This is a genomic window from Calothrix anomala FACHB-343, assembly GCF_014696435.1.
Lineage (GTDB): Bacteria > Cyanobacteriota > Cyanobacteriia > Cyanobacteriales > Nostocaceae > Aulosira > Aulosira anomala_A.
Genome location: NZ_JACJQG010000054.1, coordinates 1 through 57671, shown reverse-complemented (window position 1 = coordinate 57671; position 57671 = coordinate 1). Strand labels below are relative to the sequence as shown.

Below are 57671 nucleotides of genomic sequence, written 5' to 3'. Positions count from 1 at the left end.
AGAAGGATTTCGGAAGAATTTTCCCAATCAAGACTTAACAGTTTTGGTATATGCTCCCGATAAAAAGCTAATTTTAACTGCTAAATACGACACTCAAAGCAGCCAAATTCAGTACAGCTAATTGCTGATTGAACGAGAAAATTCCCACAATTCCCAGAATATCAGGTAATAGTAAATTAACCTGAAAAGGAGAGAACCAAAGTGACAAGCAGCGAACAGTATAAGCGCGAAATTATGCGAGATTTGGCGCAGGGAAATGTCGAATCTTTAAATGATGTAAACACAGATTCCGGTAACGAATACGAAAACTTTGACGACTTTGCTCAACGCACCACAACAGATCAGCGTCGTCAATTATTCGGTCGTTCTTTACATCCTGACAGAATTCCCCCCAGCCAAATGGAGCCGGAATTACAAAAAGCGATCGCGCAAATCAAACCCAACGAACGGGATGATGTCGCACGCGCCTTTTTCAAAAACCTTAAGGAAAGAGGACTAGATGAGCGCCATCTAGAACAACAACTAGGCCTTTCTACTCACAACCCCAACCGCATGAGTGCTGATGATGTCAGCAAACTCGCATCCTTTGTCTATCACAACCACCCAGATATTTTCCGTGAAGTGTTAGCTGAACAACCAGGTATTATTAAGTTCCTCAGCAATCCAGTAGTTGCGGGTATTATTGGTATCGCCGCAGCTAAGTGGTTAGGTAGACACAAGTGAATTTTCTCTTCTCAACATTAACGACATACTGACAACGAGGTGGGTAATACCCACCTTTTTTTGGCTTTACGTAAGTTTAGGGACTTCCAAATAAAAAAACATCCCAATCATTAACTTACCAAGCCTGCAACCTCGTCGTGACCCCGCCCCTACAATTTGGGATAATTTATTTTTTGGAGTTCCCTTAGGTGAAAATCTAACCACACTTTACTACTGTGATAGAAAATTTCCGGATAAATTACCTTAAGTTTAAGTAAATTTTATATTCAATTGTGTTCGTTAACCCTTCCTTAATCTATACTTATCCAGCTTTGTAATATTTTTGGCGAAAAACTGCCTTAAAGTTTTCATAAACTTCGAGATAAGTAGTTGATTTTACGGATTATTTTATATTAAAAAATACTGATTCCTGGTGAATTGTAGAAGTCTGGTTTGACAGTTTAGAAATCTCATAGATATCAAATAGCCTTTTGTCGAGGCTATTTGAAAAGTATTTGACTGTGATTTTAAGTTATTGATTCCCTCTACCAATAGGGTGCAAAGAATTAAATTCTCCTAGAGATAAGGAGATATACAACATTTTGCTAACGACAAGAAGATGTGGATTATATCCTCATCGAGTCGCTAGCTCATCGATAAATAGTGCAAAAGTTTTGATTGTAGAGCTAATTTGTACCCAAAAGTACATTTAGCAGCCAATTTGATGATTTCGTGATGAGCAAAAGTATAATGACTAAATTGAAAATCAGAAAAAAATTGTGGAAAGTTGCAACAATAACTTTTCTAGGTTTTGCAACTTTTCAAGCAGCAGATTCAGCACAAGCTGCAACTTTAGATCTCACCTCACCCACAAGTAAAGGCGTTCTACCTACAGAAATTACTTCAGTCGGTGGAGTAGTTTTGGATATTGTTGGTGAGAATAATACAAGGGTAACTAGCCAATTAGGAGCCAGTCAATTATTCAGAGGTTATTACGATCGTGGTAACCCAAAAAACTATCGAGGTAATCCTGGTACTATTGGTATCGACAATAATTTTACAGAATCAATCATCAACAAACTTGGGGGAGGAATTAAAGAACTAGCTGTTCGTTTCACTCTTTTTGATGGTGACTCAGGTGCAAAGGATAAAGATCCAGATACTCAAAATGCACTGCTGTTAAATGACATTGAATTTGGTTATTTCGGTCAAGTGAGTACTAAACAAACTGATGCTTTAGGAAATGTAGATTCTGGCGATCCAGGTGGTATAGGTTTCCGGAGTGAGAGTTTGGATACTGGCTGGTTATATGTTACTAATGCATCAACTCTGAGTAACTTTTATGCTAGCCTTTTAAATAAACCAAAAGTTGTTTATCAACTTCGTGATACCGATCCTTACGACAACTTTTACGACTTTAAACAGGGAATTGATTCTACTTTTATTAAAGTTACCCCAGCCCAATCTGTCCCAGAACCTATGACTATTTTTGGTACATTGACAGCTGGTGCTTTGGGTATCACATTGCGTCGCAAACAAAAGCAGCAACAAAAAAGCACAATTAATACATAGTTGTGTTTACATTATCTATTTGTTCATATCTGTGATGGATTGCGGAATCTTACAGCAGTTTTCATGCATTTGAACCACAATCGTACTAGGGGCACGGCGTCCACAATCTTCTCCTATATACAATAATCTTACTGGTGCCGTGCCCCTACAGTGTGGTCTATTTAGCTGAAAATTTCTGTAAGAGAAGATTTTGAATTTTGTACTTAATATTCCCGCCCATCTTTTTTTGCAACGTTTCGTAATATAGTTTGGTTTATTTATACCAACTTACTTAAAAAGTCTTTAAGTATAAAATCATACAAATTGTCCAATATTTTCCTAGTCGCTCCAGATTTTAGCTAAATTTATCGAAAATTTATGGAAAATTCATCAAAATTTCTCCGTAAAATCTCTTATTTGTGTGTTGTAACTCTTATGTCAAGCGGATTGAGGATGTATAGCCAATAGATTTATTAAAACCAATGAAATTAAAGATTGTATTAATATTCAGCAAAATTCTTGATGAGAAATAGAGAATTACGTAAGAATAATTACAGGTCAGCTAGCATACATACTTACAATAATTACCACAACCAAGATAAAACAAAGATGAAGTACTTCACTAAGTGTTATCAATGGCTGTATCCTCAAGAAACAGAATTATAGTATCAGGGCTTGAAAGCGTTAAAACTTTTATTGATGAGTAAAGACTGTCATTAGCTTTTATACTTTTTACTCTAGGGCTTTTTACGCTAGGGCGATCGCAGTGCTGATTTTGGTGTCATACTACCTGTTCCTGCTCTTGGAGTAGGGATGAACTAACTTTATGATGTTGCGGAGTTTTAAAGGTGATGGCTCTGTGGAAACAACTGCGAATTATGTTTTTGGCTCTAACTTTAGGTAGTGTCCTCTTCGTTTTAGTGAAGATTTTTTTGACAAAGCCAGTTACTAAGCCAAAACCAGAACAGTCTCAACGCGAATCTCGGAATGTTGCGTTGTGTAAAGACCACCTATGCATAGCTTCAAACTCTCAGACAGACAATAATGCTTTTCCTCCTAGCTACAGCTAGGAACATCAAGAGGTAAGAACTATTCAATGGTTACTAATAAAAAGGTCTCTTGCTAATTTTTTTGACGCAAATGTGTTATTGAAATTAATATCGGCAAAACCTGCTTAAAAAACCTGAGTTTTTCCTCTTTTCAGAGTTTTATTTTTTACTACATTAGGAACATGACAAAATCAAGTAGTGATAAATTCATTCCCGCTTTAGTACAAGAGTTACAGGAGTTTGCTTTTAGCCAAACAGGCTCAACCAAAATTTTGCGAATGCTAGGTTACGGCTTACTCTTATTAGCCTTGTTCGATGTTGTTGAGATGTTGTTTCCACCGAATTTTATGAATCCTGCTTGGGAATTTCAAACTTTCGGATCGTTAGTTGAACGAGTACCCGTACCTTTAATTGGTTTCGCGCTGATATTTTATGGAGAAATGTATTCCCGCAGCAAATGGGAATTTCTCAGTCTGAAACTGTTCTCTTGGTTAACTTTATTATTAGCAGTAATATTCCTCTTATTTATACCCTTGGGAATTGGTAACACAGTTCGGCTGAGTAAACAAAGTGCAGCGCAAATTACCACTGCATCCCAACAGCAATTAACCCAAGCAGCACAGGTAGAACAGCAACTAAATCAAGCGACACCAGAACAAATAAATGAGTTTTTAAAGTCACAAGGACGTTCATTAGATGGTAAAAGTCCTCAGGAAGTAAAAACTCAAATTTTGTCAGATGTTTCTAAAGCGAAAGCTCAAATTAAGACTCAAGCTGAAAGGACTCAATCTTCTCAACGTCTAAATTTACTCAAGAATTCTGTTAAATGGAATTTGGGAGCTTTAGTTTCAGCAGCTTTATTTTTTAGCTTCTGGAAAGCAACTAATTGGGCAAGAATTGGGAGATGATTTAGGAATTCAGTTTGATTTTTAATTTATTCAAAAATCAAATAGGACTTTGATAGGAATTGGCTGAGTTTAAAAAATAGGGTAGGCATGATTATGCGCTACCCTATCAGTATTTTTATGGTCTAGTTCAACTCAGTTTAATTCCCACAGAATTAAACTTTAGCTAATTCTGGAGATGGACGCTTGCTGTTACGAATAGCTGTAATTGCTTCAGCATAATCTGGAGCGTTAAATACAGCTGAACCAGCGACTATTGCATTAGCGCCAGCTTCTAAAACTTGCCAAGTATTATTAGCTTTGAGTCCACCGTCTACTTCAATCCAAGGATCGAGTCCGCGTTCGTCACACATTTGACGCAGCTGACGAATTTTGGGTACGACGCCGGGAATAAAACTTTGACCGCCAAAACCAGGGTTGACGCTCATAATTAGGATTAAATCGCAGAGTTCCAATACATACTCAATAAATTCCAAAGGTGTGGAAGGATTGAGTACAACGCCTGCTTTTTTACCGAGTTCTTTGATTTGTCCAAGAGTGCGGTGTAAGTGGGGTGAAGCATTATGTTCAGCATGTACGGAGATAATATCAGCACCTGCTTTAGCGAAACCCTCTACATACTTTTCTGGCTCCACAATCATTAAGTGGACATCTAATGGCTTTGTGGTCACCGGACGAATCGCCTCCACCACTAGAGGGCCTATCGTAATATTAGGTACAAAACGACCGTCCATTACATCAACGTGAATCCAATCTGCTCCAGCTGCGTCTACCGCACGAATTTCGTCTCCCAGACGACTAAAATCGGCTGATAGGATAGATGGAGAGATAACAATGGGCTTTTGAGATAGGTTTTGGGTCATGGCTAGTGGGTTTTGAAGCATCCTCGTCTGTAAGCATTGTAACAAAATATTTAGCGATCGCTCATAAATTTGATCCCAGGTTTATGGGTAGGGGTAGGGGCAGGGGGCAAGGGAGCAGGGGGCAGGGGGACAAGGAGGACAAGGAGGACAAGGAGGACAAATGACTATTGTACAGACGCGATTAATCGCGTCTCTAACAACTGACTATTGACTATTGACTATTGACTATTGACTATTGACAAATGACTAAAAAACTAACTTGGCTATTTTGGGGACTGGGTGCTGCTTGCTTGAGTGCGCCAGTACTGGCTTCAGCTTTACAAACTTCTTTGGGAACTAATGGTATTGATGCTCTCAGGCTGCATCAACCTCCTTATAATTTACGCGGTCGAAAAATTTCTATTGGTCAAGTGGAAATCGGTCGTCCGGGAATGTTTGGTTGGGATAAAGCAGTATCGAAAAATCGTGCTGTATCCCTAGCTGCGGTTTTTTTACGCAATGGCCCCGCTAAATCAAATAGTGGTGTTGACCCTCATGCTTATAATGTTGCTGGTGTGATGGTCAGTCAAGACAAAGCTTGGCCGGGGGTAGCGCCAGAAGCAAAACTGTATTCTTCGGCTGTTGGCTCGACTAAAAATATGGGTCAACCAGAAGAATGTTTATCGGCACAACATATTGCTTTACAAAATGGTGGTGATGTTCGCGCCATAAATTTTAGCTTTGGCGAACCTCTCAACCGCGATCCGCGCCCAGAAGCTATTTTAGATGGCAATGCTTTACTGACTTTGTGTATTGACTGGTCAACTCGCGTGCATGATGTTGTATATGCGATCGCGGGCAACCAAGGTAAAGGCGGTATTCCTATTCCTACAGATAATTTTAATGCAATCAACGTGGCTTTTTCATCCCGCCGCGAAGGGATTTTTAATAAAGTAGATGTTTCTAACCTGGCGGGTGCTTACCAAGGGGTTAGCGGTAGATTGGCGGGGAAGGAATTTAATATTGGCGGGCGGCGGGCTATCGGTTTAGTGGCACCTGGTAGTAATATTGTCATGCTCAATCCTGATGGCAAAGTCAATAAAGTCACGGGTACAAGCTTTGCTGCACCCCACCTTACAGCCACGGTGGCGTTGTTGCAGGAATTTGGCGATCGCCAGTTGCGGACAAAACAACCTAATTGGAGTGTCAATTCTCGCAATCATCAAGTGATGAAAGCTGTATTACTTAATTCCGCAGAAAAAGTTAAAGATAGCGGCGATGGCTTGCGGCTAGGAATGACTAGGACAATAATTGATAAACAAAATCAAGACTGGCTAGCTTCTGATGCCTATTTAGATGACAAAATTCCCTTAGATGCGCAAATGGGAACAGGTCATTTAAATGCATTTAGAGCTTATCAACAATTTAGCGCAGGTCAATGGCTGCCGACAAATCCCGTACCTGCGATGGGTTGGGATTACCACACAGTAAATACGCTTGCCCCTGTAGAATATGTGCTAGCACAACCCTTAAAAAAAGGGAGTTTTGTGGCAATGACTTTGACTTGGGATAGGTTGGTAGAACTCAACGATCGCAATAAAAATGACCTTTATGATATTGGCGATAATTTTCGCGATCGCGGTTTAAATAATCTTGACCTGTATTTAGTCAAAGCTGATGCCCAAAATACAGATGGTGGTACAGTCTGCTCATCTATCAGCCAAATTGATAGCGTAGAACACATTTTCTGCCCGATTCCTGCTGATGGAAATTACAAAATTCGCGTCCAGATGCGCCAACAAGTTAACGAACCCAATCAAGCCTATGGGTTAGCTTGGTGGACTGTACCTAAGAAGTAGGCAGAGGGGCAGGGGGTAGGGGAGACAAGGGGGACAAGGGGGACAAGGGGGACAAGGAGGACAAATGACAAATGACAAATGACAAATGACAAATGGCAATTGTACAGACGCGATTAATCGCGTCTCTGACAAATGACCAAATAGTAACTGAAATAACTTTTCTACAATTCTGAAAATTATTGACTGTTACCAAAACTGTAACCGCCAAATTCTGCTGCTGCTCAAATGCCATAGTTAACAATTAATAGGTCACGAGCGTCCTACTTGAAAGACGACTAAATAAATATATGGCGAGTGAGGTGGCAGAATGAATCGGCAGAAATTTAGTGGTATGAAAGAGACTTTCTTACAACGACGTTACGGGGTGAGATTAGGAAGACGTTACGTGTTAACGGCGGCTAGTGTTGTCCTTTTGGGTGTATTGGGCTGTTCTCAGGTTAATGGCGATAAGAGTGCCTTGGCTCAATCTCCTGCACCTAATTCCGAATCTGTTCTGCCAAAAAAAACAGCAAATCCTGATACAAAATTAGTCAAAGCTAATAATAAATTTGGCTTTAAATTATTTTCAGAAGTTCTGAAAAATGAAAGTAGCGACAAGAACATTTTTCTTTCTCCTTCAAGTGTGGCGATCGCTCTAGCCATGACTTATAACGGAGCTAGTGGATCTACCCAACAAGCAATGGCGAAAACCCTGGAATTACAGGGAATGAATTTAGCAGAAATTAATTCAGCTTACTCAGACTTAAAACAGCTATTAGAAAATCCTAATAGCGATGTCAGATTGAATATTGCTAACTCGCTATGGGCGAATAAAAATGCTAAATTTCAATCAGACTTTATCCAGAAAAACAAGGATTACTATAAAGCCCAGGTAACTAACCTAGATTTTCAAGATGCATCAGCACCAAATATTATCAATAATTGGGTTAAAGATAATACCCAAGGTAAAATCAACAAAATAGTTGATAATATCGATCCAAATCAGATGTTGTTTCTGATTAATGCGATATATTTTAAAGGTAAATGGAGCAATGAATTTGATAAAAGTCAGACTGCTACATTGCCATTTAACCTAGCATCTGGTCAACAAAAAAATCACCCGATGATGTCGCAAGATGGCGACTATAGATATCAAGAAAACGCCCAATTTCAGGCAGTAAGTTTACCTTATGGTAAAGACGGTAAATTCAGCCTATATATCTTTTTACCTAAACAAAATTCCAGCCTCAAATCTTTTTATCAAACCCTAAATGCTGAGAACTGGGAACAATGGATGACTCAGTTTCGCAAGCGGGAAGGCTCGATTCGCTTACCCCGGTTTAAAACCGACTATGAAGTTACCCTCAACGATGCACTGAAAGCTTTAGGGATGGGCGAGGCTTTTAGCAACAAAGCCAATTTCTCAGGCATCGGTAAAAACCTCACCATTAGCCAGGTAAAGCATAAAACCTTTGTAGAAGTGAATGAAGAAGGAACTGAAGCCGCCGCATCAACTTCAGTCTCCATTGTGGCAACATCTGCCGTACAAAAACCAGAACCATTCAAAATGATTGTTGACCGTCCCTTCTTTTGCGCTATTCGGGATAATCAAACAGGTAGCGTTTTATTTATGGGTTCCATTATGGAACCGCAGTAGGATTTGGGCATGGGGCATGGGGCATTGGGCATTGGGCATTGGGCATTGGGCAAGAGACGCGATAACCCTTGTCTGTACAATGTCTTCCTTGTCTCCCTTGTCCTCCTTGTCCTCCTTGTCCTCCTTGTCCCCCCTGCTCCCTGCTCCCTGCCCCCCTGCCCAGCTTAGGGTAATGTAGCTTCTGATACGCTCAGGGGATTATTCGCTTCAACTGTTGGGGTGACTTCTGGTGTAACGGGTGTAGTAATTTCCCCAGAATTGGCATACTCATGAGGATCGCTGCTCAGTGATTTTGGACGGATAACACTGATAGCGGTTTTAATCACTACAGCCGTGGGTACTGCCACAATTACACCGAGAAGTCCGCCAATTCTCGCCCCTGTGAGTACAGAAATTACTACCAAAGCTGGGTTTAAACCTGTAAAGCTCCCTAAAATCCGGGGGGCGATTAAATTTTCGAGAATTTGCTGAACGATAACTGCGGCCATTAAAACTCTTGCGCCCATCCAGAAATCTTGCAGCGACACTAATAAGGTAGTTAAGGCGATGCCTACAGAACCCCCAAAGGGCACGAGAGCCATGATACCAATGGTTAAGCCAAATAATAGACCAAATGGCACTTTTAGCCACAAAAATGTGGGAATTAGGGCTGATGCCATGCAGGTAGATAAAATTAGCTGGGTGATAAAGAAATTTTGAAAGCTGAGGCGTACTGTTTGGGAGAAAGGTTCGCGCACTTTTGTGGGTAGCCATTCTACCAAACTTTGCCAGAGTTCGCCGCCATGTTGTAATAGATAGAAAGTCAAAATCATCGTCAAGACAAAATCTAGCAAGCTAGTGACTGTGACTACCGCTAGATTGAGAACTTTGCCGGCGATCGCTTGCAATTGTCCCTTGACGCGATCGTTAATTTGCGCGACTAGGGCATCAAGATTGATTGGTAAGCCGAAAACCTCTGCTTTTTCGTTTAACATCATTAACTGGGAACGTCCAGAGTCGATTAACTCCGGGATGCGTGCCACTAGTTGCTGCGCTTGGGTGAGGGCTAGGGGAAACAGAGTTACACCCAAGGCTAATAAAATTGATAAAGCCAAAAGAAACACTAAGATAGCAACCGGCTCTCGCCTCAACCCATGATGCTCCATCCAGCTAACGGGATAATTGAGCAGAAATGCTAATACCGAGGCTCCGACTAAAATAACTATTAAGGAGTGGAAATAATTAAAAATTGAGGAAATAGCCCAACCATTTAACACTACCAACGGAATGAATAACGCGATCGCTCCGATCCGCGCTATGGGTGTTAGCGTGTCCCACCAGTCTAGTAGCTTGCGTGTCTGCATCTTTAGCCGATTACAGGATAGAACTAAATAAAATCTTTCTTTATAGCTTATTATCTCTAACTACATCATTATTATTCATCCTCCTAGTTTAGGATTAGAATCAACCACATGGAAAATTTTCAACCAAATAAAAATAATAATTTGCCTGCATCTGATTCTGAGGATTGGGGACAAGGAGAGAAGTCTGATCGGAGGAAACCTCCGATCAGAACTTCGGAGGGACAAAGGGAAGGGGGACAAGGGAGACAAGGGGGACAAGGGAGACAAGGGGGACAAGGGAGACAAGAAGAAAATATGAACGATAAATTCCCAATTCCCAATACTTCGACTTCGCTCAGTACAAGTGCCCCATGCCCCATGCCCGATTTCGACTCTACTATCCCAAAAACCCAGCTACTTATGTATTTAATTCCCGTGGTTGGCGTTTTTCCATCCCTGTGGACTCTTTACAGGCGTCAGGGAAACCGGGAACAAATAGCCACTAGTCGGCTGTCTATTACTTTGGCATTTACCTGGTTTGTGGCATACCTCTTATTAGCAACCGGGGCTGAAACTTCAGAATTTTTGGGCTTGCGCTTATTAATCCTCAATAGCTTTGTGACTTCCGGTTATTTTTTGGTGAGTCTGTGGTTGATGTTGCGCGTCATTCAGAGAAAGTCTCACAAATTACCGGGGTTTAGCCGTTTAGCTGAACGAGCCTTGGGCAAATATTGAGCTTAAATTTTTAAGTAATAATTAGGTCAGTAGTTTTACTTAATTTTTTCGCAAATTAAAGATTATATCATTAAGGATCTGGTCAAATTCCTTTATTGTTGTCATACTGCAATAACACATCATCATAATTTGTCGAAAAAAATAAAAAAGACTGCTATAAGTGTTGTGGTTAACACAGCAATCAACAAGTTAGCACTAATAATTAAGAATTAGCTAATATGGTTTGATTTGTCTGAATATTTATTAGTCTGCCAATGTACCGAATTTGATCAGTAAGTGTGAGGATGTCTGTGACCATTCAAAGAACTTCAGCAGAAGAAAACCAGTCAGGAAACGTTGCGAAAAACAGCAATAAAAAGATACCAAACTCTAAAACTGGGCGTTGGTTGTGGTTTTGGGTAGGGATGAGCGGAATTGCAATGGTTTCAGCCACAGCCGGGGCGCTGTTGGCCGTTTCTTTGACGAGTACGCCTTTACAACAAGCCCAACTTAGCCCCCAAGAAGAAGCTGTCTTCGATGGCGATCGCATTTCTGGAAGTGGGTTGAAATTTACCCAATTAACTCGTCCGGTGAATATCTTAGTCATGGGGATGAGCGTACTACCACCAGATATCCAAAATGCTCCCGAAGAAACCAAAAATTTAGGCTATCACCCCCAGGTAAACTCCTTTGATGGGTTAGCTGATGTCATGCTCTTGATCAAATTCGATCCAGAGACGAAAAAAGTGACTATGCTTTCTATTCCTCGCGATACCCGCACAGAAATAGAAGGACATGGCGTGAAAAAAATTAATCATGCCAATATTGACGGTGGGCCAGCTTTAACAGCTAAAACCATCAGCAATCTCTTAAATGGGGTAGCGATCGATCGCTATATTCGGATTAATGTTTTAGGCGTAGCTAAATTAATTGATGCTTTGGGTGGTGTGACAGTCTTCGTCCCCAAAGATATGAAATATCAAGATGAATCTCAGCATTTATATATCAATCTAAAAGCAGGCAAACAACATCTTAATGGCGATCAGACACTCCAATTATTAAGGTACCGCCGTGATGAATTAGGTGATATTGGGCGAATTCAGCGCCAACAAATGGTGCTGCGCGCTTTGATGGAACAGTCACTTAACCCATCAACGGTAGCTCAATTACCAAAAGTACTTGATGTAGTTAAAGAACATATTGATACTAATTTAAATGTTGAGGAATTAGTGGCATTAGTAGGTTTTGGTGTCCGCACTAATCGCTCTAATATGCAGATGCTCATGGTACCCGGTCGCTTTAGCGAGAAAAATGAATATGATGCTAGCTATTGGTTACCAAGTAAACAGGGTATTGCTAAATTAATGGCGCAACACTTTGGTGTAGAGTCACAACAAGCGCAAGAACAGGAAACAACTGAACCTGGTTCTTTACGGGTAGCGATTCAAGATAGTACGGGTGGCGATTACAATACTTTGCGTCCTTTAATTAGAACTTTGGAAAAGGCGGGATATCGCAATGTCTATGTTACAAAGCCTTGGACTGAACCTCTGGATGTTAGTAATATTGTGGCTCAACAAGGTGATGGTAATAGCGCCGCTTCAATTCGCGATTTGTTAGGATTTGGCGAAGTTCGCGTGGAAAGCACCGGCAATATCGCCTCTGATATTAGCATCCAGCTAGGTAAGGATTGGTTACAACAAAAAGCGCTATTAGAAAAATCTACTCAGCCATAAGCTCTGATTATGAAATAGCGATCGCTCTTTGACGATCGAGTTGCTCTACTTAAATTAACATTGATTTTTGTTAAGCTCAGATTAAACTGCAGCAAAATGCAAACAGAGGATTTTGATTTTTAAGTTTTACCATACTTAATATTTGTATCCTCAAATAAACAGGCGTGGGTCAGAACCTCACGCCTTTAGTTTATTAATAGTAAAATTGTCATCTCAGGCTAATCTCGTTACCAATAGTCTGCCATGCCTTTCTTATAAGGATCGCCTGTAAATGGTTGAACACCAATTTCAGGATATGCGTCATCATTAGGGCCAAATATCCGCATTGCGGCTTCAGAAATAAACTGAGTAATGCTAGCAATGATTCTAGTAATAGACATAATGTGAGACTCCTGTTTTCTGAGTCGCTTTCTTTGGTTATGTCTATACTTTAATTCTGATATTCTGCCTTTGCTTAAATTCTCAATATATCAACAATCTCTGCAATTATTTTTCAGATATGTTTGCAATACTTTAGTTTATTTGCTGTTGCTACTCATGTAATTAATTCTAATTGTAAATCAGCTTTTTGTCTCAGCCTTGAAAGAACAAGATGCTGCTACTTTTTGGCGAACTGCTGTCTTTACATTTCATTATACTTCCAACAGATAACTTTCGATATATTGCGCAAAAACTATTAATAAATATGAATTTAATGGCGAAAATTAAATTAATTAGCGGCTAAAGCTTCGGTTTTGTGTAGATAAATTGAAGACATGCTCTAAGGCTTGACAAGATTTATGGTAAAATCTACCATAAATGTAACAAGCATTCTTTTAAGGACGCTCCGGCATGACGACTTTCCCGGACTTGGAAAGATATACAAACAGTCAACAACAGCCAGAACTCAATGTAGCTGCGGTTGATTACAGCCTGCTGACTGATCTTTATCAACTAACAATGGCGGCTTGTTATGTAGGTGAAGGCGTAGAACACAAACCAGCCAGCTTTGAGTTATTTGTGCGGCGGTTACCAGAGGGGTTTGGCTATTTAATTGCGATGGGGTTAGCCCAAGCATTGGAATATTTGCAAAAATTGCGTTTTAGCGAATCTCAGATTGCGGCTTTGCAAAGAACGGGGATTTTTGCTCATGCGAGCGATCGCTTTTGGGCGTTGTTAGCTGATGGCTGTTTTACTGGCGATGTTTGGGCGGTACCGGAAGGAACAGCTATCTTTGCTAATCAGCCGATATTGCGGATTGAAGCCCCCCTTTGGCAAGCCCAATTAGTAGAAACCTATCTATTAAATACGATTAATTATCAAACTTTAATTGCCACCAGAGCCGCTAGACTCAGGGATGTAGCGGGAAAACAAGCAACACTTTTAGAATTTGGTACCAGACGCGCATTTAGCCCCCAAGGCTCATTGTGGGCGGCGCGGGCGGCTTTAGCTGGCGGATTGGATGCGACTTCTAATGTGTTAGCGGCGCTACAACTCGATCAGCAACCAAGTGGTACGATGGCTCACGCCTTGGTGATGGCACTGTCAGCAATGGCAGGAACTGAAGAACAAGCCTTTACAGCCTTTCATCGGTATTTTCCAGGTGCGCCATTGTTAATTGATACTTACGATACTATCGCGGCGGCAGAACAATTAGCAGCAAAAGTAAATTCCAAAGAGATGCATTTGACGGGAGTCAGGTTAGATTCGGGAGATTTGGTGAGTTTGTCCAAAGCAGTGCGATCGCTCCTGCCGGATGTGACAATTTTTGCTAGCGGCGACTTGGACGAGTGGGAAATTGCTCGCTTACAAGCCGAAGGTGCGCAAATTGATGGTTATGGCTTGGGTACAAAGCTAGTTACGGGTGCGCCTGTGAATGGTGTTTACAAACTTGTAGAAATTGATGGTATCCCAGTCATGAAAGAATCTCGTGACAAAGCTACCTATCCCGGACGCAAGCAAATATTTCGCTCCTTCGCTGGAGGGAAAATTCAACTTGATAGATTAGGATTAGCTTCGGAAAATCCTGCGGGGGAAGAAGCGCTGCTGCAATTGGTAATGAAAGCTGGGAAGCAACTGCAACCAATTGAATCTATAGAAAGAATTCGCCAGCGAACTGCAGCATCGGTTGCCAGTTTACCAGAGGAAACAAGGCAATTAAAGCATCCTGTATCAGTGAATGTGGAAATTTCTGCCGAGTTGCAGGAGTTGACACAGAAGACGAGGAAACAAACCACAGAGGCGCAGAGGGCACAGAGATAAGATGCAGAGAATTGCTTTGTTTGGAACTAGTGCCGATCCGCCAACTGCGGGACATCAGGCGATTTTGAGTTGGTTATCGGAACGTTACGATCGCGTGGCGGTTTGGGCGGCGGATAATCCGTTTAAATCCCATCAAACCGCATTATTGCATCGGGCGGCGATGTTGCGCTTGTTGATTGCGGATATTTCCACATCACGCCACAATATTGGTTTGGAACAAGAGTTAAGTAGCTATCGCACCCTAGAAACTTTGGAAAAAGCTAAAGTTCGTTGGGGAGAAGATACCGACTATACCTTGGTAATTGGTTCTGACTTGCTAAATCAACTACCCCGTTGGTATCAAGTTGAAGATTTGTTGCGGCAAGTGCAATTATTAGTAGTGCCGCGACCGGGATATGCGATAGATGAGTCTAGTTTAGAGGGAGTGCAAAAGCTAGGCGGGAAAATTGCGATCGCCAGCTTAACTGGACTAGATATTTCTTCCACAGCTTACCGCGAACATGGAGATTCCCATGCCCTCACCCCCCCTGTAGTCGCCTATATTAATCGAGAGCATTTGTACAAATGCCAGGACGAAACCACAAAAAGTTTCCAACTCCGGTAAATCAACAACCTTTGGCTGATTTCAAGGTTGGCGTTGATAATGTAATTTTTTCTGTAGATACTGCCCAAAATCGACTGCTCGTGCTGTTGATTATGCGTCAGCAAGAGCCATTTTTAAATTCTTGGAGTCTTCCTGGTACCTTGGTGCGTCAAGGAGAATCTTTAGAAGATGCAGCCTATAGGATTATGGCTGAAAAAATTAGAGTGAATAATCTCTATTTAGAACAGTTATATACCTTTGGCGGCCCCCAGCGCGACCCCAGAGAAGCTAACGATAGTTACAATGTGCGCTATCTATCGGTAAGTTATTTTGCCCTGGTGCGGTTTGAAGAAGCAGAATTAATTGCTGATGGCGTCACGGGAATAGCTTGGTATCCAGTTAAACAATTACCCCAATTAGCTTTCGATCACGATCAGATTTTGGCTTACGGACACAGACGTTTGCGTAATAAATTGGAGTATAGCCCCGTGGCGTTTGAAGTATTACCAGAAATGTTTACATTAAATGATTTATATCAGTTATACACCACAGTTTTAGGTGAAAACTTCTCCGATTATTCTAATTTTCGTTCTCGTCTACTCAAATTAGGTTTTTTATGCGATACCGGAATTAAAGTATCACGTGGTGCAGGTCGTCCCGCTAGTTTATATAAGTTTGACGCCGAAGCTTTTGCGCCATTTAAAGATAAGCCTTTGGTATTTATTTAATTAAAAAGTCAAGAGTCAAGAGTCAATAGTCAATAGTCCAAAGTCAAGAGTCAATAGTCCAAAGTCAATATAAAAATGACAAATGACTATTGCCCAATGCCCAATGCCCAATGCCCAATAAAAAATATGAAAATAGCGATCGCTCAACTCAATCCAAAAATTGGTGATTTAACCGCAAATGCGCAGCAAATTCTCCAAGCTGCACAAAAAGCTGTAGCCTCTGGTGCGCGCTTACTATTAACGCCAGAATTATCTTTGTGTGGTTATCCGCCGAGAGATTTATTGTTAAATCCTAGTTTTGTCGCGGCGATGGGTACTACCCTGAAAAAATTGGCGCGAGATTTACCACCGAATTTAGCTGTTTTGGTGGGAACAGTAGACGAAAATCTCAAAGTCCATACTACAGGTGGTAAACCTTTATTTAATAGCATCGCTTTGTTAATTGGCGGACAGGTAAAGCAAATTTTCCACAAGCGGCTGTTACCTACTTATGATGTCTTTGACGAAATCCGCTATTTTGAACCAGGTTTACAAGCCAACTATTTCACCTTGGACGATCTGCATATTGGCGTGACTGTTTGCGAAGACTTATGGAATGATGAGGAATTTTGGGGGAAACGCACTTATGCAGTTAACCCGATCGCGGATTTAGCAATTTTAGGTGTAGATTTAATTGTGAATTTGTCCGCTTCTCCTTACAGTGTCGGTAAGCAGCAATTTAGAGAATTGATGCTCAAGCATAGTGCGGTGCGGTTTCAGCAACCGATGATCTATGCTAACCAAGTCGGCGGTAATGATGACTTGATATTTGACGGTTGCAGCTTTGCTTTGAGTCGTCAAGGTGAAATTATCTCCCGCGCCCGTGGCTTTGACACTGATTTACTCGTGGTGGAATTTGACGAAAAACAACGAGATTTTAAGCCAGGGAAAGTTGCGCCTATACAAGAGTCAGAAGATGAGGAAATTTGGCAAGCTTTGGTTTTAGGCGTTAAAGACTATTCCAGGAAGTGTGGTTTCTCGAAAGTTGTACTCGGTTTAAGCGGGGGAATTGACTCATCCTTAGTCGCCGCGATCGCAGTTGCCGCACTAGGTAAAGAAAATGTCTTCGGTGTACTGATGCCATCTCCCTACAGTTCCGAGCATTCCATTAGCGATGCCTTAGCTTTGGGGGAAAACTTAGGTATAAAAACGACCATTTTACCCATTGCCGAACCCATGCAAACCTTTGATAACTCCTTAGCAGAGTTATTTGCAGGAACGGAATTTGGTATCGCCGAAGAAAATCTGCAATCGCGGATTCGAGGTAACTTATTAATGGCGATCGCCAATAAATTTGGCTATCTTCTGTTATCCACTGGTAATAAATCGGAAATGGCGGTAGGTTACTGTACCTTATATGGTGACATGAACGGTGGGTTAGCAGTTATAGCCGACGTTCCCAAAACCCGTGTATATTCAATTTGCCATTGGTTAAATCGTCAGGGCGAAATCATTCCCCAAAATGTTCTCACCAAAGCACCCAGCGCAGAACTCAAACCGGGACAAGTCGATCAAGATTCGCTCCCACCTTACGAAATTTTAGATGATATTTTAGAACGGCTAATTCACAAACACGAAGCCGCCGCCGAAATTGTCAGCGCCGGACACGATCCAGTGATTGTAGATCGGATAATTCAAATGCTAGCCCGTGCCGAATTTAAACGCCGCCAAGCACCTCCCGGCTTAAAAATTACCGATCGCGCCTTTGGTACAGGTTGGCGAATGCCCATTGCTAGTAGCTGGGCGGCTTTAAAAAATACTCCTCAAGTTAAAACCAAACCTATCCCGACAGTGTAGCAATTAAAGGGGGACAAGGGGGACAAGGGAAGGAGGACAAGGGAGATAGGTCTAACAGATTGCTATAGTAGCCAAAGATACTATAGATGGTAATCTGAGAATTCATTGACATACTCCCTGAAGAGAAAGTTCAGGGATTCTGGATTCAAACAGCAACAGCAGGCATAGCCCGTCTTACATCACCTAGCCCAACAGACAATGCCCTGCCTGTTCCTACTATTGTACCAAAAAGCTGTCAAGCGAAGGACGGCGACTCTATACCCAAATTTTCAGTAAAAAATTGTTTTTGGTAGCCAATAAAACTCTGACAAAACTCAGAATATAAGACAACAAGAAACCACAGATTAATGGAGATAAAAATTAATACCCCATGCCCAATGCCCCATGCCCCTTGCCCAATACCCCATTTTCAACTAAGACATGCTATAAACATCAAAACAGTCTTAAATAAATAAGAGACTATAGAATCAGGAAAAGATTGTCAAACCAGTGAGTCAACCAGACCCGATCTTAGCAAAAATCCTAGCGGGGACTGCTGATACAGCAATTCCTTTCGCTCAACTTTGGCAACTGTTAAACAGACTAGGCTTTGATGAGCAAATTCGTGGCGGACATTATATTCTTACCAAAAAAGGTATTGCAGAAATATTAAATCTCCAACACAAAAACGGAAAAGCTAAAGCCTATCAAGTGAAACTTGTGCGCTCAGTCATTCTTAAGTACCAGATAGGAATTAAACATGAAATTTCGGTATGAAATAATTCTTTACTGGAGCGAAGAAGACCAAGCATTTATAGCCGAAGTTCCAGACTTACCCGGTTGCATTGCTGATGGAGAAACCTATCAAGAAGCACTGCAATATGTAGAAGTCATCATGAAGGAATGGGTCGAAATTGCCCAAAGATTAAAGCGACCAATTCCCGAACCGAAACAACGTCCGGTAACTGCCTATAATTAGCCAAAAGTGCGGCAATAATTAAAGGTTTGTATTGTTCGCGCAGCGTCTCGCAGAGAGGAATTTAGTCTTAAAATCAGGATTAAATTCCTCATATTAATTAAACAAAAGAATGGGACAGATCGTAGGGGCATGGCATTACCCACCTGTATCAACTTAAGCTAAAAACCTTTCTCTATCTCGTTTCCAGCCTCTGGCTGGAAATGCATATTGCGAGGCTCTGCCTCGAAAGCTGATAAATTGAGGCGGCAGCCCACAGATAATCGCTCCCACGCAGAGCATGGGAGCCAGTTAATTGAAAAAAAGAATGGGACAGATTGTAGGGGCATGGCAATGCCATGCCCTCTAGAATATATTGAGCCGCGACAGATACAATATCGCAGTGAAAACCGCACGAACATTAATAGGGAACAAAATTCATGAATTAATTTGAGATTTTGAGTTTATACCAGAATTTAAAATCTCAAATTCGCCGCAGGAACATTAATAGGGAAAGAAAACAAACTTGAGTCTAATTTTAAGAAGGGGGTGGGTTTACCCCACCCTAACTGCAAAGGAGCATTGAGAACTGGATTAATTAGACAAGAAAGTTACTAGCATTTAAGCGAGAGGCGTTGACGTTTTCTAACACAACAAATTTATCAAAGCCGCCAGCTTTAGTTTTACCATCCATATCTAATTTGACAACGGTATCGCTACCAACTTGCTGGAATTGGAGGAAATCAGCGAATTTATTTTGGCTTTGGTAAGCTGAACTCGCCATAATTTGGCGCAAGTCAATCTTATCTTGACTGACGTTAAAATCTGTGATGGTATCGCCTTTTTCTCCTAAGCTTTTATAAGCGAAGGTATCTAATCCTGCACCACCAGTGAGTTTATCTATGCCTAAACCACCAATTAGGCGATCGTTACCACCACCACCATTGATGATATCGTTACCTTTACCGCCCCAAATCCTGTCATTACCAGAACTACCAGTTAGGACATCGTTACCGTTTCCGCCTCTAATTTCCCTCGCAAATACATTATTGGTTGGGGGTGTATTGATTGGGGGTGTGGGTGGAGTACCGGAATTAGATCCAGAATTGGGAATGTTAGTGGTGGGATCGAGATCGTCACTACCAAAGTTTTGTACCCAATATCTTTTATCCTCGCCTACACCGAGTTGAGTGTACCTGGGATTGAGGATATTAGCGCGGTGTCCGGGACTATCCATCCAGGCTTTGACGACTGCTTCGGGTGTTGGTTGTCCGAAAGCGATATTTTCTCCCATTGTTTGAGCTTGAAAGCCAACTGCTTTCATTCTTTCCCAAGGTGTGGAACCATCGGGGCCTGTGTGACTAAAGTAATTTTTCGCTGACATCAACTCTGCATATTTGTCAGCTGCATAGTTGAGTTCTCTATTGGCTTTGAATGGTGAAAGACCGTTCTCAATTCGGATATCATTGGTTAGTTTGAGAACTTGTTCTTCAAAGGTCAATGTAGCCATCTCAAAAATCCTCATAACGATTTGTTCGCATGAACTCCACAGCAAAACGAATTCTGCTGTAACTTTTGGTAGAGCAAACCTGAGGAGGTGTCAATTAGGTATCAATTCAGGTCGTGAGAGTATTGTGAAAATCTTGGATCGGAAACTTCAAAGTTACCGATGGGAGGGTTGTTTTTCTGTTGCGACTTCCATAATTCGAGGTCTGTGAGTAGATTTGAGCGCTAGTGATTTAATTCAGACCCGTAGGGTAAATGGAAAATGATGTAAGCAGTAATACATCCGTCGCTTTCCCTCAGGATAAAAGACACTTGAGCGCGATCGCTCCTTGCCTTGTGCCGGACGATAAACTGTCACATTGCGTAGAAATAAAATTTTATACTTAAAAATTTAATCTGTATTGATGGCTGAAATATTGATTTTTCCCAAAAAAAATTTAGCTTTACGAAAAGGCAGAGGGCAGAAGAAAAGAGGTTTTAGTTACGTTATATACTTTGAGTTATTTCCACTGTTCTACTTAGTTTTGAAACTACAACATTCTCGGTATGTAAAGTGTATTAGTTTACTAAAAATTTAATAAAATTTCAGTGTAGTTAATCTAACCTTGTTAAAAATTACGCTGATAACGATATATAATGTGAAGTTTTAGCTAAGGTGGCTACAATCAAGATAAAAATTTCATCAAGAATTTTGGAAAAAGTTCCGGATGTCATCAAAATTTCTTGCACAGAGAAAGAAGATACCCATTAACTATTGGTATCTTTCAATACTCTCAGGCGAGAGATGATACAGATTTCTGCCCCAAATTTAGAGTGCTGAACGTGCTAGTCGGGAATTATGACGACACAAAAATTACAACTGGGTAACGAAAATCTCCAGACAGAACAATTACTGTCTTTGTTAAATCGTTATCAACTGTTACCACAGGTATTACGTGCCAAAGTGATAGACGAAGCGATCGCATCTTTTTCTTGTACTGAAGCAGAATCTCAAGAAGCGATCGCCAATTTTCGGGAATATCACCAACTTACCTCACCAGAGAAAGAACAAGCATGGTTGCAAAAAAACCTTGTAACTCCACCAATTATGAGGGAGTTGGCGATTCGTCCCCGATTAATCCAAAAATTCCAACTTGCAATCTGGGGTAACAAACTGGAGTCTTATTTCTTGCAGCGTAAAGCAGATTTAGACCGGGTAACATATTCCATGATTCGTACTCAAGATGAAGGTCTAGCCCAAGAGTTATATTTTCGGATTGTTGAGGGAGAACATTCTTTTGCAACTATAGCTCAACAATATTCTCAAGGCTCGGAAGCTCAAACCGGGGGATTAATTGGGCCAGTTCCCTTATCGCAACCGCACCCAACAATTCAGCAAATTCTTTCTGTCAGTCAACCCGGTCAAATCTGGAAACCTCATCTGATAGCGGATTGGTATGTGATTATTCGCTTAGAGCAATTTACACCAATTGAGTTCAATGAAAATACGCAGCAATATCTACTAAACGAACTGTTTGAAGCTTGGATCGAAGAAGAAATTAAAACTCGCCTAGAATCTGCTAACTATTGTGTGGAGTATCTTTTGGCATGACGCCAATTATCACCCAGACCGAAATTGTTGAATTTCTCAGCGCAACTCCCCCATTTAATACACTGGGATTTGATACCGTAAAAACCGTAGCCGATCGCTGTCAATTGTTGCAATATCGCCCCGGACAATGGATGCTGGTAAAAGATAGAATGCCAGCACAAGTCATGGTGATTTATCAAGGACAAGCGCGGGTATTGGCTGAGGAGCGGTGGACTAACTCGCAAGTTAGTTTAACAGTTCTCGAACCAGGAGAGTTTGTGGGATGGTTAGGCTTGGTGCGGGGGGAAAGTTGCGAAGCTGTCATGGCTTCAACGGAAGTAATTGCTATTACTCTCGAAGCGGGAGAATTTCAGCGTTTGCTGGAGCGAGAACCAGAATTTGCGGTATCTGTGCGATCGCGATCGCATATTAGCGAAGTTTTTGAACTCCTCAGTCAAGAAATCCAGCGTCACGCTGATGCAACTACCGATATTAAAGATTTAGCTCGGCAAGTTTGGCAAGATACACAGGTAATTAATTTACCGCCTGGTTCCGTAAATTCCCAGGATTTTGATGAGGAGCGTTTATGGTTAGTCAGTGCAGGTAGCATTGAGGGTATTGGGGGGAGCGATCGCTTACCTTTGAGCGACAAGCCACAAACTTGGCAAAACTCCACCCCAGTGCGCTTATTGGGGATTCCCTGGAATTATCCGCCAGAACATATCGCTAGTATCAAAATTGCCCCGGCTCCCGAATATCCACCCGATCCGATAGCGGAAAATCTCGCCCCAGCACAAACTATTTTTGTAGCAGGGAAAGGTAAAATTGATACCCCCTTAGCCTGTTTTCAGATGTTGCATCAGATATTGGGGGGTACTTTTCGCCGCGATTTAATTCGCAAAGTTGTCACCAATCAACTAAAAGCCAATAACCAGATTACCTTACAAGTAGCTGGTGCAGTGGTAGAAATGATGGGTTTGCAAGCCCATTTAGTGAAAGTTCCAGTTCATGTGATGAACCGCTTGAATGCGCCAGCTATCATTTATTGGCAAGAAAATCTCGCGCTGCTGTACAAAATTACTGAGCGAGAAATTGTAGTTGCTGCGCCGGAAATAGGGGTAAATTGCTATCATCCGGCAGAATTTGCTCAAATTTGGGGAGAATCAGGACAAGTATTAACGGTAGAAACAACAGAAAGCGATCGCCCTGAGAAATTCAGTCTGCGTTGGTTTATCCCTTCTATCTTGAAATTTCGTCTGGTACTGTTTGAAGTTCTGGTAGCTTCGTTTTTTGTGCAGATATTTGGCTTGGCAAATCCTATTGTTACCCAAATCATCATCGATACTGTCTTAATTCAAAAAAGCCTCGACACTCTCGATATTTTAGGGATTTTCCTGTTAGTAATTGGTGTATTTGAGGCGGCTTTGACGAGTTTGCGGATTTATTTATTTGCGGATACCACCAACCGTATTGATATCCGCTTAGGTTCAGAAGTGATTGAACATTTACTGCGCCTACCTCTGAGTTATTTTGAACGTCGTCGGGTGGGTGAGTTAGCGGGAAGAATTAACGAATTAGAGAATATTCGCCAATTTCTCACGGGAACAGCATTAACAGTAGTTCTTGATGCGATATTTTCGGTAATTTATATCGGTATTATGCTGTTTTACAGTTGGATGCTTACTCTGGTGGCTTTAGCGACTGTACCATTATTTGCCATTCTCACCACCTTTGTAGTACCGATTGTGCAGCAACAGTTACGCAAAAAAGCCGAACGCTATGCGGATACCCAATCTTATTTAGTGGAGATACTCACCGGCATTCAAACAGTTAAAGCTCAGAATATTGAATTAAAATCTCGTTGGCAATGGCGCGATCGCTATACTCGTTACATCAGCGCCGGCTTTAAAAATGTCCTCACCTCTAGCACAGCTAACTCTATTAGCGGATTTTTAAATCAATTTTCCAGCTTTGTCTTGTTGTGGGCAGGTGCGCATTTAGTCATATCCAATCAACTGAGTTTAGGACAGTTAATCGCCTTCCGGATTATCGCAGGTTATGTCACCAGTCCCCTACTGCGGTTAATTCAACTTTCCCAAAGCTTCCAAGAAGTCGCCTTATCCATTGAACGGCTTGGTGATATTTTAGACTCCGAACCCGAAGTCAAAGCCAGCGATCGCCAAAATATTCAACTCCCAGAAATTGCTGGTGCAATTAAATACAATGGCGTTTCCTTTGGTTTTCACCCCGAAGATAGCTTAAAACTGATCAATATCAATTTAGAAATTCCTCCTGGCACCTTTGTTGGTATAGTTGGACAAAGCGGTTCCGGGAAAAGTACCTTGACAAAATTATTACCCCGATTATACGAACCTGTCGCCGGACAAATTCAAATTGATGGTTATGATATAAGGAAAGTAGAGTTAAACTCCTTGCGTCGCCAAATCGGTATAGTGCTACAAGATACCCTTTTGTTTGAAGGCACAATTCAAGATAATATAGCCTTGATTCGACCAGAAGCAACTACCGAAGAAATCATCGCCGCCGCCAAAACTGCTGCTGCACATGATTTCATCATGGCACTACCGGATGGCTACAACACCATAGTTGGAGAAAGAGGTTCCGCCCTTTCTGGGGGACAACGCCAACGGATTGCGATCGCGCGTACCGTTTTACAAAATCCCCGACTACTGATTCTTGATGAAGCCACCAGTGCTTTAGATTACGAATCAGAACAACAAGTCTGTCGGAATTTAATGGAATTTTTTCAGGGTAGCACCGTTTTATTTATTACCCACAGACTAAACACGGTAAAAAACGCCGATACAATCATCATCATGGATCGGGGTGTAATTGCGGAGCAAGGAACACACGCTCAACTGATGACGATGCGAGGGCGATATTACTGCCTGTTTCAACAACAAGAATCGCAATTATGAGGAGACAAGGGGACAAGGGGGACAAGGGGGACAAGGAGGACAAGGAGGTTAGAAATGGATAATCTATTTATTGCGATTGTGAATCAGGTGTAGTAGTCTACTGAAAACTTGGTTATGTGTTATGTATAGTTCTCGCCCTTGTTATATCTCAACAAGAATGGCAGTTATGAAGGAATAAGGGAAGGAGGAATGAGGTTAGAAATGGATGATCCATTTATTGGGATTGTTAATCATGTGTACTAGTCCACTTAAAACTTGGTTATATGTTCTGTATAGTTCTCGTCCTTGTTCTACTTCTAAATAACCACATTTGACGGCAAACTTTATCCACACTTGAGTTTCACTAGCCTCAGCCTCGCAATCATTTAATTTAGCTATGAACGCAGCTTTATATCTACGTTTTCTCCAAGCTTCTGCTAAATTGGCACATACAGAACGTGATGAACGGCGCATTTGGTCTATCAACGCATATCTTTCTTCTACAGGAAACCTTTTTGACAGTTCAAAGATTGTCATAGCTGTATTAAATGCCAAATTAAATATTGCTAAATCTTCATGGCTTTTAAATGATTCCTTCACTGCCTAACCCCCGTATCCTTTACGTCATTTTCAATACCATTTTCACCCATTTTTCCCTAACCCACCAGTCCCCCTTCCGTTATCCTCCTGTCCTCCTTGTCCTCCTTGTCCCCCTTGTCCTCCTTCCCTTGTCCCTTCTGTTCCCTACTATTAGATCGAGAAAACCACCATGCCAGATTTATCTTTGCTGCTAGCTTGCACACAATGTTCCGATGTTCCAGCAAAACTTACTCAGCACTGTCAAGATATTCGGATTAATGAGACTACTCCAGCAAAATCTGATATGAGTGATTGTGTTAGCGAACCAGAAAGCATGGAGTTAGCTTTTTCACCACCTGTTAATCAGGAAACGAGTCCCAAGAAACCGCAGGAAGTAGAGCAAAAAAATTTACAAAAACAACAATTACTAACAGAAAATAACAATTATCATAATAATTATGCCGAAGCTGTAGAATATCGTCCCGTAAATATGGAAATGCTCCTATCTACGGGCGGTTTTTTATGTTTGTTTGCGATTGGCGGCATATTTTTAGTTTGGAAACGCTTTCCCGAAGCCCAGCGTCAATGGCAACTTATGTTACAAGGTGATGCGGGTATTTTCGGTTCTGGATTACCGATACCGAAAGACAAGGAAGCAAAAAAAGAAGAATTCGATCAGCCTGTCATCCTCCAACAATCTCGCGCTTGGTCTCATGCTATTGTGTGGAGCATAGTTGGAGTCAGTACTTTTGCTGTCGTTTGGGCTTCTACTGCTAAAATTGATGAATCTGTTCCCGTACAGGGGAAACTCGAACCTAAAGGTTTTGTCAAAGACATTCAAGCGCCAGTAGGGGGAGTCATTGACAAAATCCACGTTCAAGAAGGACAAAGAGTCAAAAAAGGCGATTTATTAGTTAGCTTCGATCGCACTACAACGCAGGCGAAATTAAAATCCCTGGAAGCAGTTCGCGCCAGTTTGTTAGCAGAAAATCAATTTTATCAATCGCAGATGCGATCGCCTACCGCTAATTCTAGTACGGCGCAATTGAAAGAATTACCGGAATTAGCAGCGCTAACAGAAAATCGTGCGGCATTAATTCAAGAAAATCAACTTTTCCGCGCCGAATTAAACGAAGGTTCAGGAATTCGCGATTTAAACCCCCGTTACCGCCAACGTTTACTGACTAGACAATTAGAAAGAGAGACGCGGATTGAGTCGGTACGCTTGGATCGAGAACAGTTAACTCGTCAGTTAAATCAAATTCAAGTCCAACTGATTAACGCGAGAGGTAGCCTGAGAACTAATTCAGAAATTGCCCATAACCTGGAAAGTTTAGTCGAAAAAGGCGCATTTGCCCGTTTACCTTATCTAGAAAAACGCCAAGCCGCAGATGCTAGCCAAGCCGAAGTCAATCGCCTTGTACAAGAACAAGAACGGTTAAAATTAGCGATCGCTCAAGGACAAAAGAAACTCGAAAATGCGATCGCCCTTTCCAAAGAAGATTTACTCAGCAGAATCGCCGACAACGAAAAACGCATCGCTGATATAGATAGTCAACTTACCAAAGTAATCATTGAAAATCAGAAAAAAGTCCAAGAAATTAACAGCGAACTCAGCGAACTTCAGTTAAACATGAAATATCAAGAACTGCGCGCCGCCGATGATGGGATTGTTTTTGATTTAAAACCCCGTAGTTCTGGATATGTTTATAACAGCAGCGAAACCATTTTAAAAATTGTCCCGCCAGACAATCTAGTCGCCCAAGTTTATATCACCAATAATGATATCGGTTTTGTCAAAGCCGGAATGCCTGTTGATGTGAGAATTGACTCCTTCCCTTACACCGAATTTAGTGATATTAAAGGGCAATTAGTCAGGATTGGTTCCGATGCTTTACCCCCCGATCAAACCCATCCTTATTATCGTTTCTCTGCCGAAATTCGTTTAGATAAACAATCATTGAATGTGAACGGTACAGAAGTGCCTTTGCAATCAGGTATGTCTTTAAATGCCAATATTAACCTGCGCAAGCGGACTGTCATGAGCATTTTTACAGACAAGTTTTTAGGCAAAGTTGAAAGTTTGAAATATACACGTTAGTTGTTTACCAGAGAAGATTTTTGTAGGGGCACAGTATTGCACATTGGTGTCAACTTACAGCAGTTTTCACCTATTTGAACCACATCTATAGTAGGGGCACGGCACCGATAATCTTTTGATACATACAATAATTTTACTGATGCCGTGCCCCTACAGCGTGGTCTATTTACCTGAAAATAGCTGTAAGCTATAAATAGCCTCTCGAATAGCTTTGTCACCCGCCTTGGAATGAATTCCAAGGCTAATAGTTCAAGTCTACTGAAGTAGACTAGGGATTTGTGAGAATTTTTAGTCATCTTCAGATGACTTTTGCTATGAGACTAGGAATTCATTCCTAGTCGGGCTATAGGGTTCACGTTAAGTTGACACCAATGGGCAATGCCATGCCCTCTAGAATATATTGATGTACCGCAAACCCTATTTAAATAGGTATCAACAAACATCAAATATGATTGCTACAGAATTGCTAAATTACCAAGATATTAGCATGAGTCATCGCTAACCCAGTATTGAGAGTAGCTATGCGAACTTGTGCTACTCCTCCCAAACCATCTTGGTCAAAGAAAAGTGCGCCATTGGTATTGTTATAAATAAATCGATGGCTAGTAGTGGTGGCGGCTGTGCCAATAACAAACTGTGTAGCGGCTATTGTACCAATAATTAACCCACCACCAAAACCCACAGCAGAAACAGCGATCGCATCATCAACAACGCTGAAATCGGTAATTCTGTCAATACCTTCACTGCGAGAATTGAAAGTAAACGTATCTGCACCACTACCACCAGCGAGGGTATCGTTGCCAGTACCGCCAATCAGGATATCATCACCACTATTACCAATGAGGTTATCATTACCAGCGTTACCAATTAGGCGATCGTTCCCAGCTTTACCAATTAGCTGATCGTTCCCAGCGCCACCATCAATAGTATCATTGCCTTCACTGCCATAAAGGAAATCATTACCTGTACTGCCAACTAAATTAACAGTATTAGCAATCTCAATAATACCTTTGCGGTTAGCATGTTGAACATCATGGTTCCAGCCAGCGCTTGTCAAATAAACGAAATCCCGAATATGGTCAGCACTTGGCAAATTAGGTAGCCAATTTTGATAAGCACTTTGTTCGCCAAACCAGGTAAATGTTCCTTCTTTAGCAGCATCCGAAAGACCAATCCAGGGAGTTTGACTAGCATACTTTCCAGCCAAAAAAGTTTGTTCTGCGGCATCATTAATAGTAACGAGACTACTACCAAAACTTTGGGCTTGTACTTGCGCTTGACCCCAACTACCCGCTTTTGATAACAAATAGGTCTTACCACCAAAAATAGCAGCGTCGCTCGATTCATAAATAGTGGCGATCGCTTGATTGTCTCCTAAAATAGCATTGGTAGGCGCACTCAGATTGACAAAAAAGCTTTCTTGTGTAATTGTGTCAGCATCCTTGAGGATAGTTACACTAATTGTCTGTACGCTCTGACCTGGGGCAAAGGTCAGCGTTCCACTAGTAGCTTTGTATTCACTGTTTGCGATCGCTGTATTATTAGACGTACTGTATTTCACAGTTGCAGTACCACTGCTGTTACCATAGCGCCGCACAATAAAAACAGCTTCTTTCGTGCCATTGCTAGCTTCAACAATACTTAAATCTTCAATCACTAAAATTGGCTTAGTGGGGTTTTTAATTTCAATAATGCCCTGGCGATTAGCATGTTGAACATCATGATTCCAGCCAGTATTTGTCAAATAAGCGAAGTCCCGAATATGGTCAGCACTTGGTAAATTTGGTAGCCAATTTTGATAAGCACTTTGTTCCCCAAACCAGGTAAATGTCCCTTCTTTACCTGCATCAGAAAGACCAATCCACGGTTCTTTAATGGCAAATAAACCTGCTAAGAAAGTTTGTTCTTTGGCATCATTAATTGTGACAAGATTACCTTGAAAGCTTTGAGCCTCCACTTGCGCTTGACCCCAACTACCCGAGGAACTCAGGAGATATATACTATTGCCAAAGGTGTAAATTGTTTTGGCAGTCATATCTGGAATGGGAACAGATAAAGCAGTAGGAATCTCAATAATACCTTTGCGAGTAGCATGTTGAACATCATGATTCCAGCCAGCATTTGTCAAATAAACAAAGTCCCGAATATGGTCAGCGCTTGGCAAATTTGGCAGCCAATTTTGATAAGCACTTTGTTCATCAAACCAAGTAAATGTCTCTTCTTTACCTGCATCAGCAAGACCAATCCACGGTTCTTGAATGGCAAATAAGCCAGCCAAGAAAGTTTGTTCTTTGGCATCATTAATAGTCACAAGATTACCACCAAAACTTTGGGCTTCTACTTGCGCTTGACCCCAACTACCTGCTTTTGATAATAAATAAGTGCGTCCGCCAAAACTGAATGCGTTGCTGAATTCAGTAATTGTGCCTGTAGCTTGATTGTCTGCTAAAACCGCATTGGTTGCCGAACTCAAATTCACAAAAAATTGTTTACCACTGATTGCTTCACCATCATTACGAATAGTGACATTAATCAGTTTTTCTTTTTCTCCAGGATTAAAAGTCAGAGTGCCACTGGTATGTATGTAACTGGTTCCAGCTAAGGCAGTATTAGGGGCTGTCGCATAGTTTACTGTAATCGGCTGACTACTACTACCAAAGACTTTCACCTTAAATTGCGCTTGTTTCGTACCACTTGCAGGCTCAATAATTCCCAAATCTTCAATTACCAAAATCGGGGTAGCAGGGTTTTTAATTTCAATAATGCCCTGGCGATTAGCATGTTGAACATCATGATTCCAGCCAGCATTTGTCAAATAAGCGAAGTCCCGGATATGGTCAATTGCGGGCAAATTTGGTAGCCAATTTTGATAGGCACTTTGTTCCCCAAACCAGGTAAATATTCCTTCTTGGCTAGCATCAGAAAGACCAATCCACGGTTCTTTAATGGCAAATAAACCTGCTAAGAAAGTTTGTTCTTTGGCATCATTAATTGTGACAAGATTACCTTGAAAGCTTTGAGCCTCCACTTGCGCTTGACCCCAACTACCCGAGGAACTCAGGAGATATATACTATTGCCAAAGGTGTAAATTGTTTTGGCAGTCATATCTGGAATGGGAACAGATAAAGCAGTAGGAATCTCAATAATACCTTTGCGAGTAGCATGTTGAACATCATGATTCCAGCCAGCATTTGTCAAATAAACAAAGTCCCGAATATGGTCAGCGCTTGGCAAATTTGGCAGCCAATTTTGATAAGCACTTTGTTCATCAAACCAAGTAAATGTCTCTTCTTTACCTGCATCAGCAAGACCAATCCACGGTTCTTGAATGGCAAATAAGCCAGCCAAGAAAGTTTGTTCTTTGGCATCATTAATAGTCACAAGATTACCACCAAAACTTTGGGCTTCTACTTGCGCTTGACCCCAACTACCTGCTTTTGATAATAAATAAGTGCGTCCGCCAAAACTGAATGCGTTGCTGAATTCAGTAATTGTGCCTGTAGCTTGATTGTCTGCTAAAACCGCATTGGTTGCCGAACTCAAATTCACAAAAAATTGTTTACCACTGATTGCTTCACCATCATTACGAATAGTGACATTAATCAGTTTTTCTTTTTCTCCAGGATTAAAAGTCAGAGTGCCACTGGTATGTATGTAACTGGTTCCAGCTAAGGCAGTATTAGGGGCTGTCGCATAGTTTACTGTAATCGGCTGACTACTACTACCAAAGACTTTCACCTTAAATTGCGCTTGTTTCGTACCACTTGCAGGCTCAATAATTCCCAAATCTTCAATTACCAAAATCGGGGTAGCAGGGTTTTTAATTTCAATAATGCCCTGGCGATTAGCATGTTGAACATCATGATTCCAGCCAGTATTTGTCAAATAAGCGAAGTCCCGGATATGGTCAATTGCGGGCAAATTTGGTAGCCAATTTTGATAGGCACTTTGTTCCCCAAACCAGGTAAATATTCCTTCTTGGCTAGCATCAGAAAGACCAATCCACGGTTCTTTAATGGCAAATAAACCTGCTAAAAAAGTTTGTTCTTTGGCATCATTAATAGTCACAAGATTACCGCCAAAACTGAGTGCTTCTGCTTGGACAACACTCCAAGCACCTGGGGCGGATAGGAAATAAATGCTATCGCCAAATGTGAAGAGTTGTTTAGTTGTGAAATCTGGCATATCTCAATCCTCGATAGATGAACAAGGGGTATCTATCACTGGATTCTGCTTGATACAAGCAAACACTAATTGAATAAGTGATTTCTCCCCCCTATCTCTGTATCGGGTGAGGTAGGAAAAATCATGCATCCTGACAAAATAATTTTTCAGTGAGCCTATTTTTAGCTATTGTAGGGGCACTGGCACTGCCATGCCCCGAAGCGCGTACCTCATTTACCTGAAATATGCTGTAAATGTAGTAAATGTAGGTTGGGTTGAACAGAGTGAAACCCAACAATACCAAAATTTTCGGGTGTTGGGTTTCTTAGCGTTAAGTTAACACCAATGAACAATGCTGTACCCTAAGTGTTGCGTTCATCAGCGAAAAATATTTAACAAGCGATTAATGGCATTCGTTCCTTCATTAATAGTACCTGTGGTTTGATTAATTACATTAATACCTTGGTTGACATCAGCTAAAACATTATTAACATCATCAATGACATCACGACTATCGGGTTGTGCTGAAGGCGTATAGGCTACAGCCGTATTTGGTGCCTTTTGAGAATCTAATTTTAAGGCTAAATCTAATTTTTGTTGAGCAGCCAAAGTTAAAAAAGTATTGATAGGAATTGCATAATTAAACCCAGGCTTAATTAAACTAGCAATGTTTTGCGCAGTATCGGGACTTAGTTGTCCTTGTCTAGTTAATAAATCGGGGTCTTCTGTATCTCCTAATCCGTGAATCCCCACTACACGACCGCCACCATCAAATACCGGGCCTCCACTCATTCCCTTACGAGTAACATTAGTGTAAATCATTTGGTAGCCTTCTATGGGTTGGTCTAATGTTCCTGATATTTGTCCAGATGTAAATTGACGGACTAATTGTTTAGTGCTTCCAGGCGCAGGCCATCCAGAAATAAACACTGAGTTACCAACAACAGCTTGTTGAGAATTCGCAATTTTTGCTACTTTATAGTTTTGATTGCTACTAAACTGTACAACAGCCATATCAACATTTGGTAAGCGGGTAATCTTAGTTAATTGATAGGCTTTTTTATCAGCAGTGACAACTTTGTAATTATCCCGTTGGGCAACAACATGATAAGCAGTCAACACATGATAAGTATTATTTTCTTGAGAAATAATTACTCCCGAACCATGTCCTTGTTCTCCTTTAATTAAAACTGTAACTTCACGAGCTATATTATTAATTTCTTCTCCAGTCATTGCGAAAGCGGCTACTGGCTGCATAATTACAATAGCGCTAACAACAGTTGTACCAGCTAAAATAGCTGCAAGATTATCTTGATATTTCATGATTTTTCCTCTAAGAAGTCTAAATTTTCAACATTCAATTAATGAAAAGATAGTTAACAAAATATTAACCATCATTTATGAACACTCTTGACTAATAATTGACTTTGGTGCCATTTTCAAAAAAGTTTCGATGGGCACAGCCCAACTCAGTGCGCTCATTTGTTCTTGTAGAGATTTACTAGGGATTTCCTGATTGTGAAATATATAGGGATTACCCCACAATGGATAGGCATGTATAGCATTAATCGCTATCACTTGACCTTGACGATTTAACACTGGGCCGCCACTCATACCTTTTTGAATTTCATTGCTATATCCAATTTGCAACCCTCCTTTTAGCGGTTGGTTTAACAAGAGTTTGATTCTACCTGTAGTGAATAAAAAATTTGGTGATTCTAAAGGAAAACCAGCCGCAAATACTTCATTGTCTACTGATAATTTTCCCGACTTGTGCAATGAGGCTACTTGATAGTTTTTAGTTTGGCTGCGAAATCTTAATAAGGCTAAATCCTGCCCAGAAAATTTAGCAGCTTCTATCACAACAGCATGATAAATCTGACTATCAGGCGTTTGAATGCGATATGGTTTTCCTTGTCCTGCGATTAATACATGGTCGTTAGTTAAAACTGTATAATCTTGTCCTTGCTTATGAATTAAAATTCCCGAACCCCAAGCATCTCCTGAAAAAACTTTAACGGTAATTGATTTAGCATGTTTATGCAATTGCACTGTTGATAGTTCTGGTGCGATGCAGGAATTAGCTACTGTTAAAGTCGTGTTTTCAGGTAATATCTGCTCAGGGAAGGTAGCTAAGTAAAAGTTCAGACAGATTGTCAGTATTAACAAACTTTTCTTCATCTCTCATCAAGTGTTGGTATTTACAGAACTACCAAACTCTTTCGGGAGATATAACTTCAGGTTGAGTGCTAGGGGTAGGATCGGATGTTGATTCTTCTGGGGTAATATTCAACAACTGATTAACATCAATATAATTAGTATCAGTTGGAGTATTCCTTGACGAACCAAAACTTTCATAGACAACAGTATTACTTTTACCTTCACTAATATCAAATAATTGTTGTAAGACACGGCTAGCATTTGCACCTGGTTTGAGAGTAAATAACAAACCTTGACAACCACCACCTTTGGCGCTGCTGACACAAACTACAGATTGGCGATTCATGATACCTGTGGTGATGTAATTTAACATCCCATTATTTTTATAGGTTTGAAACCTTCTAGAGACTTCTTCACAACGTTGTTCTGGAGTATAACCAGCTGCTGCAAAATCCCAGGACTTCCAACGAATTACCGGGACATTACGAGATTTAGTCTGTGCATAAGTAGTGAGTACTCCTTGCGAATTGCGATCGCAAAAGAAGGTAGTACTTTGAGCTAAACTTGGTTGATGGCAACTCAAAACAGCCGCTAAACTCGTAAATACAGCCAAACTCAAGGCTTTGGCGCTGGATTGTACAGTTGTATTCATATCCTGGCTTAATAACGCTACTAATCCTTTATCGGGTTAACTTTGAAAAACCATGCATTGAAAATTTAAACCTACCAAAGCCTGTCTGGGTTTTCATCTTGGGGATTTACCTCTTGATTGGTTTGGGGAAACTCCTGAAAGTTGTTGTACATTGGCGAAGTTTCCGAGGTTTGGGGAATATTGGAACTGGTATCAGTGGGTATATTTGGCACTTCGCTAGGAGATGAGGAGTCAGGTAGCGGTGTGGTGGGTGTAGGAATTGGTGATGTATTTATATTTGGCGCACAATCTCCACTTTGCGCTTGCACAACCGCGCATATACCACGTTTTAATATTTCATCTAATAACCCTCTTATCTCTATTGCTTGGCTTTTTTGGGGAATATTTAAGATGCCGACAATACATAATAAAGTGGTGATTATTTTTGTTTTATTCATCATGGCTTTTTATGAAAAAAATGATGCTTAAGATGATTTTGATGAGATAAATTCCCGACTTGTTGAAAAAATCGGGAATTTATATTTTCACTTAGTCACACATCAAATAAAATGACTATTAACCGATGGGGATGACGAAAGAGCGAGAGCAACCTCCAGCGACAGGATTAACAAATAACAAACTAACTTTGTCTTTGAATACTTCTGTAGGTACTTCATAACGTAATGTAAAACCACCTTCATGATTGGTTTGTGTCTGAGTTAAAATTCTTTGCTCAGTTCTTTTACGAAACTCATGATAATAGGTTTCTTGAACTAATACAGGAGTATTTGCAACTGGATGTCCATTTTGGGTAACGTGGAAACGAACAGCAATATTTGTACCACGAGAATATGCAGATTGACCGGGTTGAACATTTAAAGTACATCTGCTAGTTTGAGCCATTGCGGGATTAATTGAGAGTTGATTAATCAGACCGGCAACAGGTAAAGCCATTAAGGTAGTTAAGGCAATAGAAGCTGAACGACGAATCATTTTTAAAGTCCTTTGTTGTAAGTTAAGAGAGTTTTTATCCCTTCATTAACTTAATCGGGTCAGGTGAGATTTTCCATGCAGGTAAATTGAAATTTTGTTTTTAATAAAATCTATGGTTACTATTGTAATTTTCAAAAAAAATAGGTAGGCAATACCCATCCTAATATGCTTTAGTTTAAAGTAGCAGAAATGTATAATAGCAATTTAAATAGTATTGGCGACACATCAATATATTCTAGAGGGCATGGCATTGCCATGCCCCTACCATTCTTTTTGTAATGGCTATAAATATATAGATATAGTTTTTTGAAAATAAGTAAATCGGTAATGGCACCAAACTATTTTACTAAACGTAAATAGACTTGAAACCCTTACCAATGACAAATGACAAATACTTCGGCTTCTCTTCGAGACGCTACGCGAACGCTCAGTACAAGTGACAAATGACAGCCTTTTCCAGCTATCTTGAATTGCACTATTTTAGGGATAATTATCTGCCAAATGCGCCTATGCCGTAGTAACAATAATTTGCTCTACATGTTGCCATAGTGACTTTAATTTGAAATTGACCACTCCAACGAGGCCGGACTCTGACAGCTGGGTAATCATCGTCGCCAGTGTCAGAATCGATGAGGTTTCCATCTTCATCATAAAGTCGCAAATCTATATCTCGACAATCTTGATCGCATACTCCAACGATCGCATAATCGACGCCTCGACGCAGATTTAGAGTTATATAATCACCTTGATTGCTACTGAGTTGATCGACAAAAGGATCGTGTGTAAGTTCGTAATTACCGCCCAAGTTTAAACTCACAGCCGCACGGATGAGTTGATCGCGGACGCTATTTAGCCAATACTCATGGTTAGCAAGTGCGATCGCTGGCGTAAAAACCATAGCAGTAGACACTAACCCCATTATCCAGTATTTTGAGCCTAAAATCGCCTGATTAACCTTATTTGTATAAATCATCGTTTCCTTTATGGTGTTTTTTACCAAAAACCAGGGTCTAAAGCCCCGTCCTTTAAGGACGGCTTGTTGATAGAATTGTGGAAACAGGCAGGGCATTGTCTGTCGGGCGAGATAGTGTAAGACGGGCTATGCCTGCAACTGTTGTTTAAACCCAGAATCCCCACGCCTTTAGGCTGGGGAGTATGTCAATTCTGTATCTATATCGGGATAAATACAGATTTCCATGCACACACACTTCCAGGAAAAAAACCCATATCCGTAGGATTCTGCTGGCGAATCAGGGGTAAGACCCCTCGCTTGTCCCGAAATTCCGCCGTCACCCTCAAGGGTGCGGCTAATCGTACAAAGCCCACGAAGGTGGGCTTCGTAGCGTGAGCCAGTGGCTTCCAGCCTGCGGGCGATGTGTCGGATAAGCGAGAGAACAGTTTATATCAAGTGTTGAGGGGTAAAACCCACCATTCGCCAGCAGTATCCCGTAGGGGCGGGGTTTCCCCGCCCTTCTTCCGTAATGACAAATGACCAATGACCAATGACAAATTACAACCAATTACCCACAAGAACATAAGGTGCCCATTGGAATGGAGAACTTTCTAATTCCGCAAAAACGCTAAGTTGAGCGCGTCGCAATGCTTCAGCTTTACTTACGCCTGTTTTTAATTGCTTATAAAATTCACGCATAATTTTTTTCGCTGATGGATCGTCTGCTACCCAAAGAGATGCTAAAGTACTACGTGCCCCAGATTTAACTGCAACCCCGGCTAACCCTAAAGCAGCTTGTTTATCACCTTTAGCAGTTTTGCAAGCACTCAAAACCAGTAATTCTATACTCTCTGGTTTGGTATTATCTCTAGTTCTCAATAAATTATCTAGTTCATTAACTTTCAATAACTTATCCCAGGTGAGAATGTAAGTTTCTTCAGAATTAGAACTAAACTGTCCGTGGGTAGCTAGATGCACTACTGAAAAAGGATCGGATTTTACCTTTGTTTCTAAGTTAGTTTTAGTAAAACTTGCATTATAAAGTTCTTGGTTTTGCGCAAGTTCGCTGCGAATTTCCGCGATTTCATTTTTAACATTTGGCAGCGACATAAAAGTTTTACCAGCTACTTTGATTTCTTCACTAACTCCGCCAATTAAGGCATTTAATTTCACCTTTTTTAATGGCTTGGGTTCAACTAGCTGTAAACTGGGAGCCAAAGCTATAGCATAATTTTGAATTAAATATTTTTGCTGCTCTCTATCGTACAAAATCGACATTGGGATATTTCGCAAAGCACCATCTAAGACAAATACTAAGGTTTTGATTTGATTAGTTTCTAACTCGGCTTTAGCAGGTCGAATTAACCAATCATAAATCTGTTCGGATAATTCTTTAACTTCATATTTGCGATTATCTATCGCTAAATTCCCTCTTAGCTGGCTAATGGTTTCTTCTACTTGAATTTTAGAGATATTAGTTGTGTAATATTTGATTTTTTCTTGAGATAATTTAACAATCGTTTCCACGCGATCGCCTAAAATAATGGGATAGATAATGGCGGTAGCTGGCTCATCGTCAGCTAATTTATCAATTGGTGTAATCGGGCGTAAACAAGATGTACGTAAAAAGTTATCAATTTCAGCAACTTGCAAAGATTCTATGACTTGGCGGGCACGGTTTAAATTATCTGCTTGAGAATTTTTTTCCTGCAAGAGTAAGTCAACAAAATCTCGATACACAGGTTCTATATTCTCGCGAAATGAAAACTGAGTACTTTGATTCATCGCGATTAAATCAGTACGCAGTGATTGTAAAATCTCCCATGATTTCTCATATAATTTCATGGCAGTTTCTCTATTTTCACTTTTGATATAATTTCCTAGATGCCATAACCATTGATAGGTAATATCTGGTGCATTAATACTTTGGGCGATTGATAATGCTTGCTGAGTGAGTTTTTTAGCTTGTGTTAAATTTCCGGTTTTTTGGTATGTAACTCCTAAAGTACCTAGCGCGTAAGATTCGCCGCGCTTATCTTTGAGGTTTTGTGCTTCTTTAATTGCTTGTTGTAAGATTTCAATAGCAGATGGAAAAGTTGAGGGTTCATGGTCGCCATATTTAATTAAACTTTGAGCAAAGTTAATCTTGGCGTATACAGATGTTCGGCTAACTGGTAACTCTGCAAGCTGAGATTTAATTTGTGGTAATAATTGCGCTACTTGCTGCCAATCTTTTTCATCTATCAGCAGACTGATTAAATTTAATTGGGCGTTAATTCTAGTAGTTGGGGTTGCTGATGGGTTGATAGCTTGTTGATAAGATGTAATTGCTTTTTCTGTAAAGCTTTTGATGCTATTTTTAATTTCTTTATTTTCTAAATTAATTTGGTTATCTCTTTGATTGCGGTATGTATTACCTTGGCTGAGGCGAATATCACTAATAATTTGTGCTGATTTGATGCGTTCTGCAACTTGCAAAGCATCTGTTAAAATTTGTTCGGATTGTTGAAAATTACCCACTAGGCGGCGAATATTTCCTAAGTTGAGTAATCCGGCAGCTTTTACGGGAGAATCGGGTAATTTATTCAGGCTGGCTGCAACGGCAATTAAGGTTTTATCTGCTTGCAAATATAAACCTAAATTTTGCATTGCTTGGGCTTGATTAATTTGATTGCGAATTAAGGATTCTTCATCTTTTAATTGTTGATAAATCTTGGCTGCGCCTTGCCAATTATTTAAGGCTGCTTCTGGATTTCCTTGAGATAATTGTAGCCGTCCTTGAATATCTAAAGCTTGAGCGAGGATTTGTGAACTTTCAGGGGTGGAAAGTTTTGCTAGTAAATCTAGGCTTTGAGTAATGGCTGTTTCTGCTTCTTGCCACTGTCCTAATTGTTGGTAGGCTAAGGATAGGTTACTCAATGTCATGGCTGCATTGAGTTTATTTCCTTGGCGATTAAATGTAGCTAATGTCTGTTTTAAAATGTCTATGGCTTCGGCATATTTTCCGGCTTGGTAGAGGATTTGGGCTGGGGTTTGTTGGGGTGGATTAATGGCGAAGCTGGGGGAGAGGAAGATACAGAGTGATGCTGTTAATAGGGTGAGGAGGAGATGTTTGAGTATTTTCATTGTGGAGTTGGGGAGGGGTGTTTTAAACGCAGAGGTACGCGAAGTTCGCGCAAAGGTACGCTGAGGGTTGGAGGGTTTAATTTTTTGGGTTGTTTAGTGCTGTGTTGCAAGTTGCTGGTTGTTGGGAATGATGATTGGGGTTGGTGGTAGGGGGGTTGGCGCTGAGGGTGAGTTGTCCTTTTTCGTTGACTAACCAACCTGTGGCTTCAATGAGGGGTTGGGGGATTGTGGAAATTGCGGTTTGGTTATTGATGGATGCTGTGGGAGAATTTTCGGTTTTGGGTTTGAGTCTTACCCAATCGACTTGAACGGTGTCGGGATTTAAAATGTCTGTGGGGTTGCTGGGTAAACCACCTCGTCCTGTGATGATAAATTTACCTTGGGTTTGGGTAGGACTGTAACAACCTTCAGCGATTTCTGAATCTACGGGTACTTGTGGTAAGGCGGCTAAACCTCGGCTGGGGTCGATACTATTGATGACGACTTCACCATTTTGTCCGAGACGGGAATCGGCGGAAATATCAACTTCTCCATTCCCGCGAAATTGGGAAAAGTCGCCGGGGTTTCGACCTGAAGGGGAAAATTGGGCGATAAATGCCGGGGCGTTAATTGTAATATTACCTCCAGGCCCGGCATCGGCGTTGGCGAGGATGTCGCTATCTTCTAGAACCACAAATACTTGCGATCGCACATCAATGTTACCACCGCCGCCAGTACCGTTAAAGACGCTGGTTGTGATTTCGCTGCTGTTGCGCAGGCGGATATCTGTGGCTTTGATGTTGATATTTCCACCACCAGAAAGGATGGAGGTGGCTGTGATTTGTCCTTGGTTTCCTTGGATTTGGTCGGTAATATCAATAAAGATATCGCCGGCGTTACCTGTTCCCTCGCTGAGACTATTTAGCCTGCCGGTGTTGGTAAGGAATAGGGAATTGGCTTGTACTTGAATATCGCCGCCTTGTCCTGAGCCAAGTGTGGCGGATGATACATCTGCCCTATCTGTAATTGCTAAATTATCGGTTTGTAGGAGGATTCCACCGGCGTTACCAGTACTATCTCGTTGGGCTACAGTATAAATCTTACTATTACCACTGGCTGTGATTGCATCTGAGGCGCGGATATGTAAAAATCCTGCATTTCCAGAACCCAGGATATTAGTAATGATGTTGCTTTGATTTTCGAGATTTAGTTGGCGAGTGTCTATAAATATTGTGCCACCCGAAGCTTTACCAGTACCACTTGTAGATGCTCCTGCATTATTAGCAATATTGACTGATTCTGTGGCGCGGATAGTTAAATTACCAGCGTTACCTTGAATATTGCTTTGTGTATTACCTGCTTCCAGGCTTTCAAAGAGAAACTTACTCATCTCAGGAGGTAATAATCGTATCTGTTGTGCGACTTCTGCTAATTCCGGATTTTGTAAAAACTGATAAATGCTGGGAACATCAGTACTACTAGTAGTGATAAAGCTATCTTTAGCTAACATGTTCAACTTTTGAGTTTCAATGTATACGTTACCAGCACTACCTGTACCAAAAGCAGATGTAGATAGCTGTCCACCCTGAATTAAATTGACAGAATTATCCGCATATAGATTAATATTGCCTCCATTGGCTGTACCTACAGTTTGAGAAGTAATATTACCTTTATTGCTAATTGTTAATGTCCCCGTAAATAGATTTAATTCACCTGCGTTACCAGAACCTATAGAGGTACTAGAAAGGAAACTTAAATTGTCTATATTAATTGATTCTTGAGCGCGGATTGTAACTTTACCACTAGGATATAGAGAAGCAATAGAGCTAGAAGCTAAAGAAGAGCGATTTTGTAAATTTAGATTTTTTGTCTCGATTGAAATGTCACCTGCTGCTCCATTACCTTGCGGTGAAACTGAAGTTATAGCTCCTTGATTGATGACATCTATCGATTCTCTGGCTTGAATTGATAAATTTCCAGCTTTAGATCCAACTCCTAAAGTAGCAATAATAGCAGCATCCTGAACTAATAATTTTTCTGTAAATACAGAAAGATTACCTCCATTGTTTGTCCCTATATTTTGGGTACTTATTCCCGAACCATCAATCACACCTGTACCAATAATATTAATAGAGTTTTTGGCATTAATTGTGAGATTACCTGCGGTTTCTTGATTTATAGTTGAAATTCCGAGTAATGCTCCATCTAAAATATTGAGTGTTCCTGTCTCAATTTCTAGATTGCCTCCTGCTATAGCACCAAAGTTGTTACTAATTAATTTACTTCCTTCCCCAATAATATTGATGCTTTCTACAGCAGTAATTTTCATATTTCCCACCGTAGTTGCAGCAGAGTTATTAGCACTTAAAATTCCTTGATTCAGAGTGAGATTTTTAGTATTAATTCCTAGATTACCTCCCAGGGAAATAACATTGGCATTAATTGTTATATCCCCTTGCTGTGTATTTAGCTGAATTTGACCACCATTGCTGATAATTTGATTATTCACGAAAATGTTATTACCAGCTTCGGCGGTTATTCCCACACCAGGGAAATAAGTAATTACTGGTGCAGAGAATGTGATATTTTCTGTGGCTTGTAAGCTGACGTTAGCTAAGGCAAAATTAAAGGCATTCGCTAATATTTTCGTGTTACCATCACCACCAATATCGGTATCACTAAAAGCATCAGCATCAGTTAAATTTAAAGTTTCTCCACCAGCAGCGACAATTTCAATATTTGTCGGATCTAATAATAAAGTGCCAATATTACCGTTAGTAGCATTGGTGTCTACTAAGCCGTTGTAATCTAAAGATTGCTTACCAGAAACTTCGACAAAGCCACCATCACCGGAATTTACACCACCACGGGCGCTGATATTACCGTAAAATCTGGTATTGTTATCGCTCCAGACTATGACTCTACCACCATTTCCATTATCAATTGCATCGGCGTTGATGCTGGTATTTTTACCAATAAATGTGCTTGAGGCGTTGGGAACTGTACCTTTTCCTTGAAAATCTCCGCCAATTAAGACTGTACCACCACCACCAACGGCAGAAACCTCTATTTTGGCATTATCTAATAATCCGATGCGATCGCCAAATATTTCTACTCTCCCACCAGGCGCAGTTATGGTTCCTGTGCTGGTAACTGTGTTTCCTAATAATGTTAAACTTTGTCCTGTACCTACTGTTAAGTTCCCGGCGTTGCTAATATTCCCCTGTATCCCATTCTGCAAACCAGGACGGATTTTTAATGTCAGTAGGGGTGGTGCTTCGGGGTTGGTAGTATTGAATTCTAAACCGTTGTCAAATACTAAGCTTTTGGCAGTACTGGCGAAAAAGGAACCGCTAATATCTAGACGCGCATTTTCACCAAAAATAATGCCGTTGGGATTGAGCAAAAATAAGTTAGCATTGCCCAATACGCCAAGTGTACCGAAAATCTGCGAGGGGTTGTTTCCGGTGATGCGCGTTAGAATGTTGGTGACGCTGTGGGGATTTTGGAAGTAAACACCCCTACCCGCATCAATGTTAAATTCCGAGAAGCTGTGAAACAAGTTTGTCCCTCTGAGAGAACCGCCTGTAATTTGGTCGATTTGGGGGTTGAGGGATTCTACTTTGGTTCCTAAACTATTATCGGGGATGACTTGGGCAAAAGTGCGATCGCTGATTGTAAATATTGTCCCCAGAAAAGTTAAAAGGGCGATGATTAAAGGATTTTTTAGCATTGGTAATAAGGAGTTGGTATTTTTTGTACGCACCAGACGCAAAGATTTAAAAGTGAGATTTATTCAGTAAATTTGTAAGTTTCGCGAAATTTAGCGTTAGAAATATCGGCTAAATTCACGGTTTTTAATAATTCCAACCAGTCTTGATGAATGATTTCATCCTTGGGGCGATCGCGGTGGAATTCTGCTAATATAGTCAGGCTGTCATACCAGAGATTATTTTCTGCCAAAGTTAAATAATCATCTGGTTTAATATTCTGGTTTAATGCTACCTGTTGAATATAGCCATCTACGGAAATATATTCTTCAGATATGGCTGGTTCTTCATTACAATAAACTGTCAATATCCACTGATATCTATTACCATTTTTTAATGCATATTCTGGCTTATTTGGCAATTGCAAGTTGATAATACCAGCTTGACCAGAAAGAAGTAATTCTTGGCGAAAAAATTTCTTTTGATTATCTATATCTTGGATTGTAAATTCAGCAAATCTGGCATTAGTTGGTAATTCTGGGACGTAAACCCAAAAAGTAGGAAATTGAGCTAAAGTTCTTTCTATAGTAGATTTTTCCATTCCTTCTTCTGTAAATGCTGGTAATAAAGCAGTAATTTGACTCAATTCTTTAGGACATTCACTACGTCCGCCGATTCCCCTCCTTCTCCCCTTTGGTGCGCCGTTGTTAGGTAATTTTCGTCTTTGAAATGTCTGTAATTGTTGGCGATTATTGGTTTGTTGAGTAACTGAATTATTCTCGGCTTGGGCTAAATTTGGTGTAATTGTTAAGGTAATACCTAATAAAGTTAAGCAACAAAAAAATCTAATTATTGGCAATTTTAAATTTTGAATAATTTCTGGTGCTGGTGGTAAACTGCCACATAATTGTTGCAATCGCACGCCATCAGTTTCCCATAATTCAGCAGTAATTGAGGGAAATCCCGCCTCAAAACTACCTAGTCCAAAATTGAAGACAACGCGCTTACTCATTGCTAGTTCACTATGCAGCTTCAGATTTACCACACATAAATTCAGTGTTAACAATGAGAATTAAAGTAATAAATATTCTCTATTATTTGCTAACCCTAATTTTCCCGTGAGATACTTTTAACCTATACAAGTATATATACGGGTTTTTGGTCGAGAATTTTATGAAGAATAAAAGGCATTACATGAAGATTTCGTCAAATTGCCGAAAAATTAGGACTATACAGTGAAAAGCCTGATAAATCACTACTTGCAGCTTAATTATCATCATCAATCGCGAATTCTTCTACAAAACTGACATCGGCGATCGCAATTTTAATATAAAAATTGGTTCCTTTCTCACAGTGAAAATGCGGTAATTGAATATAGCTATCTCGTTCTCTAGAAGTCACCGCATAAAGCTGTTGTGATGAATCTGACAGTAAAGCTAAAGTTAAAAAAGCCGGTAATTGTTTTTCGCTTCCATAAGGATGCGCTTGTACCAAAACCCCAACCCTACCATCTGCTTCCGGAGTTAGCGCTACTAACAAAATTACAGCTTGCTCTTTGATTTGCAACTGCAAATTTAACAGCTTGGCTTGTTTAATATGTGCGGTATTTCTCACAGTCACTAACTTTGGTTCTGTGGTGAAAAATTCACTCACCGAACACCATCCAGCTTTCATAGACTCAGTAAAATCATTTTTTAACCAATGATGGAGATTTACTAACATCTTTTTGGCTGTTGTCGCAGTGCGATTAAGATAAATTTGTTCTCGCCATTCATCATTTGCTAATAATGCACCCCACTGGGTAAAGGGAATATCTAAACGAGGAGAATAAGGCGATGGCTGACTTAATTTATCGATCAGCGATGCGGCTGTTGTTGACGGTAATAAAGGTAAAGATGGTATATTTGCTGTCTCTGAGCCGCAAATTTCTCTCGCCAACAATATAATATCTAAATCAGGAATCAAATCATGACTCTTAACTGAGTAGGTGCGATAAATTGGATCGTATACACCTTTTTCTTTGAGAGTTTTATGAGTGATATAACCCCAAAATCGCAGCCAATTTTGTTCTAAGTTGATTTGTACAGGTAAATAATAACTAGCTACAAAATTAGGAATATCAACCCATTCTTGCGGTACAGAAAATTCTGCTGTATCCACCGCATCGTGAGGAATTAATACCAATCGCCTTTCCCCAATAGTTATTGCCGTACCATTAACTAATTCCCAAATACTCGCTAATTCTCGCGCGCTGGGAACTATATAACTAGAATCTAACTCCCAATTTTCTTTTAACCAGCGTAAAAAGCCATGCAGACAAAGATGATTAATATAAGCATAATGACGAGCGGTTTGATTAGTTTGTAAATTTGTTGCAGCTTCTGCTTGTTTAATTTCAGTTGCTTGGCAATCTAGCCAGATATCTTCATTTGGGTAAAGTTGAAATGTGTTCCAGTTGCTATTCATTGTTAATTTCCTGAATAAATATAAAATTCTAATTATTACCAAAATCAGCAGTCTTTAGCCAGTCATCCATTAAATATCCCACTTGCTTGGATGCTATTCCTTCACTAGCTAAAGGCATATTAATTCTAGCGGCAATTTGTGTGACTATATCTAAATTCAGAGTTTCTTTGCCTAATTTTAACTGAAGCTCAACTTCTAGCAACGATAAATTGCTTAACTTAGCTATTTGCTCTACATGCATTTGTTGTAGCCAAAATAAGCGCAGAATTTCTCGCAATGGAGATGATAAGGCTTGCATTGAATTATGCAAAAAATTGTGCATTAAGCTGTAATAGAAGCCATCCAGATATTCTTGTAAATAAGTTTTTAAATCATTGAGCTTTTCCGAAGTTAAATCTATTTTTAAATATTCCTTAGCCCATGTTCCTAAATGACTTAACAATTCCCACAAAGTTTTTTTGTAACGCCGCCCAACAGTAGATTGATTAGCACCAATTTCTACACCGATTTTTTCTTGAGATAAATTTAACCCATGCAAAAAGAGAGGAATTCTTTGTGCTTCTGGTTGCAAACGATCAATTTGGTGAGAAATTTGTTCTCTTAATTGATGAAGATACTCCCTAATTTCATAACGCAGGCTATCATTTCCTTGAATAATTGAATTCTCATCGGCGATTAAATCTAACCATGTTAAGGTTTCTGTATCTTGAGAAATTGGTTCATCTAAAGAAACTTGAGCGAAATCAATATAATTACGAATTGCTTTACCAATTTCTTGGAGCCATTGCTGAATAACTGTTCCATCTACTGTTTGTGGTTGGGGTAATAACTGTGGTAATTGGCGCGAAAACTGCTGATAACGGCTACAAATAGCATCAAAAGCTTGAGGTTGGGGAGAGCTAACATTAATCAATCCTGCATCCTTCGCTTCTTGAAAACATTGCCAGACTAAAGTGTAATGTAAAATAGTCACTTCATTAAGTCCCAGACGTTGTAAAACCGTAACGACTCGCGTTTTAGTCACCCTAGCCGCTAATCCTAAATCACTTCTTTGAAATGTTCTCAAACCTTCGATTTCGCGCAATTTATCGCAGAGAAAGCCTGTCATTCTCTTATTAACATATTTGGCGAATTTGTAATACCATATATGTAATTCTAAATTTTCATATTCTGGATATTTCCACAAATTATCTAAACATTTTTCTGGCGTTAAAGCACTAGTTAAAGAAATTTGCAATAATTCATGGAATAAAGTATCACGATCTAAATCAACTCTTGCTGATATTTTGACAATATTTGTTCTAATTTCCCAAGCTGCTTTATAGCTAAATCTTGATAAAAAAGCGCTCCAAACTCTTCTGTTTAACTTTTCCTTCGGGTAATTTTGAAAATTATGTAAAATAATTCTCACCAATTCTGGTTTACTAATATTAGGTTTTTGGGTAACTAAATTATGAATATATTGTTGTAATTGTTGATCTACTTGCCAAAAAATATATTTTTGTCCTTTTGCATCTTCTTTTAGCAAAGGAAATGTAAAAAATTCTGCAAATATCATTTAACCTGTCTCCTATTAACAAAAGTAAAGTAGTATATATTTTTTCACCTAAATTTACAGACGATTTCCTGCATAATTAACTATAAATGCCAATTATGCCTTAATCACTATATTGGGACAGAAACCAAAAATCATGCACTGCGATCGCAAAATTGGGTCATCATATAGCAATCCGCTTTGAGACGCGCACATCAGAAGGAGGACAAGGAGGACAAGGGAGACAAGGAGGACAAGGGAGACTCTATACTAAAATTAGCGATCGCTAGATTATGCCTATACAGGAAGTGTTGTTATGAGCATCCCAGTTGTAGAGCAATTCACCGCAGAAAAACTGGTAACTCTCAAGGATGTTTCGTGGGAGCAATTCAAAGGAATTGAAGCACAGTTAAAGGACAACCGCAATGTCCGACTGTCTTATTTGTCAGGGATATTAGAAATTATGGCTCCGATTGGTGAGAAGCATGAGAAAGTGAAAAGAACTTTTGGCTATCTGCTAGAAGCTTACATGAAATACAAAGGAATCCGGTTTTACGGTCGTGGCGGATTTACACTGGAAGAACCAGGGTATGCTTCTGGTACACCGGATGAGTCTTACAGTATTGGTACAGAAAAAGAAGTACCTGATATTGTCATTGAAGTTATTGTATCTAGCGGTACAATTAACAGAACAGATTTATATAAACCAAAAAAAGTGCCTGAGGTTTGGTTTTGGAAATCTTACGAAATTAAAATATTTCGTCTGACTGAAGATGGCGAGTATCAAGAAGTCAAGCGGAGTGGGTTTTTTCCCGATTTAGACCCAGCATTACTGTTACAATATATTGCTATGCCCGATCAATATGATGCGATCGCAGAATTTGAACAAGTTATTCGCAATCAATTAGTTTGAAAATGGGCATGGGGCATGGGGCATGGGGCATTGGGCATTGGCTGAGTTGAAATTCTGTCTGCTTGTCTTTACTTCCAAACTAATTGCAAACTTAAACTAAATCCAGGTAATACATCTTCTCCTGATAATTCTGTTGGTGATTCTAATAATTCTTTTGCTTTACCCAAACGATAAATTTCCACTTGCCGCATTTTGGGATTAATTAACCATCCTAATTTCACGCCATTATCTATATATTCTTGCATTTTTGTTTGCGTTTCTAGCAAACTATCGCTGGGTGACATTAACTCTAAAACAAAATCTGGTGCTATCGGTGGAAACTTTTCTTTCTCTTCTGGTGTAAGTGCATTCCATCTATCTTTTTGAATCCAAGCAACATCGGGAGAACGATTAGCACCATTTGCAAGTTTAAAACAGGTGGAGGAATCAAAACATATTCCTAGTTGAGTTTGGCGATTCCAAATTACAAAATCAGCATTAATTTCTGAGTTGCAATTTCCAGTTGCTCCACCTGTCGGTGACATAATCAGAATTTCTCCGTTGGCGTTGCGCTCAAATTTAACCTCAGGGTTTTCTCGACAAAGTTCATAAAATTGATTGTCGGTAAGTTGAATGATGCGGTTTAAGTTGACGGTGATAGCTGACATAGCGCTGATATGGGTGATGATACCAACATTTTAGAATATGGAATTATAGAGCGATCGCTCTTGGTAAATTCCAGATTCCTCTTGCTTTTCTGGAGAGCGATCGCTTAAATTAAACTGATGTGAGCAAAGATAATCAGAATCTACCTGGCATCATGAACTTACCACAGGTGTTCTTTTTAAAGGATACAGTGGCTCAGATCCATTTAATTGCCAAATCCTCAATACCAATACAGCAGCGACAGTCAGCCACACACAAGAAAATGATAAAATCATCCCCGCTACTGGATTAGTTTGCCAATAAATTGCTGTTACCACTAAAGCCGATAACCAAGGGCCGAAAATAACGACAGGAACAGCTGCGCCTAATCTGCGTTCTACAGTAAAAATTGTATTCCAAGTATCACCAAAAGCCAGATGTACGACAAATAAAATGAACGGTAAAACTAAAAATTGGTGGTTCATTTCTTGCCAAACCAAAACAGAAGAAATTACCCGCAACACAGCAATTATCATCCAGACTATTGGAAATACTAAGGGTGCAGGAGACCATTTTGGTCTAATTACTTGGTCGTAAGTCTGACGAGAACGGGTATTATCTAAAAGGGAAAAAATGCGCGAACGGAGACTGAATACAGCAAAAAATAAGCTAGTCAATACAGTACTAACCCAACTAGGAACAGCAGAATTACTATCAATGAGATTGACTAATTTTTCCATTCCCAGTAACACCAACAGCATAGTTACTATTTGTAAGATAGTCCCTAGTTTATAAACTACAACTGCTGTGATATCTAGTTCTTGTGTAGTAGCTATTGCTGTATTTGCAGATTGTTGATTTGCAGTTTTTACCCCCATCACTGTATTCACAAATTTTTCCAGAATTCCCATGTTATTTGCTTGATTCATCGCCAAATCCCTAACTTCTATCTCTGCGCATGGATGTAATCTACAAAGTAAAACTTCGGAGTTAGCCAGAATTTTAACCCAGCATAAGCTCCTAAACTCAGTAGTGCTGTGACAATTAGAGGTAAACCCAGCTGCAATTTTAGCGAATCTTCCAGCAGCGCCACAGCGCAAACAGTAATAGCAAAGTAAATTAACAGTCCTATCTGCAAGCGTTGTATAACTTTCAGCGCTCGCCGACAACTACTACAATGCTGGGTATGCTGTTTGTAACGATCTAAAACTTGTTCTCGATTGTCATTGATTTGCCGAATTTCGGGAATGCTAATCCCTACTTCATTCCAAGGTAACTCTCCCTGACAATATTTATCAAACCAATTGCGATATTCAATTACTAACCTATCTGCACTTGTGGGTAGGTTAAAGGCTGTTTTCCAGCTTTGGGACGATCGCGTCTGTTGAAGAAAATACTCTTGCTGTTGTAACAGTATCATATCTCCATCAATTACTTCATTGCGCTCGCTAATATGATCCCACCAGCGAGGACGCAGACGGTGAAGTTTTTGGGCAAAGTTTCGCGGAAATTGGGCAATAAGCCGAGATTTACCTGGAGATACGGGTATGCAATAGGTGACAAGTCCTATCTGCTTTCCATCGTTACCAAACTTGATTGTATACTCTAAGCGACAAGGCGGTTCAAAGATAATTTTGGTTTCAAACCTTCCCTCAGCAGTAGCTTCAATCAAATTGGGAGTTGATTGGACAATTTTAATCGGTATTGGTCTAGCTTTAGCGCGATCGCCTTGGATGCCATGATGGGCAAATGGCACATGACTCGGATCTGCTACATTTTCAATTAGGATTTGCCAATCATATTCTAAATCTCGCACGTAAGAATACCACACAAAACCTTTAGTAGCATCTACTTGTGGTGATAAAGGTAAAGGTGTATTAGCCGCTTGTTCTCTAGATTTTACATCCGGCCAAACCCAAAGTAAACCCTGTTCTTGACGTACTGGTAGGGTGACAGCACATAAATTTTCGAGATTTTTGCTCAACAATTCGGGATTTTCTGCTTGGGGAATATGAGTGCATATTCCTTGCGCATCAAATTGCCAACCATGATAGCTACACATTAAATTTCCCGTTTTCTCATCAATGCGTCCCTCACTTAGAGGTGCAAGGCGATGGGGACATTTATCTAAAAAAACGCGGAAAGTTGCAGATGATTTGGGTTTCCAGATAACTAAACGCAGTCCCAAAAGTGTAACTGCAGTTGGTTTTTCTCCAAATAAATCTTCAATTGGTGAGAGTGGATACCACTGTTGAAAAAAGTTAAATTCCGGTTCCATTTGACTCATGCTTGATTAAAGTAAATTTGTGCCCGTTTCTTTGGCTAAACCACATCTATTTTGAGAACCATAGTTTTAAAAGTAGTGGGAGCATCTTGCTCCCTGATCTTCGTAGCGGACAAGATGCCCGCACTCCAGGTTTGAAAATGGACGAAGTTTATCTTTATTTCAAAATAGTTGCTTAAGATAATTATATATCTATTTAACATTCTTAAATATCAAAAAACAAATAATTTAGATACATCACCATTTCAGGCAGTTTAATCTTTATTTTTATCTGGTTTTCATATCTATTCAAACCAGGACTTTTTAATTATTTTTATATTCTATAATATAATTTAAGTTATGAATATTAATACCTATATAATCAAATCAAATATGACCTATATAATAATTTTAATTACTGCTAAACAATGTTCTAATTTCACCAACCGTAGATAATTGCTAAAGTTACAGATTGAAAAATCAAAAACTCCACACATGTAGCGGAGTATTAGGGGCGGGTTTATTTAGATCATCATTGATTGGTGAAGATATCTGTAAACCCGCCCCTACTGACTAATGACTAATGACTAATGACCAATTTAATTAAGCCGACCCAATTATCTTAATCTAGTTCAATCACAACTTTACCAAAGTGAGCGCCACTTTTGAGATAATTATATGCAGCTTTGGCTTCAGAAAAGGGAAAAACTCTATCAATAACTGGCTGTAATTGATTTTCTTGAATGGCGTGATTCATCGCCTCAAACATTTTGCGACTGCCCACATAAATACCTTGAACTGTGATACTTTTAACGAGTATGGGCATTGGATCAATCGCATCATTTCTTCCTGAGAGTACGCCAATTAAGCTCACACGCCCGCCAATACGCACTGCTTGTAAAGATTTTGGTAATGTACCTGTACCGCCTACTTCCACAACATGATCTACACCTGTGCGATTAGTCAGTTCGTAAACTTGCTTTTCCCAATCTGGGGTTATTTTAGTATTAATTGTTTCGTCTGCGCCTAAATTCTTCGCTTTAGCTAATTTCCCATCGCTACTAGAAGTTATAATGACTCTGGCACCGTATAATTTAGCAAACAACAGCGCAAAAATAGAGACTCCACCTGTACCCAGAACTAAGACACTGTTACCTTCGGTAATATTACCTTTGGTAACTAGGGCGTGCCAAGCTGTCACGGCTGCACAAGGTAAAGTTGCACCTTGAATATAGGAGAGATGGTCAGGTAAGATAACTAAGCCATCTTGGTGTAAAACGACATACTCAGCCAACATACCATCGATAGCACCGCCTAAATCAGACTTCATCGCTGCTCTGGTTAAAGCGCCAGCAATCCAATCTTGAAAGAAAGTACCCGCGACGCGATCGCCTATTTTGACTCTGGTGACTCCTGGTGCGATCGCTACAACTTCCCCCGCACCATCAGATAGGGGAATTAAGGGATATTTTACCCCCGAACCATAAGCCCCTTCAGCCACCAGTAAATCACGGTAATTCAGAGATACAGCTTTAACTTTAATTAAAACTTGTCCCACACTTAGCTGAGGTTCTGGGCGATCGCTAAATGTGAGTGCATCAATTCCCGTATTACTTGCTAGTACATAAGCTTTCATCACTTTACTCCTGGGTAAAAAGCAAAAAAAAAGATAATTTTGCTAATTTTTCGTAATCGCCAAAAATCAGCTTGTAGATCCACATCGTGAATCAAGTAAAACCTAAAACTAAAATTCCTCTATGACTATTGCTTATTCTCAGTTCACAGTTCCGTCACTTTCATTTGCACTATTATTAAGCGCTGTCAGTGTTCCCTTTTCATCACGAATATTAGATCGACTGAAACAGCAACGCGAGCAACAACAGCAAAAATTACTCGAACAAATTACTATTCTCGATTCCTTACTTGCACAAGATGATTCTGATAGTCAGACTGAGAAAGCAATTAGGCAACTGCAGCAAATTCTACATAATTCCCGAAAAATTGCCAAGCCAGAGTTTAGTTTAACTCTACTTAATACTATTATCAATACTTACGATACAACCGATTGGCTGTTAGGGAAAGTAATTAACAGAGTCAAACCACAGCACAAAAAGTCAGCAACAAAGCTAATGATGTTAGTGGTACACCTCACTCAGATGTTAGGACAGCCTTATTTGCCAGAAAAGACGATAATGTTAACCAAGCTTGCTAATTATTGGCAAAGGATTGGCGAACAAAAAGCCGCTTTGCGCTTGCTAGCAGCAGCATTCAAAATTAGTCAGCTTGCACCCAGATTAGAATTGCAAATTAGGTTACTAGTACCCATAGCTCAAGAATACCTAAAACTCCAGCAAACTGCTCAAGCAGAAGAAATTTTAACAAAGTCACTGCAGATTGCGCAACAAATTCAGCCTGAATATCAAGCAGATAAAAGTATAGCACTAGCAGATATTGCTAGTGCTTATATAAAACTGGGTAAAACAGATGTGGCTTTAGAAATTGCCAAATCTATTCCTGAGCTATACTATCGTGCTTATGCAATTGATTTAGTGGCATTGCACTTAGCAGAAACTAATCAATTAGCTGCCGCTCTAGAACTAGCACAAACAATAGAAATAGTTGAAATTAAAGGACAAAGATTATTAGAAATTTCTCTCATTTATGCCAAAAGAGGAGAGGAAGAATTAGCCAATCAGGTATTTGCAACAGCACTCGCCGGATTTACTCCAGAACAAGAATATGCTAAAGGAAATTTAATTCAAATTTATGCACAACGCGGACAAATAGATGCAGCTTATTTAGTAGCATCACAGCTAAAAAATCCCGAAGTTTTAGCATTAACTTTAGGCATTATCGCCATAGAATATATGAATTATGGCAAAAAAGAAGTTGCTGAAAAAGTTATTGCCCAAATTCTAACCCTGATTCAAACTTCAGAAACTGCCGAGCAAATGGGCAGCATTTATAGCATATTAGGAAATGCTGTTGCTGCTAAACAATATCAGCTAGCTTTCGATTTAGTTATTGCTGTTAAACATCCTAATTTCATGGATAAAGTCGCTTGGATGTTATACATTGGCGAAGCTGCAATTCAAAATGGAGAATTAGAAATTACATTAAGATTTGCGCAAAGTTTAGAACCCAGCTATATTGATGTGCGCAATCAGTTATTGCAGAAAATAGCTTTATTTTACGCCCAAACCCAGCAAATGGAAAAAGCCCTAGCTTTTGTAGAGCAAATCGATAATTCTGGGACTTTACCCTATCAAATCGAGACTTTAGCCGTAATTGCGACAGTTAATGGTAAAATTGCAGAAAGCGATCGCCTATTGACACAAGCGATCGCCGATGCGAGAAAATTAGAATTAAAACCCCAAGCCTTAGCCTTGACTATCGTGGCGCGAGAACTGTTAAAAATTGACAATTCCAAGCTAGCAGATGAACTTTTAACAGCAGCCATACAATTAGCTACCAGCGAACAAGATACAGCTGTACGCGAATCTCTGCTATTAAAAATGGAAGAATTGTTGATGACAGCACAACAATATCTCGCTGCTTTACAAGTTGTACAAGCCAACCCCACAGACACCCAAGAGTCGAAATTAACCTCGCTAGTTTATTTACTAGTAGATAATGGCAATGAAGAAATCAATATCCCAAAAATTTACCAACAAATCAAAAATCCTGAAATTAGAACTACTGGCTTAATTAGCATTGCTGAAAGTTATATCCGCCAGCAAAAAAAGCCTTTAGCATCAGAAATTCTCGATTTAGCTTTTGCAGCTGCTAAAACCATCCCCGGTGAAGAATCCCGCGTTTGGACTTTTGGTGCAGATGCCAATGGTTTACCAACTACTATTGTTGAAGATGACTATGATAGAGGTAGTTCTTTAGAAAAAATAGCGCTGTTCAAAGCTCAAATTGGCTACTATCAACAAGCTCTGCACATCGCCCAAGTGCTAGAAGATAAAGCAACTCGCGATAAATTATTAACAAAGCTAGCGGAATATAAAAAATAGTTAACTCCTCTGAGAAATTCACAATTCTTAAAACCTAGTTTTGTAGGGTGTGTTACGCCGCAGGCTAACGCACCTTTAATTTTTACTCGTGGGTTTACAAGATAATACCAATTTGAAAAAATGCTACAGATTCTAAGTAGATAAAAATGTTGCGCTATCTAGAATATTTTTATCTCAGAGGTTGTTGAAAAAGTTTTTATCGTAAATAAAAGGGTTTAAGACCCATACGTCTATACGTAGTATCATTTTCAGTAGGGGTGTAAATCCCGAATGAAAATGTCTTTAATTTTGAATTTTGAATTTTGAATTGTTATTTGCGTGGATTCCGAAATCAAAAAGTTGATATTAAATGCGATCGCAGCTCATATCAACTCTTAATTTGCATAATTTGCTGATAAATGTCTCAATCTGCTATAATTCAGATGACAATGGGAAATCTGTCCTATATCTCCTAAAAAACTATGCTAAGAGAGTAATTAGGAGATTTAAGTACAAGTACGAAGCAAGCTAGAACTAGCTAATTCAGGGGAATTACGAGCGTTCCTACCAGATAATCTCTGCCACAAAATTTAAACAATCTTTAAAGAATGTCTTGAGTCTTTTTTGAACTATGGGAAACTTAGACTTTGAAAGTTGAAAAACGGCCTCATGCCTTGAGAGGTTGTTTAAACGGTACTTGGCGGCAATTTTACGCACCGATAAATCCCTCCAATCTCACTCAAAAAGAGGGGGGTAACACAACCCTGGCGATTTTCCACAGGGTAACAAAGGTGCGGATTTAGGGGAATCTAGAACGACTAATCAGAGGATTTTGAAAACATCCTCAAAGAGTTACTTAGCGACAACAAGCATTTCTGAAAATCCAGGAAATTACCTATGTTTGCAGCAAATAGTACAAATATGCAGACTTTAGAGGCTAAAAATAGCAGTCTTGTTAATCCCACTTCAGCAGGTATATTAGACTCCAGCTTGAATCTGAGCGTCCTCAGTACAGACAATCTATTTACTAGCAAGTCTAGCAGTAGTGCTGCCAGCTTATCAGACTTGACTACAATTCAAAAATCCTCACCGTTTCAAACTACTGAATATACTCAAGAAAACCCTAGCTACAGCTTGAAGGCATACAATGCCAATGATGTCCTCATCACTAGCAACGGCGATGATAACCTCAGTGGTACCGGCAGTAATGAAGTTCTTGAAGGTGGTAACGGCAATGATACCCTCATAGGTTGGGGCGGTAACGATCTTTTATATGGTGGAAATGGTGACGATCGCCTCGACGGCTATGCAACTAGTGGCACAGAATATGACACTCTAGTTGGTGGTGCTGGATCTGATACTTTCATTCTTGGTGGTAACTGGGGACTTTCATACCAAGGCGATGGTTTTGCCATTATTACTGACTGGGAATGGCAGAGAGATTATATCGAAGCTATTGGTAACTCTAGTCAATATAGACTAGTCTCAGAAAACTGGTCTGGTAGTTTGGCTTCTGATACGGCGATTTACTCTGGTGATGATTTGATTTGTGTGATCCAAGATTCAACCGATGTAAACTTTGAGCGGGATTTCCGATTTGTCTAAAGGGGTTAGGGGTTAGAGGTTAGGAGAGAGGTTTTCATTTTTGGTTCTCATACCAATCCACGTTCTAATACGTAATAAAGGTAGGGGCGGGGTTTCCCCGCCCTGGTGAGGGTTTCAATGTTACGTTATAGATTTCAGTTTGGTATAAATTGAAAATCAGGACTATACCGAATTTCTAACCCCTAAAGCTTTCAGTAGCTATAAGCACAAAGCCCATTTAGATGGGATAACCTCAAAGGCTGATTAATCGACAACAAGCATTACTGAAAATTTAGGAGATTACCCATGTTTGCAGCAGATAGAACAAACATTCATCCTTTAGGCACTACAAATATCAGTTTTGTGAATGGTACTCAAGCCAGCCTACTTGACTCCATCTCGGATCTGAAAGTCCTCAGTACAGACAATGGATTTATTAGCAAGTCTAGCAGTAGTGCCTCAAGCTTAACAGACTTGACTGTATCTCAACAATCATCGCACTTTTCAGTTGGTGAGTACGGCATAGAAAATACCACTTACAGCTTAAAAGATTACAATACCAATGCTATCGTCAGTAGCGACGATGATGACCTCACTGGTACCAGTGGCAATGATACCCTAGAGGGTGGCAGCGGCGATGACATCCTCTTAGGTTTGAGTGGTGATGATATTTTGTTTGGTGGAGATGGAGACGATCGCCTTGACGGTTATGCAACTAGTGGCATAGAGTATGACACTCTAGTTGGTGGTGCTGGATCTGATACTTTCGTGATTGGTGGTGACTGGGGAGTTTCATACCAAGACTTTGGTTATGCCACTATTACTGACTGGGATTTCCAAACAGATTTTATCGAAGCTGTTGGTGATGCTAGTCAATATACACTAGTATCAGAAGACTGGTCTGGTAGTTCCGCTCTCGATACGGCGATTTACTTTGGTGATGATTTGATTTGTGTTGTAGAAGACTCAACCAACGTAAACTTTGATCGGGATTTCATCTTTGTTTAAAGTGGTTAGGGACTGTTTTCAAGTCTGACGTTATTCCTCAAATTTTGCGCCGATCCCCCCAACCCCCCTTAAAAAGCAAAAAGCCTTAAAATTCCCCTTTTTCAGGGGGAATTAAGGGGATCTAAGACTTTGAAAATACGCCCTAGTGGTCTGTCCCATTAATTTTGCTGGGTTGCACTAGCTCATGATTAAATAGTAATCTAGGTGCAAACGTACCCACAAACTCACAGGCGATCGCTTGCAAGGAAAAAGG

Annotated in this window: 42 protein-coding genes (1 of these 42 running past the window's edge); 21 read left to right on the top strand and 21 right to left on the bottom strand. The window is 40.1% G+C overall.

Features of this window, described 5'->3' with window-relative positions:
• From H6G08_RS25890 to hpsJ-A, 4 genes are all read left to right on the top strand, one after another.
• Positions 1-121 carry the final stretch of a hypothetical protein gene (locus H6G08_RS25890; protein WP_190548255.1) on the top strand. Its footprint begins 320 nt before the window's first position, so the window shows 121 of its 441 coding nt (coding positions 321-441); the start codon falls outside the window, past its left edge; the stop codon is at positions 119-121.
• A gap of 80 nt (positions 122-201) precedes the next feature.
• A complete protein-coding gene (locus H6G08_RS25885) occupies positions 202-723 on the top strand; it encodes a hypothetical protein (RefSeq protein WP_190548253.1) in 522 nt (173 codons plus the stop codon).
• 729 nt (positions 724-1452) lie between these two features.
• On the top strand, positions 1453-2274 hold the full coding sequence (locus H6G08_RS25880) for a PEP-CTERM sorting domain-containing protein (RefSeq protein WP_190548251.1): 822 nt from the start codon (positions 1453-1455) through the stop codon (positions 2272-2274).
• Between the two features lie 1210 nt (positions 2275-3484).
• Complete coding sequence (gene hpsJ-A / locus H6G08_RS25875; protein WP_190548249.1) at positions 3485-4210, top strand: HpsJ-like protein, cyanoexosortase A-associated; 726 nt, start codon at positions 3485-3487, stop codon at positions 4208-4210.
• A 152-nt stretch (positions 4211-4362) separates the two neighbouring features.
• Here the strand turns inward: hpsJ-A and rpe are convergent, their stop codons facing one another.
• Positions 4363-5070, bottom strand: coding sequence for a ribulose-phosphate 3-epimerase (gene rpe / locus H6G08_RS25870; protein ID WP_096646755.1), 708 nt, complete (start codon positions 5068-5070; stop codon positions 4363-4365).
• Positions 5071-5312: 242 nt separating this feature from the next.
• Between rpe and H6G08_RS25865 the strand changes: the two genes are divergently transcribed.
• Both H6G08_RS25865 and H6G08_RS25860 read left to right on the top strand, forming a co-directional pair.
• Complete coding sequence (locus H6G08_RS25865) at positions 5313-6908, top strand: S8 family serine peptidase (RefSeq protein ID WP_190548247.1); 1596 nt, start codon at positions 5313-5315, stop codon at positions 6906-6908.
• 307 nt (positions 6909-7215) lie between these two features.
• A complete protein-coding gene (locus H6G08_RS25860; RefSeq protein ID WP_190548245.1) occupies positions 7216-8544 on the top strand; it encodes a serpin family protein in 1329 nt (442 codons plus the stop codon).
• Positions 8545-8708: 164 nt separating this feature from the next.
• On the opposite strand, the gene H6G08_RS25855 is transcribed toward H6G08_RS25860, so the two are convergent.
• Positions 8709-9887 carry an AI-2E family transporter gene (locus H6G08_RS25855; RefSeq protein WP_190548242.1) on the bottom strand — a complete coding sequence of 393 codons (1179 nt, stop codon included), beginning with the start codon at positions 9885-9887 and terminating at the stop codon, positions 8709-8711.
• 357 nt (positions 9888-10244) lie between these two features.
• Here H6G08_RS25855 and H6G08_RS25850 point away from each other — a divergent pair, with 357 nt between their 5' ends.
• Both H6G08_RS25850 and H6G08_RS25845 read left to right on the top strand, forming a co-directional pair.
• Complete coding sequence (locus H6G08_RS25850) at positions 10245-10601, top strand: hypothetical protein (protein ID WP_190548240.1); 357 nt, start codon at positions 10245-10247, stop codon at positions 10599-10601.
• Between the two features lie 290 nt (positions 10602-10891).
• Positions 10892-12316: an LCP family protein gene (locus tag H6G08_RS25845; RefSeq protein WP_190548238.1), complete on the top strand. Its 1425-nt coding sequence runs from the start codon at positions 10892-10894 to the stop codon at positions 12314-12316.
• 227 nt (positions 12317-12543) lie between these two features.
• Here the strand turns inward: H6G08_RS25845 and H6G08_RS25840 are convergent, their stop codons facing one another.
• Positions 12544-12696, bottom strand: coding sequence for a hypothetical protein (locus H6G08_RS25840; RefSeq protein ID WP_190548236.1), 153 nt, complete (start codon positions 12694-12696; stop codon positions 12544-12546).
• Positions 12697-13147: 451 nt separating this feature from the next.
• On the opposite strand from H6G08_RS25840, the gene H6G08_RS25835 reads away from it, so the two are divergent.
• The 6 genes from H6G08_RS25835 to H6G08_RS25810 all read left to right on the top strand — a co-directional run bounded on the left by H6G08_RS25835 (position 13148) and on the right by H6G08_RS25810 (position 18662).
• Positions 13148-14557, top strand: coding sequence for a nicotinate phosphoribosyltransferase (locus H6G08_RS25835; protein ID WP_190548233.1), 1410 nt, complete (start codon positions 13148-13150; stop codon positions 14555-14557).
• A gap of 1 nt (position 14558) precedes the next feature.
• On the top strand, positions 14559-15161 hold the full coding sequence (locus H6G08_RS25830) for a nicotinate-nucleotide adenylyltransferase (protein ID WP_190548231.1): 603 nt from the start codon (positions 14559-14561) through the stop codon (positions 15159-15161).
• Positions 15122-15868, top strand: coding sequence for an NUDIX hydrolase (locus H6G08_RS25825; RefSeq protein WP_190548229.1), 747 nt, complete (start codon positions 15122-15124; stop codon positions 15866-15868). The genes H6G08_RS25830 and H6G08_RS25825 overlap by 40 nt, the downstream gene beginning before the upstream one ends.
• A gap of 126 nt (positions 15869-15994) precedes the next feature.
• A complete protein-coding gene (locus tag H6G08_RS25820; protein WP_190548286.1) occupies positions 15995-17704 on the top strand; it encodes an NAD+ synthase in 1710 nt (569 codons plus the stop codon).
• Positions 17705-18193: 489 nt separating this feature from the next.
• Entirely contained in the window at positions 18194-18460 is a 267-nt protein-coding gene (locus H6G08_RS25815) for a toxin HicA (RefSeq protein ID WP_096646763.1), read from the top strand.
• Entirely contained in the window at positions 18444-18662 is a 219-nt protein-coding gene (locus tag H6G08_RS25810) for a type II toxin-antitoxin system HicB family antitoxin (protein WP_096646764.1), read from the top strand. The genes H6G08_RS25815 and H6G08_RS25810 overlap by 17 nt, the downstream gene beginning before the upstream one ends.
• A 574-nt stretch (positions 18663-19236) precedes the next feature.
• On the opposite strand, the gene H6G08_RS38315 is transcribed toward H6G08_RS25810, so the two are convergent.
• Complete coding sequence (locus tag H6G08_RS38315; protein ID WP_190548227.1) at positions 19237-20148, bottom strand: CAP domain-containing protein; 912 nt, start codon at positions 20146-20148, stop codon at positions 19237-19239.
• Positions 20149-20982: 834 nt separating this feature from the next.
• On the opposite strand from H6G08_RS38315, the gene H6G08_RS25800 reads away from it, so the two are divergent.
• Entirely contained in the window at positions 20983-21735 is a 753-nt protein-coding gene (locus H6G08_RS25800) for a peptidylprolyl isomerase (RefSeq protein WP_190548225.1), read from the top strand.
• Positions 21732-24653 (top strand): peptidase domain-containing ABC transporter, encoded by a 2922-nt coding sequence (locus H6G08_RS25795; protein WP_190548223.1) that lies wholly within the window; start codon positions 21732-21734, stop codon positions 24651-24653. Before H6G08_RS25800 ends, H6G08_RS25795 begins: the two co-directional genes overlap by 4 nt.
• Positions 24654-24848: 195 nt before the next feature.
• Here H6G08_RS25795 and H6G08_RS25790 read toward each other — a convergent pair whose 3' ends face one another.
• Positions 24849-25232 (bottom strand): four helix bundle protein, encoded by a 384-nt coding sequence (locus tag H6G08_RS25790; protein WP_096646768.1) that lies wholly within the window; start codon positions 25230-25232, stop codon positions 24849-24851.
• Positions 25233-25401: 169 nt separating this feature from the next.
• Here H6G08_RS25790 and H6G08_RS25785 point away from each other — a divergent pair, with 169 nt between their 5' ends.
• Positions 25402-27312, top strand: a complete 1911-nt coding sequence (locus tag H6G08_RS25785) for a beta-barrel domain-containing protein (RefSeq protein ID WP_190548221.1) — start codon at positions 25402-25404, stop codon at positions 27310-27312.
• Positions 27313-27778: 466 nt separating this feature from the next.
• Here the strand turns inward: H6G08_RS25785 and H6G08_RS25780 are convergent, their stop codons facing one another.
• The 12 genes from H6G08_RS25780 to H6G08_RS25725 all read right to left on the bottom strand — a co-directional run bounded on the left by H6G08_RS25780 (position 27779) and on the right by H6G08_RS25725 (position 47052).
• Positions 27779-31498, bottom strand: a complete 3720-nt coding sequence (locus tag H6G08_RS25780; RefSeq protein WP_190548219.1) for a lectin-like protein — start codon at positions 31496-31498, stop codon at positions 27779-27781.
• A 357-nt stretch (positions 31499-31855) separates the two neighbouring features.
• Positions 31856-32800: a S1 family peptidase gene (locus tag H6G08_RS25775; protein WP_190548217.1), complete on the bottom strand. Its 945-nt coding sequence runs from the start codon at positions 32798-32800 to the stop codon at positions 31856-31858.
• A gap of 75 nt (positions 32801-32875) precedes the next feature.
• A complete protein-coding gene (locus H6G08_RS25770) occupies positions 32876-33658 on the bottom strand; it encodes a S1 family peptidase (RefSeq protein WP_190548215.1) in 783 nt (260 codons plus the stop codon).
• Between the two features lie 28 nt (positions 33659-33686).
• Positions 33687-34289: a COP23 domain-containing protein gene (locus tag H6G08_RS25765; protein WP_190548213.1), complete on the bottom strand. Its 603-nt coding sequence runs from the start codon at positions 34287-34289 to the stop codon at positions 33687-33689.
• A 71-nt stretch (positions 34290-34360) separates the two neighbouring features.
• Positions 34361-34729 (bottom strand): hypothetical protein, encoded by a 369-nt coding sequence (locus H6G08_RS25760; RefSeq protein WP_190548211.1) that lies wholly within the window; start codon positions 34727-34729, stop codon positions 34361-34363.
• Between the two features lie 115 nt (positions 34730-34844).
• Positions 34845-35261 (bottom strand): hypothetical protein, encoded by a 417-nt coding sequence (locus H6G08_RS25755; RefSeq protein WP_190548209.1) that lies wholly within the window; start codon positions 35259-35261, stop codon positions 34845-34847.
• Between the two features lie 490 nt (positions 35262-35751).
• Complete coding sequence (locus tag H6G08_RS25750; protein ID WP_199322745.1) at positions 35752-36234, bottom strand: hypothetical protein; 483 nt, start codon at positions 36232-36234, stop codon at positions 35752-35754.
• 537 nt (positions 36235-36771) lie between these two features.
• On the bottom strand, positions 36772-39339 hold the full coding sequence (locus H6G08_RS25745) for a CHAT domain-containing protein (RefSeq protein WP_190548207.1): 2568 nt from the start codon (positions 39337-39339) through the stop codon (positions 36772-36774).
• A 76-nt stretch (positions 39340-39415) separates the two neighbouring features.
• Positions 39416-43051: a two-partner secretion domain-containing protein gene (locus tag H6G08_RS25740; RefSeq protein WP_190548205.1), complete on the bottom strand. Its 3636-nt coding sequence runs from the start codon at positions 43049-43051 to the stop codon at positions 39416-39418.
• Positions 43052-43110: 59 nt separating this feature from the next.
• Positions 43111-44040, bottom strand: coding sequence for a DUF928 domain-containing protein (locus H6G08_RS25735; RefSeq protein WP_190548203.1), 930 nt, complete (start codon positions 44038-44040; stop codon positions 43111-43113).
• A 254-nt stretch (positions 44041-44294) separates the two neighbouring features.
• Entirely contained in the window at positions 44295-45494 is a 1200-nt protein-coding gene (locus H6G08_RS25730) for a DUF1822 family protein (RefSeq protein ID WP_190548201.1), read from the bottom strand.
• A 28-nt stretch (positions 45495-45522) separates the two neighbouring features.
• Positions 45523-47052 carry a hypothetical protein gene (locus H6G08_RS25725; RefSeq protein WP_190548199.1) on the bottom strand — a complete coding sequence of 510 codons (1530 nt, stop codon included), beginning with the start codon at positions 47050-47052 and terminating at the stop codon, positions 45523-45525.
• A 292-nt stretch (positions 47053-47344) separates the two neighbouring features.
• Between H6G08_RS25725 and H6G08_RS25720 the strand changes: the two genes are divergently transcribed.
• Entirely contained in the window at positions 47345-47941 is a 597-nt protein-coding gene (locus H6G08_RS25720; protein ID WP_190548197.1) for a Uma2 family endonuclease, read from the top strand.
• Between the two features lie 68 nt (positions 47942-48009).
• Here the strand turns inward: H6G08_RS25720 and H6G08_RS25715 are convergent, their stop codons facing one another.
• The 4 genes from H6G08_RS25715 to H6G08_RS25700 form a co-directional block, all read right to left on the bottom strand.
• The gene (locus tag H6G08_RS25715) at positions 48010-48588 is read right to left on the bottom strand and encodes a Uma2 family endonuclease (RefSeq protein ID WP_190548195.1); all 579 of its coding nucleotides are present in this window, start codon (positions 48586-48588) and stop codon (positions 48010-48012) included.
• Positions 48589-48738: 150 nt separating this feature from the next.
• Positions 48739-49494: a TspO/MBR family protein gene (locus H6G08_RS25710; protein WP_190548194.1), complete on the bottom strand. Its 756-nt coding sequence runs from the start codon at positions 49492-49494 to the stop codon at positions 48739-48741.
• A gap of 17 nt (positions 49495-49511) precedes the next feature.
• A complete protein-coding gene (locus H6G08_RS25705; protein ID WP_190548282.1) occupies positions 49512-50843 on the bottom strand; it encodes an aromatic ring-hydroxylating dioxygenase subunit alpha in 1332 nt (443 codons plus the stop codon).
• 607 nt (positions 50844-51450) lie between these two features.
• A complete protein-coding gene (locus H6G08_RS25700; RefSeq protein ID WP_190548192.1) occupies positions 51451-52464 on the bottom strand; it encodes a zinc-dependent alcohol dehydrogenase family protein in 1014 nt (337 codons plus the stop codon).
• Between the two features lie 121 nt (positions 52465-52585).
• Between H6G08_RS25700 and H6G08_RS25695 the strand changes: the two genes are divergently transcribed.
• The 3 genes from H6G08_RS25695 (at position 52586) to H6G08_RS25685 (ending at position 57418) form a co-directional block, all read left to right on the top strand.
• Positions 52586-54847 carry a tetratricopeptide repeat protein gene (locus H6G08_RS25695; protein ID WP_190548190.1) on the top strand — a complete coding sequence of 754 codons (2262 nt, stop codon included), beginning with the start codon at positions 52586-52588 and terminating at the stop codon, positions 54845-54847.
• 876 nt (positions 54848-55723) lie between these two features.
• Positions 55724-56431: a calcium-binding protein gene (locus H6G08_RS25690; RefSeq protein WP_190548188.1), complete on the top strand. Its 708-nt coding sequence runs from the start codon at positions 55724-55726 to the stop codon at positions 56429-56431.
• Between the two features lie 285 nt (positions 56432-56716).
• The gene (locus tag H6G08_RS25685) at positions 56717-57418 is read left to right on the top strand and encodes a calcium-binding protein (protein WP_190548186.1); all 702 of its coding nucleotides are present in this window, start codon (positions 56717-56719) and stop codon (positions 57416-57418) included.
• Positions 57419-57671: the final 253 nt, after the last annotated feature.

What these genes read in the sequence shown, in the direction of transcription:
- rpe (WP_096646755.1), bottom strand. Translation starts at nt 5,070, where the DNA reads ATGACCCAAAACCTATCTCAAAAGCCCATTGTTATCTCTCCATCTATC.
- H6G08_RS25750 (WP_199322745.1), bottom strand. Translation starts at nt 36,234, where the DNA reads ATGATTTATACAAATAAGGTTAATCAGGCGATTTTAGGCTCAAAATAC.
- H6G08_RS25785 (WP_190548221.1), top strand. Translation starts at nt 25,402, where the DNA reads ATGCCAGATTTATCTTTGCTGCTAGCTTGCACACAATGTTCCGATGTT.
- H6G08_RS25830 (WP_190548231.1), top strand. Translation starts at nt 14,559, where the DNA reads ATGCAGAGAATTGCTTTGTTTGGAACTAGTGCCGATCCGCCAACTGCG.
- H6G08_RS38315 (WP_190548227.1), bottom strand. Translation starts at nt 20,148, where the DNA reads ATGGCTACATTGACCTTTGAAGAACAAGTTCTCAAACTAACCAATGAT.
- H6G08_RS25825 (WP_190548229.1), top strand. Translation starts at nt 15,122, where the DNA reads ATGCCAGGACGAAACCACAAAAAGTTTCCAACTCCGGTAAATCAACAA.
- H6G08_RS25865 (WP_190548247.1), top strand. Translation starts at nt 5,313, where the DNA reads ATGACTAAAAAACTAACTTGGCTATTTTGGGGACTGGGTGCTGCTTGC.
- H6G08_RS25735 (WP_190548203.1), bottom strand. Translation starts at nt 44,040, where the DNA reads ATGAGTAAGCGCGTTGTCTTCAATTTTGGACTAGGTAGTTTTGAGGCG.
- H6G08_RS25720 (WP_190548197.1), top strand. Translation starts at nt 47,345, where the DNA reads ATGAGCATCCCAGTTGTAGAGCAATTCACCGCAGAAAAACTGGTAACT.
- H6G08_RS25725 (WP_190548199.1), bottom strand. Translation starts at nt 47,052, where the DNA reads ATGATATTTGCAGAATTTTTTACATTTCCTTTGCTAAAAGAAGATGCA.
- hpsJ-A (WP_190548249.1), top strand. Translation starts at nt 3,485, where the DNA reads ATGACAAAATCAAGTAGTGATAAATTCATTCCCGCTTTAGTACAAGAG.
- H6G08_RS25760 (WP_190548211.1), bottom strand. Translation starts at nt 34,729, where the DNA reads ATGATGAATAAAACAAAAATAATCACCACTTTATTATGTATTGTCGGC.
- H6G08_RS25710 (WP_190548194.1), bottom strand. Translation starts at nt 49,494, where the DNA reads ATGAATCAAGCAAATAACATGGGAATTCTGGAAAAATTTGTGAATACA.
- H6G08_RS25705 (WP_190548282.1), bottom strand. Translation starts at nt 50,843, where the DNA reads ATGGAACCGGAATTTAACTTTTTTCAACAGTGGTATCCACTCTCACCA.
- H6G08_RS25700 (WP_190548192.1), bottom strand. Translation starts at nt 52,464, where the DNA reads ATGAAAGCTTATGTACTAGCAAGTAATACGGGAATTGATGCACTCACA.
- H6G08_RS25780 (WP_190548219.1), bottom strand. Translation starts at nt 31,498, where the DNA reads ATGCCAGATTTCACAACTAAACAACTCTTCACATTTGGCGATAGCATT.
- H6G08_RS25745 (WP_190548207.1), bottom strand. Translation starts at nt 39,339, where the DNA reads ATGAAAATACTCAAACATCTCCTCCTCACCCTATTAACAGCATCACTC.
- H6G08_RS25740 (WP_190548205.1), bottom strand. Translation starts at nt 43,051, where the DNA reads ATGCTAAAAAATCCTTTAATCATCGCCCTTTTAACTTTTCTGGGGACA.
- H6G08_RS25835 (WP_190548233.1), top strand. Translation starts at nt 13,148, where the DNA reads ATGACGACTTTCCCGGACTTGGAAAGATATACAAACAGTCAACAACAG.
- H6G08_RS25795 (WP_190548223.1), top strand. Translation starts at nt 21,732, where the DNA reads ATGACGCCAATTATCACCCAGACCGAAATTGTTGAATTTCTCAGCGCA.
- H6G08_RS25690 (WP_190548188.1), top strand. Translation starts at nt 55,724, where the DNA reads ATGTTTGCAGCAAATAGTACAAATATGCAGACTTTAGAGGCTAAAAAT.
- H6G08_RS25755 (WP_190548209.1), bottom strand. Translation starts at nt 35,261, where the DNA reads ATGATTCGTCGTTCAGCTTCTATTGCCTTAACTACCTTAATGGCTTTA.
- H6G08_RS25685 (WP_190548186.1), top strand. Translation starts at nt 56,717, where the DNA reads ATGTTTGCAGCAGATAGAACAAACATTCATCCTTTAGGCACTACAAAT.
- H6G08_RS25775 (WP_190548217.1), bottom strand. Translation starts at nt 32,800, where the DNA reads ATGAAATATCAAGATAATCTTGCAGCTATTTTAGCTGGTACAACTGTT.
- H6G08_RS25765 (WP_190548213.1), bottom strand. Translation starts at nt 34,289, where the DNA reads ATGAATACAACTGTACAATCCAGCGCCAAAGCCTTGAGTTTGGCTGTA.
- H6G08_RS25800 (WP_190548225.1), top strand. Translation starts at nt 20,983, where the DNA reads ATGACGACACAAAAATTACAACTGGGTAACGAAAATCTCCAGACAGAA.
- H6G08_RS25850 (WP_190548240.1), top strand. Translation starts at nt 10,245, where the DNA reads ATGCCCGATTTCGACTCTACTATCCCAAAAACCCAGCTACTTATGTAT.
- H6G08_RS25770 (WP_190548215.1), bottom strand. Translation starts at nt 33,658, where the DNA reads ATGAAGAAAAGTTTGTTAATACTGACAATCTGTCTGAACTTTTACTTA.
- H6G08_RS25880 (WP_190548251.1), top strand. Translation starts at nt 1,453, where the DNA reads ATGACTAAATTGAAAATCAGAAAAAAATTGTGGAAAGTTGCAACAATA.
- H6G08_RS25840 (WP_190548236.1), bottom strand. Translation starts at nt 12,696, where the DNA reads ATGTCTATTACTAGAATCATTGCTAGCATTACTCAGTTTATTTCTGAA.
- H6G08_RS25855 (WP_190548242.1), bottom strand. Translation starts at nt 9,887, where the DNA reads ATGCAGACACGCAAGCTACTAGACTGGTGGGACACGCTAACACCCATA.
- H6G08_RS25730 (WP_190548201.1), bottom strand. Translation starts at nt 45,494, where the DNA reads ATGAATAGCAACTGGAACACATTTCAACTTTACCCAAATGAAGATATC.
- H6G08_RS25820 (WP_190548286.1), top strand. Translation starts at nt 15,995, where the DNA reads ATGAAAATAGCGATCGCTCAACTCAATCCAAAAATTGGTGATTTAACC.
- H6G08_RS25695 (WP_190548190.1), top strand. Translation starts at nt 52,586, where the DNA reads ATGACTATTGCTTATTCTCAGTTCACAGTTCCGTCACTTTCATTTGCA.
- H6G08_RS25810 (WP_096646764.1), top strand. Translation starts at nt 18,444, where the DNA reads ATGAAATTTCGGTATGAAATAATTCTTTACTGGAGCGAAGAAGACCAA.
- H6G08_RS25860 (WP_190548245.1), top strand. Translation starts at nt 7,216, where the DNA reads ATGAATCGGCAGAAATTTAGTGGTATGAAAGAGACTTTCTTACAACGA.
- H6G08_RS25715 (WP_190548195.1), bottom strand. Translation starts at nt 48,588, where the DNA reads ATGTCAGCTATCACCGTCAACTTAAACCGCATCATTCAACTTACCGAC.